Genomic DNA, 57,671 nt, shown 5'->3' on the forward strand with positions numbered 1-57,671 from the left:
TTTTCAATGACTTTTCGGACAACCCCTTAATGGTCGATTTGGTTTGATTCTGAAAGCTCTGTAATTTGCTTGGCTATTGTAGCTGTTGTGACATTCACTTTTATAGCAAAACTCTGCAGTAGGATAAAGGGATGAAGTATTGTGGGTACAAGTGGTAGCGGTATGTAACCGGGGAAATCTGAAGCACGGGGACAGACAGGTTCGCTGTCCCTTTTTCGGAGTATGGTGGTGAAGCAGCCCCTAAAAAGTCCACGTCACCGCCCGATTTTTGTTAGGACTACTCTACTAAATAAGGTCTTGGTACTTTTGTTTGCCGTACAGAACACGCATGACCACTACTTCTTTGTCAAACTCATTGACTAGGTGAAAAACAATATAATTAGCAACAATAAGCTTGCGATAACCTTTATTTTTTAATATTTCATCTCTTACATAACTACAAGAAAACGGGAAATCCTTTTGCCTCATGATGTTGGTTTCAATTTGTTCCAAAAGATTATCAGCTGCATCTTCATTGTAAAGTTCATTAGCAATATAACCATAAATCTCATCTAGATCTTCATATGCCTTTGGTGTAACTTTAATTTTGTATTTATTTTCTTCCATGCTTTTTCTTTAGGTCTTTAAAGACTTCTTCCCCATCTAAAAGGTTTTCTCCGTTTTTAATTTGTGCCTCCGCTTCAGCTAATTTTTGAAATAGCTCCAACTTCCCTAGAGACCTTTCATAGGTTTCCATACTCATTACAACTAAATCTCCATATCCATTCTTGGTAATGAAAATTGGTTCCTTGATTTGATGGCATAAGTCGGATATCTCAGTTGTATTTCTTAAATCCTTTATCGGACGAATCTCAGGCATAATCACATCTCCAGTACATAATTTTGCCTTAATTATAGCATTATTTTGACAAACTAACAATTTAGTTCCATATTCAAAGTGGGACGGAGGGACCTGTTCCCGTGACCCAGTGGCCTTTTGTTGAAAATGGGTTAGAATCGACCGTACAATTGGCTTTGCCGCATGTCCATCACCATACGGGTTCGAGGCCCGAGCCATTTTTTCATATTCTATCGGATTTGTTAGAAGTTCGTGTGCCAGTGTGAAAATTGAATGCTTGTCAGTTCCCGCGAGTTTTAGCGTCCCGGCTTCGATGCCTTCGGGGCGTTCGGTTGTATCTCGGAGGACGAGTACAGGTACGCCGAGCGATGGCGCTTCTTCCTGATTTCCGCCTGAGTCGGTCAAAATCATATGGGCTCTGGCTGCAAAGTTGTGGAAATCGAGTACAGGTAGTGGGTCGATTAGGTGGATTCGTTCATTGTTTCCGAGTATAGTTGTTGCGTCATCTTTTACGGCTGGGTTGAGATGGACTGGGTAGACGACCTGCACATCATCATGGACCTGCGTTTTCGTTTTATCGCTTTAAAAATGTTTTTCAGTGGTTCGCCAAGGTTTTCACGTCTGTGAGCTGTAAGTAGTAGAAGTCGACTGTTTCCGATTTTGTTCAAGATTGGATGTTGGTAGGATGGGTTGACCGTTAATTTGAGTGCGTCGATTCCGGTGTTGCCGGTGATAAAAAATTGGTGCTCAGGAATGTTCTCGTCGAGCAGGTTTTGAGCTGACTTTTTAGTAGGTGCAAAATGAAAATCGGCGATGCTTGTTGTCATTTTGCGGTTCATTTCTTCCGGAAACGGGGAGTACTTGTTGTGAGTTCTAAGTCCCGCCTCCACATGTCCGACTTTGATTTGATTGTAAAAGGCGGCTAGACTCGCTGCAAAAGTAGTCGTCGTATCCCCGTGAACTAAAACAAGATCAGGCTTTTCCTTTTTTTAAAATTCCATCGATCCCAGTGAGTGCACGGGTTGTAATACTGGTGAGCGTTTGCCGCTCCTGCATGATGTCTAAATCATAGTGGGGCTTAATATGAAAAGCGTCTAACACCTTGTCAAGCATATTTCGGTGCTGGCCCGTCACTGTCACAATTGGGATGATGTCATGTAGGTGATTCTCGAGTTCCTTAACGACCGGCGCCATCTTAATCGCCTCAGGCCGCGTGCCAAAAACCGTCATCACCTTCATTTTTCCGTTCATTTACTTGCTCCTTTCTGGTGGGTTTGGGTCGCAGGGACAGGTCCCTCGTCCCAATCTGGTGGGTCAACGGACCTGCCCCTTTATTTTATTTACAACATTTACCCCGCCCGATGCCGATATGACACTACCGGTGATAAAGTCTGAGTTTTCCTCGCAGAGAAAGGCTATGATTCTGGCAATATCTTCGCCGGTGCCTGGGCGGCCGATTGGGGTTTGGGGATCTTTTCGTGCACGGGCAGTGGTGATGGTGGCTTCTTTCATATCGCCAGTGATGTCACCCGGGCACACCATATTTGCAGTAATTCCGTGCTCGGCCTCCTCAAGGGCGATCGATTTGGTGAGCGAAACAAGTCCAACCTTCGCCGCACTGAAGGCAGCGCGATACATCCATCCAGGCGAGGTTTCGGCATCCTGAAAGCCATAGGTGATAATTCTGCCGAATTGCTGGCTGCGCATCACGGGAATTGTTAATTTGAGAAAGTGAAATACCGAACTTAGATTACCGTCGATCATCTCATTCCATTCGTGATCCTCGTAATCTACTAACCTCTTCCGCTCAAAAATATACGGTCCAGCGTTGTTAATCAGGTAGTCGATTCGGCCAAAGCGTTCCATCGCTTGGGTGAAAATGTTGGTGATATCCTCTTTTTTCGTGACGTCACCTTGAACGAATTGAATGCATTCTAAATAAGGCTTCCATTCTTGTCTCAGCTCTTCAACGCGCGCTACGTCACTCCTATAATTCACCGTCACAGAGTAACCCATTTTCAAAAATTCCTCCGTTACTTTTCTGCCTAAACCCTTCGTTCCCGCTGTAATAATTGCATGTCTCACCTATCTCACCTGCCTTTCTGGGATAGAAATATGTCCATGGGTTCTGCCTGCGGGACAAAGGGACAGGTCCCTTGTCCCTGTAAAAATATGGTGGGACGAGGGACCTGTCCCCGTGACCCGTTGTGGGTTGAAGACGCCCGTGACCCACGATGAGTCGAGCCCAGCTCCCCCACGGCCCACTTGAACCTTATCGATTTAATAGTGTTAGGAATTCAAGGCGTGCGTCTGGGCGCTGCTCGAATAGGCCTCTGACTGCTGTTGTTGTGGTTTCAGAGTTTGTTTTTTTGATTCCACGCCCACACATGCACATGTGCTTCGCTTCGATAACCACCATGGTACCTTGTGGCTCAAGGATTTCTTCGATGGCGTCTGCGATTTGATTTGTCAGCGTTTCTTGTACCTGGAATCTTTTTGCATAGCCTTCTACCATTCTTCCAATCTTGGAAAGCCCGGTCACCTTTTTATCTGGGATGTAGCCAACATGCGCAACACCAAAAAATGGTGCAAAATGATGCTCACACATGGAGTGGAACTCAATATTTTTCACAATTACGAGCTCGCGGTGTGCAACATCAAATACCTTTTTAAGATGGTCTTTCGGATCTTCTTGATAGCCTTCGGTGTATTCGAGAAATGCTTTAAGTACCCGCTGCGGCGTTTCGATGAGCCCGTCACGTGTCGGGTCGTCCCCACAAATTTCGATTAACTCCTTTAGCGCATCCGTAACGTGTTGAGCTTGTTTGATTTTTTCTGGCTTCCCTTCAAATATACGAGGAAATTTTTCAATTATGTTTCTTTCAGCATCTATTAAAGACATGTGTCGAACCTCTTTTCGTCGATAAGCATTAATTAACCTAGTAGTTCTCCTTTCGGGCTGGATTTCCTTCCTACGAAAGGACTATTTGCTAGGCGGAGGGGTTGGTTAAAAGGAGTATCATTGGTTTTGGTGTGTGCTAGTGAATGAGACCGTTTGGATATTTTCATCTCAGAGACATTTCATTATCACAAAGGCCCAACTTTGTCTTTGAAAACCATCCTCAAAGACATACGACTCGAACTCCCTCTTTGTTTTGTCTTTGAGAGGCTGTCTCAGAGACATTTCCCATGAAGCACAGCTTCGTTTTGTCTGCGAGATCCACTCTCAGAGACAATTCCCGCTAAGTTCGACAGCTTTTTGTCTTCGAAAGCTAGTCTCAAAACCATTCCAACTAGCTACACACAAGTTTATCCCTGATAAAACTTTCACTACCCTCCCCAAATACACCCGCTCCGCCAACATTGGCACGAGGTTGTCAAACACATGCGTGTTCCCGCTCTTATCGACCGAATAACCGCCGTAATACGGACTATTCTTATCATCATTTCTGAACGCAATCATCCGACGGTAAATCTCCTCCGCTAACTCTTTTTCACCTATTTCCATACTGTACATGAGCAAAAATCCGTAAACCGACGGAGATTCATAGTTGACAGTCGGCTGAGCATTCCCCAATTTATACCGCCCGTAAACCACGCCCGCATCCGACATCTCCTTTTTTACAAACTCTAAAAATTCCTGGGATACAACCCCAAGCTTTGCCTGGTGATAGGCAGCCAGCGCCTGATCGACCATATGAACCTCCTCGGCGAAACGATAGCCTCGGGCCCCGTACGATTTCGGATAAAATCCTGCCTTTATAGGTGCCTCTCTTAAAATTCCAATCGTCCGTTGAGCCGTTTCCTCATCAAGCAGCCCCCGCTCCCGCATCGACTCTATCGCAACCGGGTCAATATAGGACAAACTTAACGTTTTCCCGCTATACCCATACTGAGAATCGTAATAATCAGTTAAAAATCCAACTTGGGGCTGGGTGTTCCAAGTCTCCCCGATTTTTACAGCTGTCGTTCCATAGTCGCCACCCCATTTTTTCTGCGCCTGAAACAAGGCTTCCATGATTCTCAAGTCATCAACCAGTGCATTTGTATAGACTTGACTTGTCCCTAATTCGTTGAGTTTCCAATAAATAAACCCATCTTCCTCCATAAAATAAGCAACCAAAGATTGATACGCTTTTTCAAACAGCTTTCGGTCGTCTGCCACAATTGCGTATTGCATCCAAAGTCCGAGCGACTCTGACAGCGCCTCTCTTCCTTTTGCGAGGTCGGTGTCAAACTCATCGTCTGGAAGGACGTAGGTTGCGATTGTTCCGTTTGGGTTCATCAGCCATTTTTCAACGAATGACTGGGTAGGCGATGGTGATTTATTATTCCAAAATAATAAAACGACGAAAAAAACGATGATTATGACAAGTAGCGCAACGATTGCTCTCACCCCTTTAACCCGAACTTTCACCTTTAACCTCTTCCTTCACAGTTTTTTGGGACGCGGGACCTGTCCCTGTGTCCCGCGATGGGCCGCCCGAAACCCCCGTTGAGCCACCCGCCACAGCGCCCGCCCCTGCGAATCGTTTTGTTTTGTACCATTTGACTTCTTGGCGGAGGAGGATTCTCTTTAGTTCCAAGAAGGTTGCGTAGGCGACGAGGAGAATCCAAAGCTGGGAGTAGGTGAAGTACATTAGGAAGACGGTGAAAAATGTTTTCGTATTGAGTTGGTCTTTTTCCATGCTGAGGGTGAGGATGCCCTCTGTTACGAACAGTAAAAATCCGAGTATCAACAGGGCATATGATACGTACCCAATCGATAGGTTCAAATCGATAAATAGATTCGTAACAAAAATGACGTGTGACACCATTACACCGCCGAAGAATAATAGATACGTAAAGAAAAAGTAAAACAGGTCGACTCCGACTTTTTTATTTTTCAGCTTGAAAAAGCGGAGCATGTATTTCGCGATCACGTACAGATTGCCGCGCGCCCAGCGTGTGCGTTGGCGCCACCAGACCCTTAACGTCTCAGGCTCCTGTTCCCAGGTGACAGCCTCCGGGAAAAAGCGGATGTAGTAGCCTAGGTTGTAGACTCGAAAACTGAGTTCCGTATCCTCCGACAAGGCTTTTTCATCCCAGCCGCCTAGCTCCTCGAGAATCGACCTTCTGATTGCAAAATTCGTCCCTGGTATCGTCGTCATTTTAAACCAATACCATCTTCCCGCTTGGGCGAGCCACTGAAATGTGAGCGTCTCGATGTTGATTAACCGGGTTAACAAGTTTTTCCCCGCATTGATAACGCGAAATTTCCCAACACTCGCACCAGCCTGAGAATCATTCATTAACGCAATCGCGTGCCAGTAAACCGCATCTGGCTCTGGCGTATTATCGGCATCATAGACACAAATAATGTCGCCAGTAGCTTGTGCAAAGCCGATGTTCAGTGCGGCCGACTTCCCTTTTCCACCAAAAGGTGGCTTTGTGTGAATGGCTTTTATAAAATGGTATTCTCGCGTGAACTCATCCACAATTTCTCCAGTTCGGTCACTTGAATTATCGTTGATTACAATCACTTCAAGCCGATCAAGCGGATAGCGCAAAGCGCACATCGACTCCAGTGTGTCACGGATGACGACCTCCTCATTGTGCGCCGGAATAAGGATGCTCACCCTTGGAAACGGGGTGCGATTTTTCTCCCATTCGCGCGCTTTCTTGCGATATCTGACCGAATGGAGGTAACCGCCCTGCATCAGGAACATGTGGTAAAACAACATCGACCAAATCAAAAAGAGGGAAATATACATAAATGTGTCAGCCATAATACTCCCTCCTCCATTTCCATCGTAAATATAGTCCATATAGTGTAAAAAGAACAACAGCAAACCCACCGGCTCCGACCAATACCCATGTTAAATGCTGCGAAAAGTATTTAATTCTGTAAAAAATATAGCTCGGGGATGATGCGAACAGACCTGTATAATTGATGTCCACTTTTATTTTTCCTTCACCAGACTCAATCGTGACATTCTCGGTGTGAACGGTATTGACCCGCTCCTTCAGGTCAATCCACTCGACATTCGGGATTTCTTCCAACTCTGCTAAAAGCTTTTGAAAGACCTCCACCTTAAGAAACGGATGGTAGAATCCAGCAACAAAGCCGTCACGCATAATCGAGTAGCGGTGCGCTTCCTTGATCATCGATTCAATCGCGTTCGGATCCTTCGGGTCAACAAAACCAATTGTTTCCGGCAACAAGGTCATACCGTGGAACATACTCGGCGTCGTTTCAGCCGGTGAGGTCCCCATCACTTCCCAGTTCTCGTCACTGAGCTGGACCTGACCGACGTATGTTGAAAAATGCTCCGACAAAACGTTGTACCCATTTTGCGACATCGTGTAGTGCGGCGCCTCAAACGCAAGTGGGAACAGCCCGTAATTCACAAGCTCCTCAATTCCACGCTGAATTTTTTCTTCTATATATTCCGTCTCGAATTCAAGCTGACTTTTTCGGAATGCCTCATATTCAGCATCAGTCGCAAAATCACGGCGCGTTTTTTTTATGACATCTTCACTTGCCTTATGGTAAATTGGCATATTGTTGTCGACATCCCAAAACTCAAAGCCCTCCCCCGTCTCACTTGCTTTGAATTGATGGGTGTAACCATGGAGCACAATGCTGCCACCGTTGTTTTGCATATATTTAAGCGCCTTTAATAGATTCGGCGAGTCTGAAAAATGGTACTCTTTTTCTGTATCCGGGTTGGTATAAACCGGAATGACCGCGACCATATAAGGAATCTGCTTTTCTTTTAAAATCTCTGCGATTTCCATAACCTTTTTTGGGTCAGCCATCGGGTGAATGTCCTCGAGTCGGATGTAACCCGGACGAATGTGAACATGCTCATCTTCAAAAACAGTGTGAAGCGCATCCCCAAGGAAAATCGCTTTTGTGTACTCAATAATTGGCGACGCATAGTAATAGGATTGATTTTTACCAAGAAACAACGGGTACTCATTTTCCACACCATGACTTGCTTTAACAAGCGTTTCGGCACCCTCCGCATTTACCTGCAGAATACTCTGCGGAAAAATGTTGATGGAGTCCGTTTCGTTCGTTACTTTCGAAACCGACACTTCTCTTTCGACTTTCATAAAAGAAAACCGGTCCACGAGTTGTTCAGAGTTGTGGCCGATGGCAACGAGGGTTCCGTTAAAATTAGTTAGTACATTTTTAAAATTGTCCGGCAGTGTTTCCTTGACTTGCCCGTGATAAAAGAGATGTGTGACGCCAGCTAGATCTTTGGGTTCGACCTCCTTTGTACTTTTAAACGTAATGTCATCTGTAAAATGCCCGACAAGCAGGTCCAGTACCCGCTGCTGATCCGTCATCTCCCCCGTCTGAGACGAAAACACCACCAACACCCGGTGGGACGAGGTGGCACCATTGGACGGAATTGTGCCCTCAGCCAGATGGGTCACGGGGACAGGTCCCTTGTCCCAGGCCTTGGCAAATGCCCAGTGGGACGAGGGACCTGTCCCTATGTCCCACAGGAGCAGTATGGCGAGTAATAGTGTAATGATTTTCATGTCGATTCACCTCTTTTTAGGGAGATAACTGCAACGAAAAGTGTAATCGCGGCCCCCATAAGCACCCAGAGTGTATTGTCACGAAACAAATGGAATAATTCGGCTAGGGATAGAGGAATCACCTTCTTGTCGACGAACGATTCACGGTCAATGTCCCAATCCATTTTGCCGTTTTCCGATTGTATCCAAATCCCCTCTGCTTTCACTGTGTTGTTCAACATTTTCAGGTCAATCCACTGGACGCCTGGTATTTTTTCAAATTCATCTAGGATTTCAATCAGTCCCCTTGCACCCAAGAACGGATGATAGAAGCCGCCAATGACGCCGTCCCGAACAGTTGTAAAATCATGAATACGCGACTTCATTTCCTGAATTGACTGCGGATCTTCATAGCGCACATAGCGAATCGTCTCAGGCAAAAGCTGCATGCCATGAAGATAGGTCGGTTTCGTGATATAAGGCGATTCGGTCATGATGCGCCAGTCCTTGTCTGTCAGCTGAAGCTGGCCGATGATCGTTGAAAAATGTTCAGACAGTAGTTTATACCCGTTTTGGCTCATTGCATAATGCGGCGCCTCGAATGCGAGTGGGTAAAGCTCATACTCAACAAGATCCTGGAGCCCCTGTTGGATCCGATTTTTGATGTATTTTTGTTCATTTTGAGTAATTGGCGAGTTTCGTGTTGTGTCCCAGAATTCGAAACCATCACCGGTTTTCGTATTTTCGTATTGGTCCGTGTACCCGTGAAGAATGATGCTGCCGCCATTGTCCTGCATGTATTTGAGCGCCGCGCGAACATCAGGCGCATCCTTAATGTGGTACTCTTCGTCCGTTTGCGGGTTGAGATAGACCGGAATGACTGACACCATATACGGAATGTCGCGTCGCTCTAGGATTCTCGCAATCTCCATTAACTGCTTCGAGTCTGAAGCCGGATTGACGTCCTCCAGTCTGAGATAAGCCTGAGTGGGCGCTTGGTGTTCCGTGTTGAAGACTTCATGCAAGGCCTCCGCTAAAAAATTGGAGATAGGCGGGAACAAATTATTTGTCGCGTAATAATATTTATTTTCCTTTTTGACTAGGAGTGGGTAGGATTCGTTGGCTTGCTTCGCTTCGATTAGAGTATCTGCGGTGGTTTCTATTTGGATGATATTCGTAGGGTCGACTTTAATCGTTTTATTTTCTTCAGGAAGATAGAGTTCCTCGGTGTACAACTCGATTTGGCTTGCTTTTATAAATGGAAAAATCGCTTGTTGCTGTTCGATATTGAGACCAATTGACATGACGGTTCCGTTGAATGCGGCCAAGATGTCAATAACCTTGGGTGGCAGTTGTTCCTGCGTTTGTCCGTAGTAAAAAAGATGGGTCACACCCTTCATATCCCCGGCTTCAACCTCGGTGCTACTTTTGAATGAGATGTCTTCTGTAAAGTGGCTTATCAGCATGTCCAGAAGGCGCTGATGCTCATCGACTTGGTTAGTTTGCGATGAAAAGATGACCAGCACTTTCGGATCTTTCGCTGCCGCTTTCGTTGTTGGTGCATAAATGAGCCCTATCATTAGGGCAATGCTCATGATGATTTTCCAATTAATGTAGGTTCGCTGACTCATATCGTTCCCTCACATTTAATGCGTCCTATCATGAGTACTCCGTCGGTATGGGCGTTGGACAAGCCTTCATGCTGTCCTCCCCTCCATTCCTCCCTCCCAGACGAAAATGGTCCTTTCGCTGAATGAAGAAATACTCATATAAGTAAAGCTATGAGCCTTTTTTCCAATTTAGTATCACAAATGAACAAGTTCTTAAAAAAGAATTTTCGGGTCACACCCTTGTGGTTCACAGGGACAGGTCCCTTGTCCCAAAAAAGGGGTACAACTGCACCCCCTAATTTCGACATAGTTCGAGCAAGCCACCTTACTTCTTCTACTACTTTTGTAGTATTTTGTTTGAAATGGTACTGTTTTCCATTCTTTTTCATTGCGGTGCCGATTGTTTTATGAGTAAAATTTTTTATGATATATGTCAAAAGTTAAATAAAATTAAAGATTTTTAGTTTTGGGGGGCTCTCTTTTTATGGTTTCAAATGAAGTAAAAAATGAGGAGCAAAGGAGGGATTCTCATTTAAGCCAGTTGGCTTCGGTTGGTCAAATTGCGGCAGGGATTGCCCATGAGGTGCGAAACCCATTGACAGCAGTGAAAGGATTTTTGCAACTTCTTCAGAAAGAGGAGGAGCATGCTTATCTCGATATTGCGCAGAGTGAACTCGAAAATGCGCTTGTTACCTTGAACAATTTGCTTCAGGTGTCCAAGCCTGATTTGGAGGACGAGGACGCGCAATCGATCCATCTTGCTACAGAGCTGGAATCCATTTTAAACCTATTTTTAGAAAAATTATATGAAATTGAGATTGTGACGGACTTCCAAAGTACAGATGCAACGATTGTCGGCAAGAAAAATCAGTTTAAGAAAGCCTTTTTTAACCTGATAAAAAATGCAATTGAATCCATTGAGGGATCGGGAAACATTTCGATTACACACCGTGCTGACGAAAAGGAAGTTATGGTGATCATTCAAGATTCGGGTATCGGTATCCCGAAAGAAAAAATGAATCTCCTCGGAACGCCATTTTTTTCAACAAAGGACGCCGGAACTGGGATGGGGCTTGCTCAGGTGTTCTCCGTGGTCTATCAGCATGGCGGTGATATTTCAGTCGAAAGCGAAGAAAATGTCGGAACAACTTTTACAATCAAACTACCAAGGCATCACAATACGATAAATCGGGGTGTACGAAAATTGGACGTTGTATACAAAGATTCAATTAAAGAGTTTTTCCTAGCAAACAAAGTATACTTTGAAGAAAAACTGCTTGAAGAAGCCACCAACGTGAAGGATAAAATCAAGGATATTCATAGAATCGGAAATATCAATCTTCTCGAGAACGCTCATAAACTCGTACTCTATATCGTCGAAGAGCGAGAGCATGAATTGATTACCTTCGCAAAACAAGAAGGTATCGCCTGGGCAAAAAATTCGCTGACAGTCGCGTTTAAACTTGAGTGGGTCCAAGCCATTCGCCGCACGCTTTGGGACTTTCTATACAATTATGATTTACTATCCAATACTGAAACCAGTCGTGACGACTTCTTCTCACTTGAAAAAAGGATAAATGTTCAGCTGGACTATTTCTTTACACACTTTTTCATCAGCTATTCGAGGTTCAAGGACGAACTACTTGAGTCGCAGAGACAGCTTGTTGAAAATCTGTCTGTGCCGATCATCCCAATTAATCAAGATACGCATATCATCCCGCTAATTGGAGGAATTGATAAAATTCGTATCTTGACAATTGAGGATAAAATTTTAGCTAGCATTGAAAATGAACATATTCGTACGCTAATTATGGATCTATCCGGTGTTGCGTTCATGGAGGATGAAGTGATTTTTCGCTTTATGAAGCTGATTGAGGGCGTTAAAATGATGGGTTGTCAAACGGTCCTCACCGGCATCCGTGCCGAAATCGTGAAGAAGATGATTGCATTGGACGTCAGTATTTCGGATATCGCGGATTCAAAAGGAACGCTGCAGCTGGCATTGAATGATTACTTATATACAGGGGTTACTGCGGAGTAGGTTTTTCTTAGTTTGTCCCTGGGACGAGGGACCTGTCCCTCCGACCCACCACCTCAGCCCCCACTTAAAAAGGCCTTCAGAACATTTTTCTGAAGGCCTCGATTATTTTAGGACTTAGTATTTTCTATGATCATGGCAATTCCTTGGCCCCCGCCGATGCAGAGGCTGACTACTGCGTATCTTTGGCCCCGGCGTCTTAGTTCATACGCTGCTGATAGCAGAATTCGTGCGCCACTTGCACCGACTGGGTGTCCAAGTGCAACAGCACCACCATTGACGTTTGTTTTCTCTCGATCCAGTCCAAGTTCTTTTTCGACTGACAGGTATTGGGCAGCAAAGGCTTCGTTTACTTCCACCAAATCCAGATCAGCTAGAGTAAGTCCCGCACGCTCCAGTGCTTTTTTAATTGCTGGAACCGGTCCGATTCCCATGATAGTTGGGTCAACCCCCGCTACACCCCACGAAATGACTTTCGCAAGAGGTTTGAGTCCATTTTCTCGAACGGCTTTTTCACCTGCAACAACCACTGATGCAGCGCCATCATTAATGCCAGATGCATTCGCCGCGGTAACTGTTCCGTCCGATATGAATGATGGGCGCAGTTTGCTCATCGACTCCAAATTCACGTTAGGCTTGATGTGTTCATCTTTATCTATAAGAATACTACCTTTTCTCGTTTTCACCTCGACCGCGACAATTTCTTCCGCAAATGTTCCGTTCTCGGCTGCTCTGGATGCCCTCAGGTTTGATTCGATCGCAAATTTGTCTTGTTCTTCACGAGAAATGGAATACTGTTCTGCTAGTTTTTCAGCCGTCATCCCCATACCTTTTCCTGTGTATTGGTCGGTCAGGGTTGTTAGCAGCATGTCTTCAAACTGAAGATTGCCCATTTTTGACCCGCCAAATCGTTGTTTGAAATTCGCATACGGAGATTGGGACATGTTCTCTGTTCCCCCTGCCAGCACAATGTTGGCGTCACCTACTAAAATATGATGAGCGGCGGAAACCACTGATTGCAGACCAGACCCACAAAGGCGGTTGACCATAAACGCAGGGACTTCCTGAGGAACGCCACTATGTAGTGCGATGTGCCGAGCCAGGTAGGATGCATTTTTTTCCGTATGAATCACGTTTCCGTAAATCACGTGATCAATTTGCGCCGGGTCGACCTTAGACCGCTTCATAGCCTCAACTGCTGTCGCGCGTCCTAATTCGGTTGCCCCTGTTCCAGCAAACGATCCTCCAAAACTAGTAAACGCAGTACGAGCTCCATCAATAATAAAAATTGGTTCCATGACAATACCTCCTTTTATCACTAGTTTACCATGATACCAATCATATGTAATGAATATTCTGACTAATATATATTTGGAAAGAGGCGTACATTGCTGCACACCCAATCTTAGACTCATTCAGTTGTCTTATGTCGAATCGTGGTTGCAATTCTGTCGATTCATGGTTGCTATATTTTTGTCGAATTCTGGCTGCTCTAATCAGGGGAAGAAATATGAAAATATGAGAACTATGTATTGAAAATGAAACGCTGGGATTATGATATGTGTTTTTATGAAAGTAGGGTCACTGCGTTTCAGCACAGCAGTTGTAGGTCTTAAGTAGGATTTCTGTTTTTATAATAATCGAAAATTCGACAAAATATCTGTGAACTTGATCACATCTTTCAACATTTTTTGCAATTTTTTTAAGTTTTTTTCATTTTGATTTATTCAAACGTGAAGTTTCGCTAGACCATACGTTACATACGACACCCTTCCTATCCCCTCGTACGTGAAGTTTACCATTTGGACTGCCCACCTTGTAACCTAGTAAATTGGTGTTACCGGCGGAATAAGTGAGGAACGCGTTCTTTAAAAGGACCATATTACATGGAATTTGAGGAATTAGCAGAACAGTATAAACCATTAATTTTTCAGGTGATAAAAAGCTTGCGCTTGTACGGAGACAAGGAAACATTTTTTCAGATTGGCTTGATTGGACTTTGGGAGGCGTCGACCCGCTTTAACCCTGGGAAAGGTGTTGAGTTTTCGACATTTGCCTTTTCAACCATTCGAGGGAAACTCCTGGATCATTTAAAAAAGGAAGTTCGATATCAGGAGCATTGCCAGCCTTCAGGGGAACAGATTTTTATGAATTTTGCAGATAGTTCAGAGGGTTTTCAAATGGATTTGATCGAGATGTACGGGGAAAAATTAACGAAAAATCAGGTGAAGTGGGTTCAAGGGCGGATTATTGAGGATAAAAGTTATAAGGAAATTGCGATTGAACATGGGGTTACGGTGGAATCGGTGAAGTCGTGGGGGAAACAAGCTGTTAAAAAGTTGCGTGAAATTATTATTTTAGAATAGTAATCTCAGAGGTGTTTTTCCCAAACAAACATTTGATTGAATTGCGGTTTTGTGTTCATACAAATGTTTGTTTGAATTTTACATTAGTCAGTTTGCAAGATTGCTAGTTCAAACAAACATTTAATTGAATTTAAACAAGCGCTTGTTTGAGTTTTAGGCTCATTTTTCGAGGATAATGAATGATTAGGATTGTGGCAATGGGCAACAATGTATGGTGAGGTGAGAACATGATTAAGAGGTTGCTGATTCTCGCAATCATTGTGGAACTTGGCGTGTTTTGGGTTGTGATTCAGGAAAAGGAAACGGTCCAAGTCCAAGTCCAAGCGACAAAATTGCCGCAGCGCGAGCTTCATTTGGATATGAAAAAGGTCCCTGCTTCTGAACCGGATCCTGCGGTTGAAACAGCGGCGACGACTGACCCTTTGGCGGTAATAAAAGACAAATATACGGTTGAATTTGAGAGTCTAGAGAAGGAAACAAAAAAGAAAGCGAAGGAATTGCTGGCTCAGGCCAAGGCAGACTTTATTGAGGAATCGACTGATGGAATCGCCGCATTGCAGGTCATGAGCAGCTATTATAACGAGTTCAAGACACTGGAAAAAGATACCGATGTGGCGTTCGAGAAGATCTATTCAGAGCTCGAGGCCGAACTAGTGGCAGGCGGCTATTCGAAGGACGAGGCCACCCCATTCCGGGATGAGTACGAGGAAAAGAAGAAGAAAATGCTGAAAAAAGCACTTGAGGTTCAGGGGAGTTATGAGTGAGGAAGAAAAAAGATTAGGTGCTGCTAACACCTAATCAACACAATTATATGCCGCAAGTGAGCCCTTTGCCCACGAACATAGAAGTGATACCAAAAAGAAGTAACTACCTAAATCCTAGGCGTGAATAGGCGGTTACTTCTTTTTGTTTTCAACACATTATTCGTTTTTTTCGCTACTAATGCCACCTCAACAAGTTGAATTAAGTGGTTATTATGATTATAATAAAGATATAATAAAAAAGATCAGGTGCACCAACACCTGATCAACACAATTACATGCCGCAAAGTGAGCGGCTAACCAATGTCTTGAGAACTACAAAAATGAAGTAATCACCCAAAATCCTTTGGACTAGGTGGGGCGGTTACTTCTTTTTGTTTGCAACGAACAACATTACTACAATTGTGATGACCCCTAGCAAAACTAAATTAGCTTGCATTGCCACGGACATTGCCTCGTATGTCGTCATTTTTACCACCTCCCTTCAACCAGGAAGTGGCTAACCGCCCACCCGCTTTATGTAACTGCAACTCTATTTTAACATTTCAGATAATAGATTACTAGTAAAAATAGAACGTTTGTTCCTATTTTGTTCTCCCTTCAAAAATAATATTTTTGCGCGATAACAGTTACAAGATGTGGTAGAATTATAAAAAAAATTAAAAAGGAGCTACCCTACCTTGAACTTATTTGACAAGTTAGTTTCAACTTATGATCTATCATTAGATAAAAACGGCGTAAATGGAGAGCGTTTGGCGTCTCGCCTGTCTGCTCTTTCAGAAATTGGGTTAACCGGAGACAACGGTTCACACCGAACTGGATTCTCCCCTGAGGAAAAGGCAGCAAAAGATTTGGTGAAACAATGGATGGAGGAAGCAGGTCTCGTTGTAACTGAAGACGGAGCTGGAAATGTTTTCGGCCGAATCGATGGCAAAAACCCAAATCTACCAGCAATTATGTCTGGTTCCCATGTTGATAGTGTTCCGAACGGTGGACATTTCGATGGTCCACTTGGTGTGCTTGCGGCGCTCGAGGTTGCTAGTGCATGGAAACAAACGGGATTTGTGCCGGAACGCCCATTTGAAGTGGTTATTTTTACAGATGAAGAAGGCGCCCGTTTTAACGGAGGTTTTAGCGGAAGTGCAGCCATGATTGGGGAAGTAACAAGGGAAGAATACATTAAGAAGACCGACTTCAATGGCGACTCTTTTACAACCGTTTTAGAGAATATTGGACTTCCGGTAGACGGATATTTTAATTCCAAAAGAGATCTGTCCAAACTTGAGGCGTTCGTAGAGTTACATATCGAGCAAGGAAAAAGATTAGAGAAGGCTGGTGTGCCAGTTGGAATTGTGACTGGGATCGCTGGGCCATGTTGGTTACGAATGACATTTTCGGGACTTGCTGGGCATGCGGGTAACACGCCAATGAATGACCGAAAGGATGCATTGGTTGCAGCGAGCCAGTTCATTCATGAGGTCCAATCTCTTCCTAGCCAGGTAAGTTCATCAGCGGTTGCAACCGTTGGTAAAGTCGACGTTCTTCCAAACGGCGCAAATGTCATACCAGGTGAAGTTCGCCTAACAGTGGACATTCGTGATATCAAAAAGGAAACACGAGACCAACTTATTGAAATGGTGATTGAAAAAGCACAAACAATTTCTCAGGCACATGGAATTGAACTTCAATATGAAGAAACTTTCCGTGAAGCACCGGTTCCAATCAGCGAAGACATGCAGAAAAAGCTTGAAAAGTCCGTTGTTGCTCAAGGAATCGAACCGGTCTATTTACCAAGCGGTGCCGGCCACGACGCGATGATTGTTGGACACGTATTGCCGGTAGCGATGATTTTCGCTCAGAGCAAAGACGGCGTTAGCCACAACCCAGCTGAGTGGACTTCTTTAAACGACTGCGTTCAGTCAGTACATGTGTTGAAGGATTTTGTGGAGAATTACGATAATTGATTTGGGACAGTGGGACAGGTACACTGTCCCACTTTTTTTCGGTGAACCACAGGTACGGTTCTCTTGGTTTTATGGACCAGGAGAACCGTACCCATGGTCCCCTCTTTTTCCAACTCCCACCATTTACAAATTTCGCATGCCGTAATAGAATAGGTACATACCATTTTGAATATCGGCATTCACTCATATAATCACGGGGATATGGCCCGTAAGTTTCTACCAGCGCACCGTAAATACGCTGACTATGAGTGAGCAATGGGAATGCATTTATGCTTATTCCACTTTCCTTCGTTGAAAGCCTGAAGGTCATTGACTCACTCATATTTGAGGAGTGCAATGATGTTCAGGCTTTTTTATTTTAAAGGAGGAAACTTGCTTGGAACTTTTACAGCAGAAAATTATCAACGAAGGTAGAGTCCTTTCTGACCACGTCCTGAAGGTCGACGCCTTTTTAAATCATCAAATAGATCCCGTGTTAATGGTGGAAATCGGGAAAGAATTTGCGCAACGATTCCAACATGACCAAATCACCAAGGTTTTAACAATCGAGTCTTCTGGGATTGCACCTGGAATGATGGCCGCTCTTGAACTTGGGGTACCTGTGATTTTTGCTCGAAAAAGAAAATCTCTTACTCTCGTAAACGACCTACTCACAGCGTCCGTTCATTCTTTTACGAAAAATGAAACCAATGAAATTTCCGTTTCTCAGAAATTCCTTGAACCAACTGACAATGTGCTCATCATCGACGACTTTTTAGCAAACGGGCAAGCTGCTCTAGGTCTCACTGAGATCGTTGAAAAAGCTGGCGCTAAAACGTCTGGAATTGGAATTGTGATCGAAAAATCCTTCCAAGATGGTGGAAAATTGCTTCGCGACAAAGGATTCAAAGTTGAATCACTTGCTCGAATCCAATCACTTCAGGGTGGAACAGTTACATTTTTAGAGAAAATGGAGGTTGGTCGCTAATGAAGGGGAACTTATTTAAAACAGCATCTCTCGGAATTCAGCATGTACTTGCGATGTATGCAGGTGCCGTGGTTGTGCCACTTATTGTCGGAGGCGCCATCGGGTTAACTAGTGAGCAGCTAACGTACCTCGTTGCAATCGACCTTTTAATGTGTGGAATTGCAACCCTGTTACAAGTATGGAAAAATAAATACTTTGGAATCGGGCTACCTGTTATGCTCGGCTGTACCTTCACAGCGGTCGGACCAATGATTGCAATCGGAGGAGAATACGGTATATCCGCTATTTACGGTTCAATTTTAGTTGGCGGAGTTTTCCTCGTCCTGGTTTCAACGATATTTGGTAAGTTGATAAAGTATTTCCCTCCAGTTGTAACAGGATCAGTTGTTACCATCATTGGTATCACGCTTATTCCTGTTGCAATGAATGACATGGCAGGCGGGCAAGGCAGTGCGGATTTCGGTTCGCTTCAAAACCTTGCACTATCATTTGGAACGCTCATTTTTATCTTAGTGTTGTATCGTTTTGCAAAAGGGTTTATGCGTCAAATCGCCATTTTACTTGGATTAATTATTGGTACTATCGTATCTTATTTCTTAGGTCGAGTAGATTTTTCGGCCGTAACAGATGCCAATTGGTTGCACATGCCAGAACCGTTTTACTTTGGTATGCCAACATTCGAACCATCCGCAATCATCACGATGATTCTCGTATTACTCGTGGGACTTGTTGAAGCATCAGGCGTGTACTTCGCACTTGGTGATATCACTGGTAAAAAGTTAACGGAAAAAGAATTGTCGAACGGCTATCGTGCAGAAGGAATCGCGACTATTTTAGGTGGGATTTTCAACGCATTTCCATATACAACATACTCACAGAACGTTGGACTTATTCAACTTTCAGGCGTAAAAAAGAACACCGTGATCTACGCAGCTGGCGCATTTTTAATCATCCTTGGATTCATTCCAAAAGTCAGTGCATTTACAACCGTCATCCCAACACCAGTTCTCGGCGGTGCAATGCTTGCGATGTTTGGTATGGTAATCTCAGCTGGAATCAAAATGCTAAGCAAAGTTGATTTTTCATCACAAGAAAACCTATTAATCATGGCATGTTCAATCGGTATGGGCCTTGGTATTACAACCGTCCCTACCCTATTTGCAAATCTACCTGAAGGCGTCCAAATCCTAACAAGCAACGGAATTGTCATCGGAAGCCTAACAGCCATTTTCATGAACCTAATCTTCATGAAAAAACCGGCCAAACAAACAGTCCAAGTCCTAGAAGGCCAAAAAGCATCGTAGGCAGGACATTGGGACACAGGGACAGGTCCCTTGTCCCACCATTTCCACTGGGTCAAGGGACCTGTTCCTCTGACCCCGAAGGAAAGCCAACTTTATGGCTTTCCTTTTTTATTTTCATGTTGCCTTAACTGCATTTACAGATATTCCAGTCAATTATCTCCTCAACAATTCAATTCCCATCCAGATTTTCCAGATAACAAAGGCACCAACGAAAGTGAGAATACTTAGGACGATACCAAGTGCCAATCCTCTTCCATATAACGCTTCGTATGCACCTCCAAAGAGGACGATTAGACTAATCATGATTGTGAACACACCCTATGCCTTCGAAAACAACCTCGTTTTTAGAATGAGGATTCCTACTTGAATGAGCCATATGCTTAAACAGATATTGGATAATACGGATATGACGAGGCCAAGTTCGATCATTGGATGGATAGTCGCGAGGGCTTCTTGAATGTTTTTGTCTTCGTTTGCGAGATCATGGAGGGCCGCGGCGGGCAGGAGCATGTAAAATGTGTAGGAAAACAAATGGAAGTATGCGAACCTTGTGACATTTGAACTCATTTCCGGATAGCCTTCGCGGAGGCGCATGTCAATCGCTTCGACCGTCCAGAATAATAAAATGATAGCGAATGCCCCGAGTAATAATAATGCCCAGTTTAGAACAGGATAGGCCGCAAGCGATTGTACCGTTTGCTCATATACATCTTTTCCCTCAACGTTTTTCATTGCAACTGCCTGTGTTAAAACCATCACAAGAACAAGAACCAACGCAGACACAATCGCACAAACTCCACCAAACCGTTGACGTGACATCCATAAATCCCCCCTACTTTTTTACTACTTTATTCGCTAAGAAACCAGAACATTCTCCCGACTTTGCCGGGACCTGTCCCTTCGACCCACCGGACTCACTGGGATCATTGTCCACAAAAAAAACGGTGAATCCCCAAACAGGATTCAGCCGTCTTAGTTTATTTTCCACAGCATTTTTTATATTTTTTTCCGCTACCGCATGGGCATGGATCGTTTCTGCCTACTTTATTTTCGTTTTGAACTGGAGCTAATTGAATCGCTGGACCCTCTTTTGCCATTTCATTTTTCTTCCACTCGAGTAAGTCAGGGTGCTTTTCGCCAAGAATCGTGTAAAAGCTGTAGGCGACGTGCTCAATTTCCACTAATGAAAAATCATATTTGTACTCCATATGGGCGTTCATTTCTGGAAGTGCCTCTTTTGAAAAATGGAAGCTTAGCGCTTCAATGATGGGCTCTTGTACATCCAATTCGTCGGTTTCACGATAGGCCTTTTTTAATTCCTGAAGCGCTAGATCGGTTTTGATATTTCCTAAAATGGAGGCTGCATATATAACAGACTCTGGCTTTCTTACATAAGGAGCAACCGCTTTTACTACTTGATCTGAGCCAAATTGGACTAACGCTGCATTAACTTCCTCCAATAAGGCGTCATCATCCCTTGTTAAGAAACTTGCAAATAGAGGGATGTATTTTTCTATTTTTAGTAGTCCGGCCATATAGACATTCATGATCCCATTTTCAGAAAACCACTCTTCGTTGGCTTCCTCTGCGAGAACAATATCAATTTCATTCTCAGTTATCCAACCGTTTTTTACAATACACTCAGATAGCTTTTTCGCGATTGGGTAATAGTCATATTCAGGGGAAAGGGATCGATCAATCTTATGTAATACCTCGCCGTACATGGAATAAACGTCTTCTTCCTCTCCATGTTCGATAACCTCATAAATTTCCCAAACTTGTTTCGGGATATATTTTTCAAGTTGTTTTTTATACTTTAAAGCAAGTGGAGCATCAATATTATTTAGTAACCCCAACGCCAGATGACGGTCGCTCTGGTTCATAGTTGAAATATTATCAATTAGAATTGTTAGCGCTTCTTCATTGATTTTTTGTTTATCGAGATACATTAATATGTCAATCTGCTTCGCTTCATTTCTAAATGCTTCCCTCAGTAACTCAACTGTCCAGTCTTCTGGAACGTTTGGATATTCATGTAGCGCATGTAAGACTGTTTTTTGTACCAAGATATCATCTGAAAGCAGGTGTGGCTTAATTTTTTCTAAAAATGTCATAAGAGTGTATCCTTTCGCTATATATTAATGCATTCGATATATGTAAGCATCGTCTATATAAATGTTGTTTATTGTTTTACTAGAAAATCTAATATCAGCAATTTGTGTTGGTGATGTTTGAATCACAGTACGTAAAGAACTTATTAAAGGATGGATTGGACTCCAAGCGGAGATATCTATTAAATTTATACTTATTGTATCCTTGTTTTCATTTATAATCTTATTAATGTGCTCGTAGGCTTTACGAGCTCCTTCTGTTTCTACTACATCAGATGCAATAACAAACCTCCAATATTCTCCATCAGATTCATAGAGCCAGAATGCAGCATGCACATCAAAATTAGCATTATCTAGTTCCTTTATTAATATCTTACCCTCATTAATATCTTTTTCTACCAAAAACGTTTTAACCACTGCAATACCCCCTCGTTCGGATCTGACAAAGCAAAGAATAATACCGATACAGTCTAAAATTAGTTAGTTTCAGGGACAGCTTTACTTTGAGAGTTATGGTGGGACGAGGGACCTGTCCCTTTGTCCCAAAAAGGGCCGTTCCAAAATGTGGAACAGCCCTGGTTTGTGTACTTTTATTCGAATAAAGGACTAACAGCTCTTTCGTTGTGGATGCGGTCAATTGCATTCACTAGTAATGGTGCCACTGAGATTGTAGTGATTTTGTCGATTTGTTTTTCTTCAGGTAATTGAATTGTGTTTGTGATTACCAGTTCTTGTATTGGTGAAGATTCAATTCTTTCAATCGCTGGACCGGATAGGACTGGGTGCGTACAACATGCGTATACACCTTTTGCTCCCATTTCCTTTAATGCTTTCGCAGCTAGGGTTATGGTTCCAGCTGTATCAATCAGGTCGTCAATGATGATAGCATTTTTACCTTCAATGTTACCAACGATGTTCATAATCTGTGCTACATTTGGCTTCGGACGACGCTTGTCGATAAATGCAATTGGTACATTTAGTTGGCTCGCTAATTTTCTTGCTCGAACAACTCCACCTTGGTCAGGCGCAACGATGACAACATCTTCGAGCCCTTTTTCAGCGAAATATTTCGCTAGAAGAGGTACGCCAAGTAATTGATCAACAGGAATATCGAAAAATCCTTGGATTTGTGGTGCGTGCAGGTCCATGGTTACAACCCTAGTTGCTCCCGCTTTTTCCAGTAAATTTGCAACAAGCTTAGCAGTGATAGGTTCGCGTGAGCGCGCTTTACGGTCCTGTCTCGCATAGCCATAGTACGGGATGACAAGATTGATGTTTTTTGCGGAAGCTCGTTTTAACGCATCAATCATAATTAGTAATTCCATAATATGTTCATTTGCAGGCTGTGAAGTTGACTGTACTAAATAGACCTCGCTACCTCGAACACTTTCTTCTATATTTATTTGGATTTCTCCATCGCTAAAACGTGTAACTGAACACTTTCCTAATTCGCACCCTAATAACGACGCCATTTCCTCTGCCAGTTTAGGATTCGAATTTAACGTAAACATTTTAAAACATTGATTCAATTGGTAAGCCACTGTTAGTCCTCCATGCAAAAAATATTCTATATATAATATAACCTAAATTTACACTCTTACCTAGTGTCGAATCACAATTTTCGACAAAAATCTATATAAAAACGTTAAAAAGGGCACCACACACGTGATGCCCTTCCTAATCAAACACACCTTGGCCTATTTGCGCCCGATTTTTAGGCCCACAGGAAGTGGGGCATAAAGACATTGCCACAGGAAGTGGCGTATTGAGTCTTTGATCTTACTGCTCGAAAAATTTCCTTTAATAAATCGTGGCATCCCCTAGCAACTAAAATTTGTCAATTTTGTACAATAACTACTAAATGTGACAGTGGTGTTTGTCAATCATTTCAGTCGTCCTTTTAAATTTTTGATAGGGGTTCTCTACCTTGAAGTACATTAATTATATTATCTGCTACCAAATGCGCCATATTTGTTCTCGTTTTCACACTCGCGCTACCAATATGTGGTAGAGTTACTACATTAGGTAAAGTAAGTAAAGGATGATCAAGAGGCACAGGTTCCTCTTCAAATACATCTAATCCCGCAGCCCATATTTGATTGTTCTTAAGGGCATGATATAAAGCAGTCTCATCAACAATACCGCCTCTAGCACTATTGATTAAAATTGCTTCTTTCTTCATGAGAGAAAGCTCCTCTTCTCCAATTAAATGATGAACCTCCGGACTATAAGGAAGTAGAAGACATACAAAATCAGATTTTTTTAATAGGGTGTCTAAATCTACGTATTTAATTCCTAAGTTTTTTTCTGTTTCTAGTTTACGTGAACGATTATAATAAATGACTTCCATATTGAAGCCCTTCGCCCTCTTAACTAGAGCCTCTCCTATCCGACCCATTCCTATAATTCCAATTGTAGCCCCATAAATATCTTGGCCCGTCAGTTCCATAGGTGACCAAGCCCCCCACTCACCTCTACGCAAGAAATCTGATGCCTCAATAACCCGTCTTGCCGTCGCCATTAACAGAGCAAATGTTAAATCGGCCGTTGTTTCTGTTAGTACACCAGGAGTATTTGTAACAATAATTCCACGACTTGTTGCTTCCTTCACATCAATATTGTTGTAGCCAACAGCTAAATTGCTAACAACTTTTAAATTGGGAGCATGATCAAAAACCTCTTTATCAATTGTGTCTGTTAATAGACAATAGAGACCATCTACATTTTCAACTTCCTTTAACAAAACCTCACGCGGTACAGGTATTGTCTCCTCATGCCACATTTTTACGTCAAAATGCATCGCAAGTTTTTCATAAATCTCCTTTGGCATCTTCCTCGTAATATAAACAGTCTTTTTCATCTATTCACCCCTCTCCAACCTCTGTGCCACACTACTCACAAAGAATTGCTTTAATGACGGATATAATTCACAAAACACTTCATATAAATGTTTGTATTGGGCAACCTCACTTGTCTTCGGTTCTACAACATTGATCGTTTTGTTATCAATTACTTGTGCTGCTTCTTCTAAGGATGGAAAATAACCAATAGCTGTTCCTGCAAGTAAACAGGCTCCTAACACACCAGTTTCAGATATATCCTTAATCTCAATGTTCTTATTTAAGACGTTTGCTTTAATTTGTGCCCATTCCTTGTTCTTTGAACCACCACCGATTGATTGAAATCGATCAAACTGGAGGTTATAATTTGTTTCTATAATTTCATAAATCTGCTTTAACCCAAAGGCACAGCCTTCTAAAATAGCACGGAACATATCTGCTTTGGATGTATTCAAATGGATTCCTACAAAAACACCCCTTGCATTCGGATCCCATATTGGCGATCTTTCACCCTGCATATACGGCAGGAAATATACGCCATTTGAACCTATAGAGGATTGATTATACAATTCTCCATATATTTCTTTTGTATGCCCTTCTGTTTTTAGGAAATTGTCATAGAACCACTGAATCGATGCCCCAGGAAAAGACATAGCTCCGTGAGAAAGCCATTGGTGTTTGTTGACATGACACCGATTTAGGAATCGCTTATCCAATTTATCAGGTAGATCTGTACATACCGTTAGGACATTTGATGTACCAACAGATTCAAACATTTCATTGGGTTTAATGCTTAAAGCAACAGTTGAGCACGCAGTATCTGCAGCGCCCGATATAACAGGTATATTTTTCGAAGACAATTCAGGTATTTTAACATTTCCAACTACAGATCTTGGATCCACTACTTTAGGCAGTTTCTTCTCATCGACCCCTACTTTTTCATAAATCTCCTTTGACCACTCATAGTTCACGACATCGTAAATTCCTGAATACGAACTTTGAGTCCAGTCCATCACAAATTCCCCTGTTAGCTTGTGCAAAATAAAAGTGGATAAATTTCCCCATTTATACGTTTTTTCATAGTCCTTAGGAAAGTGATTTTTAAACCAAAGGTAGGTTGTCACCGTATACATCCCTGGCTCTAGTCGATTTTTCGTGATTATGTCCAAGTTGTCCACACCGACTACATTTTTAATCCAATCAGATTCCTCTTTACTCCTCTGGTCTAGGTATATAATTCCCTGATATAGAGGCTTGCCATCTTTATTTAAAAACACTGATGAATTGCAAAAGGTAGATAGCGAGATTGCATCAACGCTTCCACCTTTCTCTACTTCATTACATACTTTTAATAGCAATGATTTGGTTTTATCCCAAATATCTTCAAGGTCAATTTCTATCCAAGTCTTTTTAGGATAAAGAAGGGAGTATGGTTGGTACTCAAGGTACCCCAATACTCCTTCTTGATTCATTGCGCCTACTTTAATACCACTTGTTCCGATATCAATCCCAATAACGTGAGACATAATCTATCACACCTATTTGTATTATACGTTTGCTGGTTGATTAATTAACTCATTATACAATTCTACTGTTTCATTTACAGTTCCACCATGATGGATAATGTTTTTAAACGCTTTTACAACTGCTGTCGGATTTGGGTTATTCCAAACGATTCGACCGAATGTAATACCCGTACCTCCAGCATCAATTACATCGTATACCATTTGGAAATAGTCTTCAATGTTATTTCCATTGTCTCCACCCGCAACTACAACTTTACCAGGTGTTGATTCAACTACTTTTCTGAATGTATCAGGATTACCTGTATACTTTGTTTTTACAATATCAACACCTAATTCAGCACCTGCACGCACCGCATATGCAACATGCTTCCAATCATTCTTTTCGTGATCAGGTATTTGGTTTCCTCTTGGATAGATATGCGCAATCATTGGAACTCCAAGGGCAGCAGCCTGACCTGAAACGATTCCTAGGTTACGAAGTTGTTCAGGTTGATCATCTCCTCCAACAATACAACCCATTGAAACAGCATCTGCTCCTAAACGAACAGCTTCATCCACTTCTGTAACCCAAGCATCATAATTTGGCTGCCATGGTGAAAAAGTAGAGAGTTTTAAGATAAGACCTGTTTTTCCAACGTGTGGACGATAGCTCATATCCGCAATCCCTTTATGCATTGTCATTGCATCTGGGCCACCTGCAACAATTTCACTAACCTTACGATTGATTGGCATTAATTCATCGAAAATACCTCTTGCCATCGCTTGATCAACTGCAACAGCTAATAGTTTTCCAGTCTCTTGATTTAATAATCTACTCATCCGAACTTCTTTACCTAATAATGCCATAATAAAACACTCCTTAGTTTTTTAATATTTGTTATTTTATAGTTACCTTAAAGGGAATCACACACACACTTTTCAAGATCCTTAACTACTTTCTTCATTTAAACTATCCAAACTTGGAGATTGCGAATCTTATAACGTAATAACCGATTTCATTCCATTGCCATTTCTAACATCTAAAATAGCCTGTTCGATGGTATCTAATGTATAACCAGTTGTCGTTAGTACTTCCGTATTAATTTTACCTGTGGCAATCAATGCTAAGGATTTATGATAATCTGCACGTGTTAATGCAGAGGTTCCATTGACTGTAATTTCATTATAGTGAATGATGTTAGGATCAATTTCAGATAAAACTCCTTTTGTAAATCCAGCAAACAAATTCAAAGTTCCGCCTTTTTTCAGAAGGTTTGCGCAGGATTTTACTAAGAAAGGTACTCCAATTGCCATGAGAACAACATCCGCACCAAGGCCGTCTGTTAGATTTAATACAAGGTCCTCTAGAGATTCTTCATTTGGATTTACTGCAAAATCTGCACCGGCTTTAATAGCTTTTTCACGACGGTGTTCAATTGGTTCGCTTAGTATAACTGATTTCGCACCTGCAATTTTTGCTAATTGCACATGCATTAGTCCAATTGGGCCTCCTCCAACAACAACGACAACATCACCCATTTTCACATTGGCTTTTCGTTGGCCATTGATACAGCACGCTAAAGGTTCAGTTACTACCGCTTGCTCAAATGAAATATGATCAGGAATCTTAACGATGTTTCCAGCTTCTACTGCAGCACTTGGGATTCGTACATATTCAGCGAAACCTCCGTCGTACTCATACCCGATAGCAGTACGGTTTGCACATACATTTTCTCTGCCATTTTGGCAATAGTAGCATTTACGACAAGGGATAACAGGCATTACACCAACTCGGTCACCAGTGAAGAAATCTTTCACCGCGGATCCAACTTCTTCAATTGTTCCTACAAGCTCATGACCAATAATGGAAGGAGTACGTACTCCCTTTGTTTTCTTTCCTTCAAAGATTCTTACGTCTGTTCCACAAACCGCACTTGCATTAACCTTTAAAAGAATTTCATGCTCGTTAATTTGTGGCTTTTGTACTTCCTCTAATTGTAATTTGTTTGGTCCATGAAAAACTGCTGCTTTCATCTCAAACCACACTCCCATTTCGTCTTAGTATATAGTATACAACATTTGGTGGAGATTTCCTTCATACTTTTTATAAAAATTAAGGAGAATATTTTCTCCTTAATTTCAAACTAGTTATTATAAATCAAACCAACTAATCGGCACTGTAATTAACTGAGGTACAAAAATAAACAACAGTAATGCAGCAAAAGTTACAACTAACCATGGTAAGGTTGCTTTACTTAAGGTTTCTATCTTCATCCCTGTAATATTAGAGGTAGCGTATAGACATACTCCAATCGGTGGTGTAACTAAACCAACTGAAAGAAGTACAACTAAATAAATCACAAAAAATACAGGATCGATACCTACTGAATGGATCGTTGGCATTAAAATTGGAACAAGGATAAATATTGCGGCTGTTGCATCCATAAACATACCAACAATAATTAGAAATACAAATAACAACAACATTATTACAATCTTACTATCACTTATACCACTAATGAAGGTTGCTACCTTTGTAGGAAGACCATCATATTCAAACACCCAACTTGCTGCCTTAGCAGTTACTGCGATAAAAAGAATAGTACCTGTTAGGTTTGCTGTTCTAAAAAAGATATTCGGTAGTTTTTTAAATGATAATCCTTTATAAACAAATAACGCTACAAATAATGTATATAACACCGCAATAGCAGCTGCCTCTGTCGGTGTGAATATTCCACTTAAGATACCAGCAAGTAATATTACTGGCGCTAACAATGCCGGAAAAGCACGTATGAATTCTCTTCCAAGTACCTTCCATTCAAATTTTTGATGGACCCCAAAATTATGCTTTTTACTATAATAATGGTTGTACCCCATAAAAATAAAAGCAATAATTAAACCTGGTACTAGTCCTCCAACCAAGGCTGCTCCTATTGAAACACCTGCTGTTGATGCGGCAACTACCATTAATATACTTGGTGGAACGATTGTTGCTAGCATAGACGTTATTAACGTTAATGCTGCTGCGTATTCTAAAGGATATTTGTTTTTGGTCATCGCATTTATTGTAATACGACCAGTACTAGCAATATCCGCGACAGAAGAACCAGCCATACCAGCAAAAATTAAACTTGCTAGAACATTCACGTGCCCAAGTCCACCAGTCATCCAACCAACTAGACTCTTTGCAAAATCAAAGATTTTTTCTGCAACTCCACCTTCATCCATGATAATTCCTGCCAGGATAAAGAGTGGAACGGCAACCATGATAAAGCTATTCATCGAGCTATACATTGATTGAATAACGATACTAATTGGAACATCTGTAAAAATAAGCACACTCGCAACTACTGAAATACCAAGTGAGGTAGCGATAGGTATACCGATAAACATTAAGATGAAGAATAACACAAGTAAAAAAATTGACATTAATTCTCCACCTCCTCTTCTTCAATAAGCGCACGGTCATATATGAGTGATTGGATGGTATTGATAATTCCAATCAAACCTGAAAATGGAACACAAAGTCCGATAATCCACATCGGTAATAACAATACAGAACTAGTTTCATTGGTGTTAATTTGCTGTGACATTAATTCGATTCCTAAAACAACCATAAATAAAAAGAATCCAATTGAAGCAATACTATAAATCCATACTGATCCCTTTTGCAAAAATTTAGGCAAATAGTTTATTAGTAATGTAACCCTTGCAGATTCGACTTTACGAAACCCGATTCCAATTCCCAGATAAATCAACCATATAAACATAAATCTTGTTAATTCCTCAGTCCACGGTGCTGGTTGCCCTATTAATCTACCAACGACTTGCCAGATTACTACTACAAATATGCCCGCGGCCGTCAAGGAGGCCAATGTATCAGTTATGCTATTGATGGCTCGAAATACAGGATTAATTTTTTTACTCCCATCCTTTACCATAGCTCTCTCCCTCACTTGATGTTAAATACGGTCCCTTATCAATTTAGGGACCGCAAACTCACCTAAATTTACTCACTTTTCCCTACAAACTCTAGTACTTTTGCAAAGAATTCATCGTCTTTTACAAGTTCTTTAAATATTGGATACGCTTTCTTTGAAATTTCAACGAATAGCTGTTGCTGTTCACTTGTTAGCTCATTAATCTTAACTCCTTCACCTTCAAGGAACTCAATTGCTGTTTCAGCTTCTTTATTATCATAATCTAATGCCCAACCTTGAATTTCCTTTGAAGCTTCAGTTAAGATCTTTTGTTGCTCATCTGTTAAAGAATCAAACTTTTCTTGGTTAATTCCTACTACCCAGCCATCAGCCATGTGGTTAGAAATTGTTAAGTATTCTTGTACTTCATACATTTTCGCTGATGTGATAACACCAAGTGGATTTTCCTGTCCATCGATTGTTTTTAATTGTAACGCGTTATATACTTCACTAAAATCCATTGGAGTTGTTACTGTACCTGCCCCTTTGAAAAACTCAACCCATAATGGATTGTTAGGTACACGTAGCTTAAGCCCTTTTAAATCTTCTGGTTTTGTAATTGGATTTTTAGAGTTTGTGATTTGTCTGAAGTCACGTGTCCAATATCCTAATCCGTGAATGCCTAACTCAGATACGGAACCTATTAGTTCAGTACCAAGATCCCCATTTAAGAAAGATACAAATTGGTCTTTATCATCAAATAAATACGGAATACTGATAGCGCTAAATTTAGGTTCAAAGTTCGCATAAAGAGAAGTTGAGAGCACGAGCATATCCAAGCTTCCAGCTCCTAGTTGCTTAACTGCAGCAGAAGGATCCCCACCATATAATGTTCCATTGGCATGAACCTTAATTTCAATTGAACCATTACTTTTCTCTGAAACTACCTTCGCAAATTCTTTTGCAGCTAGAGTTACAGATGCCTCATCTGGATCCGGAGTAGCTAGTGTAAAAGTTACCTTCTTTTCTGATCCATTTTCCTCTCCACCACTTGCAGAGCTACCACATGCTACCAAAGCTACTGATAATAATGCCGTTAAAAATAGTGTGAGTATCTTCTTCATTTCTTTTCCCCCTTAAACCCCTTTTGTTTTGATAACGCTTACTTATTTGAATAAAAAAAGAAATTAAGCACCGTTGAATTTTCAGAATACTTAACTTGTGACTCAATGATATCACATGGTGGTAATTTCCTTCAAGTTATTTTTAAAAAAAATGAACATTATTTTCACAATTGGGTTTTTTAGGCTTTTATAGCTTTTTATCAATAGTCGATCTTCGCGTTTTTTGAAGATTGTTATAGGTGAGTTCATATTTTTGGTTTGCAACTGCCGCTACTAGGATATCGATAATCGTTAATTGTGCAATCCTTGAAGATATAGCGTCTGTTCGAAACAGCGTTTCCTTAGAAGCCGTTTGTAAAACAATATCTGAGATATTTGTGATTGGTGATTTAGATGCATTCGTAATACAAATGAGAGTTGCACCGGCTTCTCTCGCTAGTTTCATCGCTGCTAAAACATCTGTATTTGAACCAGTATGAGATATACCAATAACAACATCATTTTCCGTAAGAACACTTGCAGACATTGCCTGTAAAACAGAATCACTATAAGCGAAAGATTTAATCCCTAATTTTAATAGTTTATGATGGGCATCCAATGCCACAGTTCCTGAACCACCGTTACCATAGAATTCTATCAACCGAGCCTTCGAGATTGCATTCACTGCTCTTTGAATCTCTTCATCACTACAAACCTCCATTGAATCATAAAGCGCCTGGATGTTTGATTGAAAAACCTTCTTTTTAATTTTTTCAACATTGTCTCCTTTTTCAATCACTTCATGTATTTGCTTTTCTGGAGAGATCAATTCCCTTGCCAAGTGAATTTTTAAATCTTGGAAACCCTTATAACCAAGGCGCTTACATAAGCGTACAACAGAAGACTCACTTGTTTCACTTCTTTCTGCCACCTCAGTTATTGACAAATGAATAATTTCATCTTGGTTTTTCTCAATAAAATCGACAATTTTTTTTTCTGAATCTCTTAGCTTTGTCATCGCAGCATTGATTCTCGTAAAAAAGCCAGGATTCGTATTAACATTTAACTCACTCATATATTTGCCCCCTTCTAATGCACAAGCATTTTAATGTATTTATTATTTTATTAAAATATTGTGTTGTTTACTAGTATTATTTTTGGTTTGCTCTAATCTATTACAGATAATTTGAATTCCATTTCTGCCATAGTCAAAAAGTGAAATTTTGTAAGGCTATCAAAAAAAGAGAAGCGATCGTGATCGAGCACTTCTCAATAAAAACACTTTTTTTATAGTTAAAACACGATTGTCTTATTATTATCCACAATAATTCGGTCTTCCAGATGCCATTTTACCCCACGTGCGAGCACGCTTCGTTCTACACTTTGTCCGATTTTTTTCAGTCTTGCTACATCGTCACGGTGGTCAACACGAGCAATATCCTGTTCAATAATCGGTCCTTCATCCAAGTCGTTTGTTACATAATGAGAGGTTGCACCGATTAATTTTACCCCGCGTGTATAGGCGCGCTCATACGGTCTAGCCCCGACAAACGCTGGCAAGAATGAGTGATGGATGTTAATAATTTGGTTCGGATATTCCGCCACAAAGTCAGGTGTTAAGACCTGCATGTAACGAGCCAACACGATTAAATCAATATCATACTCTTTTAAAATTTGCAGTTGCTGCTCTTCCACTTGTTTGCGGATGTCCTTGTTCGCCGGTATGTAAATGAACGGAATGCCAAGATTTTCAACAACAGGTCTCGCATCCTCATGATTACTCACGACAAGAGCAATGTCTGTCATCAAGTCGCCGCTTTGCCACTCCCATAAAAGTTCATGCAAACAGTGAAGCTGCTTTGATACAAAGATAGCTGTTCTTTTCACATTTTGAACGTCAATCAGCTTCCACTCCATTGAAAATTTGTCAGCAATCTCTAAAAATGCAGACTCCATCTCAGGCTTTTTCCCTGTTAAAGATGGGCAGTCAAACTCGATTCGAAGGTAAAATGTACCCTCTTCATGGTGAGTTGAATACTGACTCGATTCAATAATATTCGCATCAAACGAATATAAAAATTGAGAGATAGCCATCACAATTCCAGGCTGGTCAGGACAACTCACCAACAACCTTCCACGATTCTCATTCTTACTCTGAAACTCTTCCCTATTAAAAAACATATCCATAACCTCACATTTGGGACGGAGGGACAGGTCCCTCGTCCCACCAATTTTTTCCTGGGACAGTGGACCTGTCCCTGTGTCCCACAATTTCTCTTGGGATAAGCGGACCTATGTCCGATCAATTTTCTCTGGGACACGGGACCTGTCCCCGTGTCCCACGTGGGCTTCTGCCCCGCTTATTCGTTTGCTAGTTTTGCAATGAGTAGGGCGACCAGTGCACTCCTTACTGGCATTTGCGAGATAAGGAGGTGCTCGTTTGAGGCATGTGCACCGTCCCCGACTGGCCCTAGACCATCTAGGGTTGGAGCAAATTGTGCTGCAAAACTGCCGTCGCTACCGCCGCCACTTGCTTGATCTTCTAGTTCAAAGCCAAGATATTCTTTCGCTATATCTTTTGCTGTTTCGAACATTTTATTGATTTCTGGCGTTTTTTCCATAACTGGACGGTTGATTCCACCCGTTACCTCGACCGTTAAACCTTCTTTGGTTGGCGTTAAGTTTTGAATTAATGGAATGACGCGTTCAAATTCCGTGTTATTTTTCACACGCAAGTCCAATTCTGCTTCTGCTTCTGCAGCGACTACGTTTGAAGCACTTCCACCTTTTACAAGCCCAACATTGAGCGTTGTTCCTTTTTCAAAGTCCGTTAAGTCATGTAAATAAATAGTTTGGCGTGCTAGCTCCTCAATTGCACTAATTCCTTTTTCAGGCTCTATCCCTGAGTGTGCTGCGCGCCCCTGCACTTTAATTGTAAACATGCCGACGCCCTTGCGAGACGTTTTGAGTTTGCCTTGGGTTGATGCTGCTGCAGATTCTAGAACAAGTACATATTTGCTCTTTTTCGCTTCTGCTTCGATTAAGTCACGCGATGACTCACTTCCGATTTCCTCATCTGACGTAAACATCATGACAACCTTTCTTTTCAAAGGAACATTCAATGTTTTAAGGGCATTTACTGCAAACAATCCTTGCACAATGCCACCCTTCATATCAAATGAACCCGGCCCATAAAGCTTGTCTCCGTCAATCCGGAATGGGAGTTCTTCAAGTGTGCCCTTTGGCCAAACCGTATCCATATGAGCCAAAATCAGAATTTGCTCATCTCCCTCACCTAATTTACAGCGGAAATGGTCCCCTAAATGCTCATTATCAAACTTCTGGATTGAGCCACCCACATACTTTTTATAAAGCTGCTGAACCTGCACACCTACTTGATCCACCGCTTCTTTATCATGAGATGGAGATTCTATCTCGACTAACCCCTTCAGAACCTCCACCATCTCAGACTCTTTCCCCTTCAAATACGCTACAACCTGCTGTTCCATCACAATCCATGCCACCTTTATACATGGGACCAGGGTCTTTTGCTTTCCCTGGGTCAGAGGGACAGGTCCCGCATCCCACCATTTTTTTCCTGGGACAAGGGACCTGTCCCCGTGTCCCAAACCCATTTCCCGTTTATTATTACAATATTACAACAACAGGGCCCATGCTACTAGTTTTAATAGCATGGGCTTGATATTTTTTTAGTGGACAGCAGGCATTCTATTTAGAAAGTGATTCAAGAACCTTGCTGCATCAACCTCGGTGCAGACATTGATTTTTTCTTTTCCTTCTGCAACCGGCACCGTTTTACCTTCCTCTTCACCTTCAGTAATGACGCCAACTCCTATGTACTTTGTTTTCACTAAACTCGGGTCAATCGCCACACCGACTGCCAGTGGATCATGGAGACCACAGCCGCCAATTCCGGGATTAGCGGATTCATAAAAATCATGATAAAAGCTAACCATATCAGCAAAAAAATCCCCGACTTCGGATCCAGATTTCCGCCACGCATCCACATTTTCTCTTGGCAACAAGGTCTGCATCGTCACATCTAAGCCGACTAAGGTAATCGGTAATCCAGATGAGAACACGAGTTTTGCAGCCTCGGGATCAGTAATAATATTCGCTTCCGCGTGTGGATTCACGTTTCCAGGTACAAAAACTGCTCCACCCATAATCACCACGTCATTTACAAGTTCGACAATCTCCGGCGCCTTTTGAACCGCTAGGGCCAGGTTTGTTAACGGCCCCACAGCAATAATCGTTACCTCCTGAGGAAGCTTTTTTACCTGTTCAATGATAAAATCGACCGCAGACTCTGATTCCGCTGATGTTTGAGGTTCAAAATCCAGTACATTACCTAATCCATCTTCCCCGTGCACATGTTTTGCATAGCCTTCACGCGGTTGACGATTTAGGGGCTTGTCCGCACCCGCAAATACCGGTATCTTTTTTCCAAGCTTCTCTAAAACAGCCAACGTGTTTCGGGTCGCCTCATCAACTGCCACATTTCCGTAGCATGTCGTTAACCCCATAATATCAAGCTCAGGCGAGTTCACCGCATACGCAATCGCCATCGCATCATCAATTCCTGTATCTACATCAAAAATAACCCTTTTCATTTTTACCTCCTTGGCAGGTCCCGTGTCCCACCATTTTTTTTCTTGGGACGAGGCCCTTGACCCACTACTGGTGCAGGTCACCTGTGCCCAATAATTTTTCTGTTTCTTCTAGTGTTGGCATTGAGGTTTGGGCGCCTTTTTTGGTGACGGTTAGGGCGCCGACCGCATTTGCAAATTCGGTTGCCTTTTGCAGGTTTTTTCCGCTTGCGAGCGCTGTGGCAAGTGCCCCTGCAAATGCATCACCCGCTGCTGTTGTATCAATCGCTATCACAGCGTGCGGCTCAACAGCAAACGTTTCTTCTTCCCTCGATACAACAACACCTTTTCCACCAAGCTTAGCAAAAACAGTCCCCACACCTTTATTCAAAAGCCAACTGCTAGCCTTTTTTGCGGATTCCACATCCGTAATTTTCGTGTTCGCTACAACTCCTAACTCACTCTCATTCGGAACAATGTAGGTCACTTTTTTTAATAACTCATCTGGCAGCTTTCGTGCAGGCGCAGGGTCGAGTATAACCGGGACATTATGTGTATGAGCGATATTGGCTACATCAATGACCGTTTCCAAAGGAATCTCCAGCTGTATCATCACAAGCTTTGCCTTACGAATGACCTGTTCGTGTTTCTTCACATATTCCGGTGTCACATAGTCGTTGGCGCCCGGTGAAACAACGATACTATTATCCCCCTCGGCATTTACACTTATCACCGCAACGCCGGACGAAACGCCGCTGACTTTTTCAATATACGAAGTGTCCGCACCGACCTCATTCAATCCATTTAAAAGTTGCTCACCGAAAAGATCGTCTCCGACACAGCCGAGCATCGAAACTGATGCCCCAAGCTTCGCTGCAGCATACGCTTGGTTGCCACCTTTCCCACCATTTCCAGTAAAAAAGCCATGACCGAGCACCGTCTCGCCCCACTCAGGTCTCTCCTTCACATTCACCACCATATCCACATTCAAACTACCCACCACAACAACATCCGCACTCATCCAACAACCCCCTATGGGACAGAGGGACAGGTCCCGCGTCCCACCATCTTTTTCCAAGGACAAAGGACCTGTCCCCGCGTCCCAAATATGATATAAATTATTATAGACAATGTAACAGGTACTGGCAAAAGTGATTGTTAATTACTATATCAATATAATAATATCAGGTGGAGAGCTACTATGGGACAGGGGAAGAAGAAGGGTAAAAAGAGTCATAAAAAGCAATTTTGGGGATTAGCTAAGGAAGTACGACTTGAAAAAGGGAAAGAGTGGGTCGCCCACTATGAGGGCGATGACATTATTAAAGGCTATTCGAAGACATTTGGACTCAACCTAATAAACTCCATGAAGGAGCTAAAAAGGATCGGAGTTCCAATAAGTAGTCAAGACAGGAAACGTATTGAGGATTTAATTGAGGAAGGAAAAAGAAAAAAGGAACTACGAAGAGAAAAAAGAAGAAACGCACTTGGACTGAACGAATTTAAGGATTATGACGAAACATTTTCATTCATAGCCGGTTATACACCAGGCGGAGCACCTTATGGAATGACCCACGAGGAGATGGAAAAACGAACAAAAGAAGAATAGTGTGGGCAAAGGGACATTCCTTGTCCCAAAGCCGTCAATCTTCCCAATACGAATCTTTGTCAACATAGAGGAGGGCATTTTCATGTGTTCGTAAGATGGATGCGGGACATTCCGTGCTGATTGGGCCATTCAATGTTTCCTTGACGGCCTGCGCCTTCGTTTTTCCTGGCACCATGCAGTACATAAATTTGGCCGATAAAAGTGTTGGAATTGTTAGAGTCAGTGCATATTGGGGAACCACATCCAATGAAGCGAAGCAACCATCATTGACTTGCTGTTGACGGCACATTGCATCAAGCTCTACCTTTTTAATTACCTGTGGATCATCGAAATCAGCGACCGGTGGGTCATTGAACGCAATATGCCCGTTTTCCCCAATCCCAAGACAAACAATATCAATCGGGCGTTCCAGTAAAAGCTTTGTATAACGCTCAGTCTCATTTTCATTCGCGCTGTCTATCAAATGGACCTCTTTAAACGGAACCCTTGTAAACAATCTTTCTTTTAAGAAGTTCTGGAATAACTGTGGCGCATCGTGACTGAGCCCCAGGTATTCGTCCATATGAAACGCGATGATTTGGTTCCAATGTATTCTCTCATCCGTTATTAAATACTGTAAAAACTCATTCTGAGAAGGGGCCGCCGCAAAAACCATAATAATCTCGTCCTGGTTCTGTTGAAGCCGTACAATTCGATCAGACACATCACGCGCTGCAAACTCACCCATTTCACTACGAGTTTCAAAAACAAAATAACTCAACTGATCTTCCTGTCCCTTTTTAACAACCATACTTTCAACCCCTAGCAACCTTCTAATTAAACGCTTCCAATTTTAAAATACCATACCCACCTCTCGCTGTACATTTTCGACATAATTCGAAGGGTACAGACAATATTTGTCCCAAAACTGAAACCTTTCCTGCCTATAAAACGTCTAATATATTGTGCAGTTTTTGATTATCCTAATCTAAAAAAGGTGTTGATTGAAATGAGTCGAGTTGACCGCCATTCGAAACAAAAACCGAAACGGAAATGGCCAAAAGTTATTGGAACAATTGCTCTTGTTTTATTGTTAGCTGTCGGTGGATACGCCGTTTATTTATACCAATCAGTGGCGAGTACGGTTGGAAAGATGCATGAAGACCGGGCCCCTTCCGACAAACGAACCACACAGATCGATATCAGTAAAAAGGATCCGATTTCGATTCTGCTTATGGGCGTTGATGAACGCTCGGGCGACAAGGGTCGTACTGATACGCTAATTGTGGTTAGTGTTAATCCTAATACGAATTCCATGCAGATGTTGAGCATTCCGCGTGATACGCGCGTTGAAATTGTTGGCAAAGGGATTCAGGATAAAATTAACCATGCGTACGCTTATGGCGGCGTCGATATGACGATTGATTCCGTTGAGAACTTTCTAGATGTACCGATTGACTACTATGTGAAGGTAAATATGGAAGGTTTACAGCAAATCGTTGATGCGCTTGGTGGAGTACAAGTGAACAGCACATTTGCGTTCTCGTATGAGGGTGCATCATTCTCTGAGGGAACTCAAACCCTAAACGGGGAAGAAGCCCTTAAATATGCACGAATGAGATACGACGATCCTCGCGGTGACTTCGGTCGACAGGATCGACAAAAGCAGGTTATCCAAGGGATCATCGACAAAGGTGCAAGCATCACTTCTGTTACAAAAATAGATGACATTCTCGGTGCACTTGGCAATAACGTCAAGACCGATATTTCCTTTGATGAAATGAAAACCATTCAGGCAAACTATAAGGGTGCTCGTCATAACATCGAGCAATTCAGCATCGATGGTGTCGGCAAAACCCTAGACGCATGGTACTGGATCGTTTCCGAAGAAGAACGCCAAGCTGTCTCATCCCGCTTGAAAAAACACTTAGAAATCGAATAGTTGGTAGGCAAAGGGGTCCTGTTTCAGTGGGTCACAGGGACAGGTCCCTTGACCCACTACAAAGTAACGGAATAAAAGATTTTAGTAGGCAACCGGTTTATATCGGTTGTTTTTTATTTGGAGAACTTTAGTTGGAGACTTTTAAGATGATATGTATTTCTTCAGATAACTAAAACAAACTCCTGCAACTTTTTAAAACTTGTTCAAGGTCATGTTTATGGAGAGTTCCTAATTGACGAATTAATTCGGAACCCTGTATTGATATAATTTTAGCAGTTCTTGCCACGGATGGTTTTAATAACCCAGCATCTTCCCAATATTCGATTACAATATCAAATTGTTTTCTTGGTTGTTGGCTAGTAACTGGAGCAACAATAACATCAATATCCAAAGCCAATTCGTTTCCAACAATTATTACTGGGCGTTGCTTTGTTTGAGGGCTTCCTTTAAAAACAACATCTGCTAACCATACCTCACCCTGTTTAACCTTATCTTTCATTATAGATGTCATCCTCCTCGTTATTCCACCAATCATAACTTTTGCTTAACAGGATAACATCCTTTGACATGTATTTATCTTTAATTATTTCTATTAATTTTTGTCTCTCCTCCTCACCTAACATCTCAAGCTCTTTTAAAATTTTTTCTGAAATTGACATTTGAACACCTCCTGTATTATTTAAATTAATTATACTTTTAATTAAACAAAAATGAATAGGATAAAACCAAATAATTTTATTAACTATACTTACCATATGTACCTATTATACATACCGTACCAATAATGTTTTTACATGTCATAATACCCTCTTACATGTTTTCCTCCTTTTTCCACATACTAATGAGACAGGCTCATTGTTCCAAAGGAGGTCTTTATGATGAAATTCAAATTTTTACTTTGTATAGCATTATTGTTTCTTTCGGTTTCGCCTGCTTCTGCTGCGGAGAAGAAGTCACCGTTTTTTGGTGTGAGCGCAACGGTTGTACAGGTCGAGGACGGTACATTTGAGGTAAAAACGAATGGCGCTGAGGAAAACGAAGGGTTTGTTTTTTCACCTAGAGGGGTAAAAGGTGGAGAAACGATTGTATTTGAGGTACAGGTAAAGGGCGAGGCCGCCGTTTACTTACTTGTGGATGAGACTGATGCGCGAGGAACTTTTTTAGCTGAGACGGTATCCCCAGTGATAGGCTTACATGATCCGTGGCGGACCATCCAGCTTGAGGTCGAGCTGCAGGATACCACCTCTCAGATTGACGCGATGGTACTCACAAACAAACAGGAAAAAACTAAATTCATGTTTCGTAATGTAAAAATGAGTGTAAAAGAGTAAAGGATGCCACCGACAGGTTCTGTCTGGAAGTACAAAAAGTATAATTGTTGATAAAATTACAGGAACATTTGAATTAACCAAAATGCTCTGGCGTATAATGCCTGAGCATTTTTCTATTTATTAGATTGTTCATCTAAAGAGCCCCTATATAAATCATTTTTTACACTAACATGAACTAATTGTGATGAGGCGTTAAAAAAGATTGACAAAATTCCTATTTTTTATGAGTAATTCCTGATAAAATCAGTTCGTTATAACTTTTTTCCGTTCTGAAAGATATTTATTGTAATGGTTTTTAGAAGGAGTTTAATGATGAAATATACAGGTAGAATAATTATGATGTTGATTTATGTTGTTGTAACCGCTGCTTTTAAAACTTTTGATTATGTTGAATTGGGGTACGTACCTGTATTCGAATACATTATTTCTGCAATAATGGTTTATCCCGTATGGTTGACTGGGTTACAATATGATAAAGCTAAATATTACGCTAAGGAAGCACAGAAAAAAGATAAGGAATTAAATGATCTTTTTAACAGTGTAGATGCTGCAATTTACTCATATGATTTCCATACTGACAGATTAATGGTTTCATCAAAAATTAGTGATGTCTATGGGTATTCACCTACTGAATTTAAAGAAAACATTATGTTCTGGAAAGAAGTCGTTATCCCGGAGGACATGAAGATTGTATACGAATTAGAGCAAAAGTTAAGAAAAGGAGAAGAATGCATCGCAGAGTACCGAATACTACTGCCAAATGGTCAATTAAAGTGGATCCAAAAACGTATTACCCCTATTTTTGACTTGGGCGGAAATCTTATAAAGATAAACGGAATTGATATCGATATCGATCAACGTAAAAAAGTAGAGGAATTACTTACACATAGCCAGGAACAGAATCGTAAACTATTAGAAAAACGTCTGAAGGAAAGCGAACAACGTTTTGAGTCATTATTTGTGCATAATTCTGACCCCATCTTTACATTTGATTTAGACAGGAAATTAATCGAGGCAAATTCAGCTGCAGAGAATATACTTGGTTATACGATTACAGAGCTCCAACAAAAGGAATGGGATTCTATTATCACTCCAGAAGACCTAGATTTATACAGGGAGCAGTTTAAGCGTGTTAGCCAAGGAGAATGGAAAGAATCTACCCTATCAATGATTCATAAAGATGGTAGTAACAGAGTAATTGAGTTAAAAATGATACCTATCATAATTGATCATCAATGTATTGGAATCCATCAAATTACAAAGGACATCACTGAGTCTATATTAGCAGAGGAAAGGTTAAGAAGGTCCGATAAGCTGGCAGCTGTAGGTCTGTTAGCAGCCGGAGTGGCTCATGAGATTCGAAATCCATTAACAACTCTTAAAGGTTTTGTTCAATTACTTATGACAGATATTGATAAACATCATGCAGATATTTTGTTATCGGAAATAGATCGAATTAACCTGATTGTGAGTGAATTTCTTATTCTTTCAAAGCCACAAGTAATAAAGTATGAATCGCAAAATATAAAACTTATACTAAATAATATCATGTCAATTCTTGAAACCCAGGCCACATTAAAAGGTATACAACTTATTTCAGAATATGATTTAGATATACCGTTCATCAATTGTGAGCAAAATCAGTTAAAACAAGTTTTTATCAATCTTATCAAAAACGCGATAGAAGCTATGCCAAATGGTGGGAAAATTAATATTAAGGCTAAGAAAATCAATAACAAAATGATAAGTATTCAAATTATTGATCAAGGAATAGGGATAAAAGAGGAGAGCATTCCCAAACTAGGAGAACCCTTTTATACTACAAAAGAAACTGGGACTGGATTAGGTTTAATGGTTTGTTTTAGGATCATTGAACAACACGGAGGTATTATGAACATCTCTAGTCAAATAAATAAAGGCACAACAGTTGAAGTTTGCTTACCTATTGATTGTCCATTTAGAAATGAGTAAAAGATACTTATTCCTTAGTAGTAGAAAAGCGAAGGAGATAATTGAGTTTACTTCCGTTTTATCCGCTTTAAAAAACCACAACATAAACGAATACCAAGATAAAACTTATTGGAAAGAGAAGAATGTCTCCGATAGTTAGCATCGAAGGAGTTCCCCTCTTCCTTTTTTCTATCATATACCCTGGCACACACTGGGATTCCACCGGCTAACATGGGCAGGCGGCATGTTCTCTTTCCTAGTTTCAGCACCGGAAAGTGGAATCCCACGAGAAGTTACATCACCCAGCTGGGACAAGGGACCTGTCCCTAGAGGACCCTGTGTTCGAACACTAGGATGAGGGCCGAGGACCCTTTTTTCCATTATTTGTCCCAGGCTTGGATGAGTTGGTTTAGTTCGCCGGCGTTTTCTTCGAGTTGTTTGGCGCTTTTGGCGACTTCTTCCATGGAGCTGCTGGATTGCTGGGCGGTTGCGGATACTTGTTCAACGCCTGCAGCTGATTCTTCTGCGACAGCCGCGATTCCTTCGATGGCTCCGCTAATTTCTCTTGTATCGTCAAGCACGCCGTATAGCGAGCTTGACATTGCCTCGATTTGTGAACCGATTTCTTCAATTGTCTTTTTCAATTCATTAAAGGTTTTACCGGTTGTTTGAATCTGGTTGGTACCTTCTTCAACGGATTGATAACCGTCATCTAAGGATTGAACGACCTGCTTTGATTCCGTTTGGATTCCTTTTACAATCTCCGTGATCTCTGCGACCGATCTACCAACCTGTTCAGCAAGCTTTCGAACCTCGTCGGCGACAACCGCAAATCCTCTTCCATGTTCACCTGCGCGGGCTGCCTCGATGGCTGCGTTTAATGCTAAAAGATTCGTTTGCCCCGCAATCTCCTGAATCACTTTAACAAGCTTCGTAATCTCATTTGTTTTATGATCCAGACCAACAACCAGTGCGTGTGACTGTCTCATTTTTTCATGGATGCTAGTCATTTGTTGAATTGATGTTTCCATATACGAGCTGCCGTCGTTTGTCATCGCAAGCATGCCTTGTGATTGTTCCTTGATGCTATCGCCCTTAACCGCAACCTGCATGATTTCGTCCGAGAAGGTGGACATTTTTTCAATCAATGTAGTAGCAGACGTCGCCTGGTCCTCTGCACCACGTGAAAGCTCCTCCATTGTGACTGCAATCTGCTGACTGCCTGCCATAACCTCATCCGCATACTGGGTCAATTCTTCACTTTGACCCGTGACATTGTCGGAAACGACCACCATTTTCTTAACCATGCCTTTTACATTTTCATTCATCTCATTGACCGCCAGAACAAGCTGGCCAATTTCATCTTTGAGCTTCGTTTTAATTGGTTCTGATTGAAGATTACCATTGGAAATCGCCTTCATACGACTTGCGACACTTTTCACAGGTCTAGCAATCACTACGGAGGTATAAATGGAAATCACGGTTCCTAATATAAGCGCAGCTGCTGCGACCACAAGGCCTACGAAGTTCACTGATTGACCATATTTCACAACGTCGGCTCCAGTTGAAACGATCTGTCTTTCGCGATCATCCGAAAGCTTTTTAACTTGTTCCATCAACGCATTTGACTTCGGCTGAATATACGTCTGTAAATTATGCATCGCAAGCTCGGTATTGCCGCTATCATAAGGAGCGAAAACTTTTTCCTTCATCAATTCACGCCAATTTTTCGTTTCCCTTATAAGCTCTTCAACCTCTGTTATCTTCATCGCACTTAATTTTCGATCCGTTAAATCAAATTCTACTGAATAGACATCGTATTCATTTTTATAGGAAATATCCCCATAAAGCACATATGCTCTCGCAAGCGCTATACTCTGGGCAATATTGTATTTCAAACTATCATATTCTAGTAAAACGGAGAGTTCCTCAGACACAACCTCATCCGTCTTCTGATTCATATTGGACACAGCTATGTAATTATAGGTCGCTAAGCCTATACAAAGGATGATAATGGCAAAAAAACTAGCAAACAACCTCGTTCGAATACTTTTCATCTATGGTACCTCTTCCTCGTTGATTAGTAGAAAATCAGGCAAAAAAATAAGACCAATCACTAAAAGAATGGCCCAACATGCGTACATTATTGGCAGCCAGGCGATCATGGTACAGTGTACGGTAGACCCTTAGCTTTGCGTCCAATCCTTTCGGAGAGTTTGCCCTATTCCGATATACGTTTTCTTCTATTAGTATATAAGTTTTTCTACTTCTCAACAATACACCACATCATAATTCCCATTACTTTTTCACTACTAAATCGAGCAACAATTTCATAAAATCTTCCTTATTTGCCGGTAGCACCTCAGGCAACTCCACATTCACCTTCATCATTTGAATCCCTCCATTATTATGGAACCACGGGGACGGTTCTCTTGGTTCCTTCTATTACGTTCCATCACTAGTAATCTAGTATTGCCGGATTTTTGCTAGATATACACGTTTGATAGAAAAATTTTGATAGTTTCGAGTGAGGGTAGTTAGGCTAAAATCAGCAAACGAGGAAGACACAAAAAAAGCCAGCCCGGGGGCTGACTTTTAGTTACGAGCTGAAGCAAGTGCCTGCTCGATTACTCGCATATTTTTCAACGTTTCATCAACGCTGTACATTGGCTGCTTATTAGAAAGAACACTTTCTGCAAAATGCTCCACCTGAAGCTTGTACTGGTCACCTTGCACTGTTTCTTCACGCTGGCCACCTTCACCGTTCACCACAAGCACACCGTTTCCACCTTCATTGTCAGGACGGAATGCATGCTTCGCTACAATCGTGCCTTTCGTGCCGACCACTTCATACTGCGCCTTAAATGGTTGTTCAAAGCTAACATCAAAGTTCGCAATCACTCCACTTTCAAACTTCAGAGTGCCCGCTGCCGTAATGTCGACGTTATGAGTAGGGTGAATGTTAGCATTAGCCTTCACTTCAACCGGCTCTTCCCCCGTAATCAAGCGACTAGCATGAATGCAGTAGCAACCCACATCATATAACACTCCGCCGCCAAGACCTTTTTGCATCTTGATGCTGCCAGAATTCAAGTCATGGAGGAAGGAGAAAGTTGAGCGAATCAGCTTCACATCACCAATTTCGCCGGCCTCGATGATTTCCTTCACACGATTATGCTGCGGATGGAACTGATACATGAACGCTTCCATAAAAATCACATTGTTTTCTTTAAAAGCTGCCGCCATTTCTTCCACGTCTTGTGAGGTCAAAGCAGCCGGCTTTTCACAAAGTACATGTTTGCCGTGCTTCGCTGCTTCGATCGCCCATTGTTTATGTAGTTGATTGGGAAGCGGAATGTACACCGCATCGATATCAGGGTCATTCAATAGTTCTGTGTATGATTCATAATGTTTAGGAATACTAAGGTCAGCAGCAAAGTCTTTTGCCTTCCCGCTTTCACTCGCAACAGCCACAACCTCTGCATTATGTGCACGCTCCATCGCTGGAATCAATGTATTTCTCGCAATTTTTGCGGTTGATAAAACACCAAAACGAACCTTTGTCATCAGAGTTCCTCCTAAATTGTTTAGATACTCAACAATTACATATTCTCATATTTTAGGAGATTGTGAAAGGGCTATATCTTAATGTAAAAACAAAAAAGCCAGAGTTCACCCTCTGACTTCATATAAGCAATATTTATAAAATTATACAGACTGACAATCTTTTAATTTACCAATTAGATCCTGCATAACCTCTTCTGTTGTGATAGAAGTTGTTTCTTCTACCTTTTTCTGAATGTCTACCATTATTTTTAAAAGTTGTTCAGAACTCATACCTTTTACCTACCATCCTCATTTTCCAATTAAAATCCATTTTACACTATTCAGCAAATTTTGCAAAGGAAAATTGTTACAATTTTTCAACAAAAAACCCCTAACGATTTGTTAGGGGCTGAAACTTATTTATTGTACTGGAGGAGGTCCGTCACCCATATGAACTCCATCTGCAAAAACTGATAATAACACTTCACCATTTTCATGAACAAACGGAACAGCTACCATTGTGTAAATTATACCATCAGGTCCTGGCATTTTAACTGCCATAACCTTATTAGCCCCGGCAAACTGGTATCCCTCAATCTTTTTATCTGCTTTTACCACTTTAAACGCATCTGACTTCAATATGCTCGCTACTACCTTGTTACGCTCTGCTCCTTGTAAATAGTCGCCACATCCGCAATCATCCCCATCCCCATGGGCAAATGCAGTCTTTCCAGGTAGTACAAGCATTAACAACACAAGCACGATTCCCAAAACTTTGACAAAGTTCCTCATTCCAAACCCTCCCATTAGTAGCTTCATTCCACAAATTACACAAAAATCGACAAATTCCTTTATTTTCTGTAAAAATAGTACTAAGGTCGGATGAATAATTCTTTTAACCCACAAAAAAACAACCCATTAAATGGATTGTCATTGTTTTTTATTAATCGAACAAAAATTCATCATCTATATTAGGGCCATTGATGATTTCATCGTATTTCTCGAGTTCTTCCTGAAGGACTTTTTCCAGTTCCCTAAATTTTGTCGAAATGCTGCTTGGCGACACATCAAATTCTTCAGCAAGCTCTTCATGCGTAGAAAGACCCTCATACGGATATATCATTTCAAGCATGTAGACCAATGCCGCCTCGTAAATACCCGTTTTAATGATCCTTGGATTTTTGCGCTTGCAGTATTTATGCCATAACGAAAGCCCAATTCCAACAATCTCCTCGCCGTAATCGTACTCCTTCATCCGAATCTGAAACATCTCAGCGACCTCTTGCTGTTTGGGCGTCTGCCACTGGTAATCATCCGCACTTACTTTTGCCTTTCCGAACATAAAAACCATGAATACATCGATAAATTCATTGGACATAAACTCAACCGGACTCATCTCACCGCTTTGTTTAAAAAGTTCGAGAATCATAGTACGCATATCACCCGAAAATTCCGTTGGTAATTCAAGAAATGTCGGAAAAAAGATTGAGTTCGCACCTGCAGGCAGTAACATTCCGAACACAAAATAGCCTGCTTCCACATCTGTTTCCGTCTCATAAATTCGCACCTGATGCTCATCTTCCGTAAAAATATCCCGAACCGTCATATACGTTCTCCGCTCATCAACCTCAGTTACCGTATAAGCAGAAGGTCTTGCAGCCTTCCATCTCTGTATAAGGTCCCGTGTTCGTGGCCGGTTAAATTTTGGACCGTACGTATCGACATACTCTTCTAAAATCGTTTTGCCATCGGCCGGAATCGAACTAATTATCCAAACGCGTGAAAAGAATGAAAATAAATCGTACACATCATCTGGTAGCTCATCAAAAATATCACCATACTCATCCAAAACGTCATCAAAAAACTCATCATACAAATGAATGGCATACTGGAACATATCATGTTGGACATCGTTCAGTTCATTCTCAACGACTTGATCAATGGAAACTACCGCAGACCGTCCGCAGCATCTTTTATACTTTTTCCCACTTCCGCACGTGCATTGGTTATTCCGTCCCGCTACCTTCATGAAATTCATTCACCCTTCTCTGATATCCTATGACACTATCATATCACATTTTTTGGATATTTAAGTGGGCGTTGTGACCTATTCGCAATAAATTCATTCTATTGGTAATATTTTTATCTTTTCTGCGATAAATTGAATTTTCGCCACTTTTTTTTGCAATCAACACTAGTGAATGATTGTTTTTACTAAAATAAAGACAATCTAAAAAACCCGAACCAAGATTTACGGCTAATAATTAAAAATTACGGCCAATAAATGAAATTTTCGGCTGATAATCGAAAAATATGGCTGATAAAATGAGTTTATAGACGATAGCGATTTGCTTCAAATTTTGAGAGGTAAACGCAACGGCGATTTACTGTCACTATCCCAGAAATACTGTCACCATTTCAAAAATACTGTCAGTAGCACGAATACTGCCACTATTACAAATTTACTGCCACTAATCTCAAAATACTGCCACTATCCCAAAAATACTGCCACTAATCCCAATTTACTGCCACTAGCCCATATTCACCGCCCTCACACCAAAAACCCGAACGCCCACGAAAGGCATTCGGGTCTTCAACCTAAACCTGTATCTTCAACGTTTGTCCGATACTGAGTATATCGCTTGTTAGATTGTTCGTTGTTTTAATATTAGCAACCGTAGTGTTATATCGCTTGGCGATACTGTACAAGGTTTCGCCGGATGCCACTGTGTGAACCACGACATTTGTTGGCACTTTTAATACTTGCCCAACGTAGATCATGTCCGATGATAAGTTGTTAGCATTTTTAATGGCGGTCACGGTTGTGCCAGTTTTAACAGCAATTCCTGACAGCGTATCGCCCGCTACTACTGTATAATTCACCGTATACACCGTTGCAGTTGTGCCAGTTTCAGGCGCAGGCGTAGCAGGTGGTGTAACTATAGTTGCTTCGTCCGTCGGAATCCGCAATACTTGGCCCACGAACAGCGTGTCCGTTGTTAAACCATTTGCATCCCTTAACTCACTAACAGTCGTATCGTTTCGATTGGCGATTCCCCAGAGCGTATCGCCTGCCGATACGGTGTACGTTTTATAGTTTTGAACTGGTCCCGTGTACACTGGTGACACGACCGGAACAGTGTTTGGCAATGTCGTCGTGTAGCTGTTCCAGACATTTTTGTTTTCCTGGCCAAGACTCCAGTTGCCGACACCGCGAATATTATATTTGCTGACAAGCTCAAGTTTCGCTTGAATCGACTCTTCATTTTCAAACCATATCGTATAGGTTCCCGGAGAAAGCGCGGACCCATTTACATATGTCACGGGATCGCCTGCCTTAATCGTGACAATCCCCTTTGGCGTCTTACTCACTTCGTCAAACACAACAGTCCCATTATAGCGGTCAATCATAGTCTGAACTTGCGTGTTCGAAATTCCGAAGCCTCCATAGCTTTGACCCTCAATCCAATAGCGTCCAAAATGCGCGATTCCAAGGACAACTTTATCTGGCGCAACATCCTGCGCTAGCGCATACTGGATTGATTTTTCAACCCAAGAATAGCTTGCGACCGAGCCAGGGTCGCCTCCCTGATAGCTCTCATCGTACGCCATAATCATGAGATAATCTGCATATTTCGCAAGACTTGTGTAGTCATACGACCCATGCCAGCCTGCTGCCCAGCCATTTGGATTCGCCGCAACCGCAACCGAAACTTCCTTTGTCGGCGGTATTTTTTCACGCAGCAGCCTTACAAATTCGGTATAGTTTGCGCGATCTGCATCGGTCACATTTTCAATATCCACATTGACCCCATCCAAGTTGTAGCGCGCAATCGCATCGGCAATCTGTTGAGCGGCCAACTCCTTGTTTGCAAGCATCGCACGACCAACATCACGGTTCCAATGATTACTTAAAAATGGAACCACGCGAATTCCTTGGCGGTGCATCGTCTCGATAAAATTAGGATCGACCTGGTAAGTGAGCTTCAGCGTTCCATCCGTATTGATATCAAAATAACTTGGCGACACAATGTTCACCGCATGCCCCGTCGAATTTACCGTATTCACATATTGCTTCGTATTACCAAAATACATATAGCCAAGATTGACAACTTCACTCGCCGTGATCGGCAGGCGCAATGTTTGGTTCGGCTGAATCGTGTCACTCGTCAAATTGTTCAGCGACATCAATGCATCAACAGTTGTATTATAGCGCTTCGCCACGGCATACAAGGAATCACCCTGTGTGACTGTGTACGAGCTTAATGAAACATTCGTCACCTCACTCGTATTTCCAGCAACATCGGTTTGAGTAACAGACGCCGAAGCAACCTTGGAGGCATTGTCGACAAATACATCAACGGAATAATATCCACTCTTGTCCGCATTCGCAATTCGCGTTACAAGCACATTTTTATCTGCATCAAAAAGGGAAACTTCCACTTTCGCTTTTGCCTCAGCGGTTCCAATGACGGTATAAATGTACTGCAGGTTTTCATAACGGAAGCCATTTTTCGTTGCGAGCGCATTTTCAACTACCGTATCCTTCACAATGGTTGTCGCTTCAGCGATACTTCTATTTCCAGCACGGTCAGTTTGTCGAGCTTCAAAGGTCAGCGTCCCATCCTTCAGCCCTGACAGGTTAAAATTGGCCCCGAAAGCCCCATTCACAACCTGAGCAGTCTGCCTCACCGTTTTCGTGCCATCACTCACAATCATCTCAACAGTTGCGCCTTCTTCAACGCTTGAGCCCGTAATTGTAAAATTAGTCTGGTTCCCGCTGTTGACATAGGTAGGCCGATTCGTCACCACACCAGCCGGTGCTGCTGTATCTTTTTCTAGGGTAAAGGTTTGCGCCTCACCAACATTACCCGCGTTATCCGTCGCTCGTAAAGTAGCTGTGAGCTCGCCATCCCTGAGCGTACTCAAGTCAAAGATTTCCTCAAACTTGCCGTCGCCATCTGTTTCAATCGTTTTCGTAACCGCATTGACACCGTCAGAAATTTCGACGACCACTATGGCATGTGGCTCCACTACACCTCGAATTGGATACACCAGAACATTATCCGAAAAAATCGGCAGTGGAGTTTCCATCCTAATCGCGTTTGGCCCCACTGTATCCTTGACCAATGTCTTCGTTACTGCAGGACTCACATTCCCTGCTTGGTCGACCTGGTTCAACTCAAACGATAAATCCCCATCTGAAAATTCCGTTAGGTCAACTGGCACACGGTATTCCCCGTTTTCATTTGTGGTTGTAGTAACCGTTTTTTCCTGGCCATTGCCATTAAAAATACGAATTTGGAGGTCCGTGTTTGCCTCAGCATTTCCGACCAACTCGTAGTTCGCTTGATTTTCTGTAGTGATGAAATGATCGTTGTGAAAAATGGGCGCGGTCGGCGCCTGCGTATCTTTTTCAACCGTACTATTGCTGACATTACTTGTTATACCGGCTGCACTCGTTTGAAACGCCGAAATCGTTAGGCTCGTATCTAACAAAGCGCTCACATCAACTGCGATATTGTACTCACCGTTTTCATTCGCTGTTGTTGATGTGATAATATCAGGGTTCACCCCATCTGAAACTGTGATATCTACGGTTGTCCCCGGCTGTGCCATCCCAAAAATGTGATAGCTCGATGCATTTTTACTGTTAATCAATTCGGTATTGCTGATCACCGGTGGCGCAAGAGTCGTTTGCTTGATTATGGTAGCTTGCTCGACCTCACTACGATTTCCGTGCTCATCGATTGCACTTGCCGTGATAAAAATTTCTCCGTCATTCAAGGTCCGTAGGTCAACATTGGTCCGAAACTCACCACTGTCATTCGCAACAGCCTCCACTGTCATCTCAGGATTTACTCCATCAGACAAAACAATTTGTACGGTCGAGCCTGGGTCTGCAATCCCTACCAACGTATAGCTATTGGCATTTTGCGTCGTCACCGTTTGCCTTTTATCAAGTACTGGCTCAGCGACGAAGGTGTCCTTTGTTACGGTAACTTGTTGCTGTTTCGAGCTATTTTGTGCTTCATCAGTGGCAATAGCAGTAAACGTGATTGCTCCGTCATTTAGACCTGATATATCAAGATTTGTCAGGAAATCACCATTCTCACCTGTTGTAATCGTCGCCTCCACAGCTGGGTTAACACCATCAGAGGCACGAACCGTAATGGTTGATTTTGGCTCCGCTGTGCCCGCGAATGTATAACCGTTAACATTCTCACTAGTGATGTTCGGAAATTCCTGAAAAACGGGTGCATCAATTGTGGTATCCTTTTTCACTGTAAGTTTTGTCATACCACTTTCATTTCCGAATGAATCCACGGCTTTTGTCGTGATTGAAATTGGACCGTCACGTAATTTGCCAAGGTTAACTAACGCACTGAATTCTCCTTTTTCATTCGCCAGAACCTCCGTGGTAATCGGTGCATTCACTCCATCAAAAAAAACAATCTGCACACGTGATGCAGGTTCAGCCGTACCTCGTACTGGATAAGCGGTCGTGGATTGGCTGTTGATGATTTGCGTATTGACTATTGTTGGTGCATCTATTTTTGTGTCTTTTTTAATAGTTTGGATTGCTTCCGTGCTCTTATTTCCTGCTTCGTCCGTTGCTGTTGCTGTAATAGTTAGTGAGCCATCGCGGAACCCTGACAGATCAATTCCTGTCTGAAATGCACCATTTGCATCGGCTTTGACTTGAATGGTCTTAGGCTCATTAATTTCGTCCGTTATTCGGATCGTTACCAACGCGTTTGCCTCGGTCGTACCCGTCACATTAAGATTCGACTGATTGGCTGTTGAAACCAATGGAATCGGTGCAAGTGTTGGTACGATTGGCGCGATGGTGTCGGCAGGTTGTGGCGCGGGCTCGTCTGATGGAGGCACCGGTGCTGCTGGCGAAGTCGTTCCCGGTATCGTCAACACCTGGCCGATTGATAAATTTGTTGATGTTAAATTGTTTGCAGCCTGTATATCGCTTACCGATACGCCAAATCGTTGCGATATACTATATAAGGTATCACCCGCCGATACAGTATACGACGTAACTGGAGCTGGACTCGTCGGCGCAGGTTCTGGTTCAGTCGGTGTAGGCACGGGTTCAGTCGGTGTCGGAGCCGTTTCCACAGGCTGCACTTGGCCCGTCGTCCTAGGAACCTTCAACACCTGCCCAATGCTAAGGACATTTGTCGTCAAATTATTTAGTGACTTCAAGTGTTCAACGGTCGTACCAAGTTTTACAGAAATCCCATACAACGTATCGCCCGCTATGACTGTATAAGTCGATGTTACTGGCGTTGGTGCCGGTGTTGGTACAGTTTCCTCTACAGGTATTTTCTCTTCCGCTGGCGGTGGTGTTGTCGTACTTGCCGCCTGGAGTTGCGGAATTCTCAGTTTTTGGCCAATCATCAGCATGTCTGATTTTAATTGGTTTGTACTGCGAATTTGGTCCACTGTAGTGTTATATCGCTTTGCAATGTGATACAGTGTATCGCCTGAGCTTACGTTATATGTAAAGAACGGTAGCCTTAGTTGTTGGCCGACAACTAACATATTCGATGTAAGCCCATTGACTTTTTTGATCGAATCGACCGATACATTGTAACGGGTTGCAATTGAGTACAGCGTATCACCTGCTTTTACTGTATACATATCATTGATTGACTGCGTTTGACCACTGGTGGTTTGCGCCCCCACATTCGGCGCGGTTGCACCTAAGTAAAAAGTGGTGATCAGCATCGAACCCGCTAACACCTTTGCCACCCTAACTGGCAGGTGCGGGAATTTTTCTTTTACAAGATGGCGAATCTGTGTGTTCAAGTCCTTTTTTTCCTCATGAAAATGGTTGCCAAACTCAGATGCAAACTCTGTCATATGAGACTCCACATAGACGACTAATGTATATTCATTATTATGTTTTTCAAGCTTATACCCTCGAATCTCCAAACGAAACACCTCATTATCAATACTTCTCGTCTTAGTTTCTCAACTTCCCCTTTATTCATTCCTTTTTTTAGACTTTAGACCAGTTTACCCCTAAAAAAACACCCGACTCATCCAAGTCAGGTGTCTGTTCTCTACGATATATTTTTCTTCGTTTCAAATGGTGGTTCGGCCTTCATGCTATTTGGCAGCATTTGAATCGAGTCTATGACACTATCGAGCTTTGATTCGATTCGATGTAGCAGATAGAATGTCACGATGACAGGAAAACCAACCTCCTGGATAAAAGGCAGTAGCTGATCCATCTCATTTTCCTCCTCTCTATAAGTAGAGCCAACTCCCAAAAGAGAGCTGGCTCCATTTTAATTAAAGTTGAACTTCTTCAACATTACGTTCTACAATACGTGCACCCTTTTTTGAAACAATTGGCCCACCCGATGTTAGGAATGCATCTGTTGCTACAATCAGATCCATCGCTGCCGAAAGAGCTACCACATCTACAGGTTCCACTGGATTTTCAATCGATACGGTTGCTGTTTTTCCAGCCATATTCGTAAACTGCATTTCTAGTGTTTTTGCCATTCGTTACTCCCCCTTTCTCAAAATTCATCTTAAAAATTACTCAGCAATGCCTACTAACATAAAGCTATCATTACGCTCGATGTCAGATAGATCTAATGTTTGAAGACCGATGATTGCTGTCGCAACTGCATGTAAATCATCCGCTGATACAGAAGGGTTAATATTATTGTAGTTTTTGTTTTTATAAACGAGCTTACCCTTACCATCCACACCGTTTTCAAACACTAGACGTAATTGTGTATCTAGAATTTCTTGTTTTGCTGCCATGTCCCTCACCTCCTTTACACTCTTGTTATAGAGGGGTGAGGGGCAAAAAGGGGCATCACATTTAAAATTTTGGGCAAAAAAAATACCTCCACTAGGGAGGTCAACAAAAATATATAACAAAGGGGGGGAATACATTATACAGGATGACCCCTTTTCACCTATCTTATACCCTAAAAAGAAAAAATTCTCGGCAGTCCCATTAAATTCCCACGATTGGCTCATACTAATCGTACATTTGCATGTCACTGAGGTGTACGTATGATTTCTATTTTGATGCCTGGATACAATATTGCACATGCCCTATTGTCCATTTTTATAGTGCTATTTTTTATTATAATTCTGAACGTATATATGATTAAGCGGTACAAGCAAGAGCTTCATGCTGAACAAAGAAAACTAGAAAGTCAGGAGCGTTATTATCGCTCTCTCTATGAGTTAAACCCGCTCGCGATTATCATGATGGATGATTAAAGACATCTCCGAAGAAAAAAGAAATCTGGAAAAAGTTCAATTCATGGCCTACCATGCCCCCCTCACAAATCTACCGAACAAACGAAAGCTTAGTGAGGATATGGCCAAAAACATGTCGGAAGAAATCCCTTTTAGCCTTGTATACCTTGATTTAAATGAATTTAAAAAGACCAATGACAGGTACGGACATTTAGCTGGGGATGCTGTTTTAGTCGAGGTCGCCAACCGGCTTAGGGAAACAAAGGACCATGGTTCTGCCTACCACATTGGTGGAGATGAATTTGCCGTTGCTTTTCCAGTCGTGGAGAAAGAGAAGCTTAAAAAAATGACAATTCAAATTGCTGACAAAATTCGCCTGCCCATCACCTATCAGGAGTTTACTTTAGAGGTTTTTGCAAGCATTGGGATTGCACGTTTCCCATTCGACGCCAAAACCATAGAAGAATTACTTCAGAAGGCCGACCTTGCGATGTATGCATCCAAAGAAAATGACGGAAGCGACATTGTGTTCTATCACGAGACACTCTTAAAAAAGGTCGAGGAACGCTTCCAACTTGAGCAGGACCTAAAGGAAGCCTTAGAAAAAAAACAATTTGAACTATATTATCAACCACAATTTGATATCCAAACTGGCATTTTTCGTGGCGCTGAGGCTCTATTACGCTGGAATCACCCTAAAAAAGGGATGGTTAGTCCGGATGTCTTTATCCATGTGTTGGAGGAAACTGGCCTAATTGTAGATGTCGGTGAGTGGGTTATTACACAAGTTTTAGAATCGATTCATACATGGGCAGACGCAGGTTTTACGTTCGGAAAAATCTCGGTAAACATTTCAGCGAAGCATTTTGAAAAGCAGAATCTCTTTCGTTTTATCCAGGATGTGAATGCAGGAGGGGCTGCCTGTCTCAACAGCTTAGACATCGAAATCACCGAAAGCGCCTTACTCAATTTGGAAAAATCAATTGATCATGTGCTGCAATTGAAGAAGCTCGGAATCAGCATCAGTCTTGACGATTTCGGCACAGGCTACAGCTCCCTAAGTGTCCTTCACCAACTGCCAATTGATTGTGTGAAAATTGACAAGTCGTTCATCAAAGATTTTAAAAAAGAATCCAAAAGTATCATCAGAATGATTATCCAAATGTCCAATAACCTGAACGTCAAAGTCGTCGCCGAGGGCATCGAAACGAAGGAACAACTCGACTTCCTCATCCAAGAAGGCTGCAGCTTTGGCCAAGGCTACTACTACAGCAAGCCACTCCCAAAAGCCGAATTCGAAAGAAAGTGGCTAAGAAACCACAGGGACGGTTCTCTTGGTCTCCTGAAGTGACAGGGACCATGTGAACCGTCCCCATGGTTCATATCCGTTTATAGGAAGAGCTGTGATAGAAGCTTAATCCAACCAAAAAACGCGATCCACAAGGGTATGCTCAATGTCGTTCCCCATACCATGCCAACTGCCAATGGATTCGTATTCTCTTCCATCACTTCGCCCCCCTCATCTTCTCTTACCTACATTATAACGGAATAATGAAAGCGTTTTTATAAAAACTTACCAACAAATTATGCCAAAATAATGCAAATAGAGCTTTAGCGTTATACCCAAAGCTCCCTTTTAGACGTCGTAATCGCCGTCGCCCCTGCCTCAAGTGCTCGTTGCACATCTTCTTTCGTCCGAATGAGTCCACCCGCAAGCACTGGAATATTTAACGTTTCCTTAACCTCTTTGATCATCCAAGGCACGGCTCCAGGCAGCACCTCAATGTAATTAGGTTTATTTTTCGCAATCAACTTATAGCTTTTTTCAAGAGCATGAGTATCAATTAAAAACATCCGCTGAATCGCGAAAACTCCCTTTTGCTTCGCCTTTAGAATGACACTTGATTTCGTCGAGATCAGCCCATATGGTCGAAACTCTTGGCAGATAAATTCGGTCGCATACTCGTCATTTTTTATCCCCTGTACCATATCCACATGATAGATCATCTTCTTCCCATTTTCCCTTGCCATTCGATTAATATTTTTCAGCTGAGCAATGTGAATTTCCGTAAAAACCCCAATTTCATATTTGCTTTTTAAAAAGGACTCGAACTCCTTCATCGTCGTAGACGCGGGCAATATACGTTGATCCAACTGTCTCCCCTCTTTCTGCCGGCTTTTATAAGTAGTATACACTTCCTTCACCTTTTGAAAAAACTGCAAAAAAAGACCCTACTCGCACTGGAGCAGGGCAAAAGAGAAAAAAGTCTACAGGTAAAAAATTTATAGTCAAATGTAGAAAACCCCATTCTCTACATTAACTAACAATAATGAATACACTAGTTCGACAGGAGATCCTACCAATCTAGTATTTTACTATAATTATATACTACCAATGTATTAGAAAAATGTATATTGGGAAAATTGGTGTATTTTTATAGCGATTATTGGTGTTTTTTTGGGGCAACTTTCCTAAAACAGGCCTTTTTTAGCGATTTTTGTCTAAAAATGCATAAAAAATTTTAATTTTTTTCTACACGTTTCCACATTTTACGCAAATTGGACATGCTATTCTATAATTATTAGTTTCAGATAATTCAAAAATATTAATGATAA

At 41.9% G+C, this 57,671-nt stretch carries 49 protein-coding genes, 2 pseudogenes and 2 riboswitches; of the genes and pseudogenes, 12 read left to right on the forward strand and 39 right to left on the reverse strand.

The annotated features are described in order from the left end of the window. Positions 1–285 precede the first annotated feature (285 nt). From CKJ95_RS16095 to CKJ95_RS16130, 8 genes and pseudogenes are all read right to left on the reverse strand, one after another. The gene (locus tag CKJ95_RS16095) at positions 286–606 is read right to left on the reverse strand and encodes a type II toxin-antitoxin system RelE/ParE family toxin (protein WP_099354478.1); all 321 of its coding nucleotides are present in this window, start codon (positions 604–606) and stop codon (positions 286–288) included. Positions 607–982: 376 nt separating this feature from the next. Then, positions 983–2,089, reverse strand: a pseudogene (gene wecB / locus CKJ95_RS16100) (non-hydrolyzing UDP-N-acetylglucosamine 2-epimerase); the annotation flags it as partial. Positions 2,090–2,152: 63 nt separating this feature from the next. After that, complete coding sequence (locus CKJ95_RS16105; RefSeq protein ID WP_099354479.1) at positions 2,153–2,923, reverse strand: SDR family oxidoreductase; 771 nt, start codon at positions 2,921–2,923, stop codon at positions 2,153–2,155. A gap of 187 nt (positions 2,924–3,110) precedes the next feature. After that, positions 3,111–3,740: a GTP cyclohydrolase I FolE gene (folE, locus tag CKJ95_RS16110; RefSeq protein WP_099354480.1), complete on the reverse strand. Its 630-nt coding sequence runs from the start codon at positions 3,738–3,740 to the stop codon at positions 3,111–3,113. A gap of 324 nt (positions 3,741–4,064) precedes the next feature. Further along, complete coding sequence (locus CKJ95_RS16115; protein ID WP_099354481.1) at positions 4,065–5,255, reverse strand: glycosyl hydrolase family 8; 1,191 nt, start codon at positions 5,253–5,255, stop codon at positions 4,065–4,067. 109 nt (positions 5,256–5,364) lie between these two features. Continuing rightward, a pseudogene (locus tag CKJ95_RS16120) lies at positions 5,365–6,606 on the reverse strand (glycosyltransferase family 2 protein); the annotation flags it as partial. After that, positions 6,599–8,374 carry a polysaccharide deacetylase family protein gene (locus tag CKJ95_RS16125; RefSeq protein ID WP_099354483.1) on the reverse strand — a complete coding sequence of 592 codons (1,776 nt, stop codon included), beginning with the start codon at positions 8,372–8,374 and terminating at the stop codon, positions 6,599–6,601. The gene CKJ95_RS16125 and the pseudogene CKJ95_RS16120, both read right to left, overlap by 8 nt. Further along, positions 8,371–9,984 carry a polysaccharide deacetylase family protein gene (locus CKJ95_RS16130; protein ID WP_099354484.1) on the reverse strand — a complete coding sequence of 538 codons (1,614 nt, stop codon included), beginning with the start codon at positions 9,982–9,984 and terminating at the stop codon, positions 8,371–8,373. Before CKJ95_RS16130 ends, CKJ95_RS16125 begins: the two co-directional genes overlap by 4 nt. Before the next feature lie 463 nt (positions 9,985–10,447). Here CKJ95_RS16130 and CKJ95_RS16135 point away from each other — a divergent pair, with 463 nt between their 5' ends. After that, the gene (locus tag CKJ95_RS16135) at positions 10,448–12,004 is read left to right on the forward strand and encodes an ATP-binding protein (protein ID WP_099354485.1); all 1,557 of its coding nucleotides are present in this window, start codon (positions 10,448–10,450) and stop codon (positions 12,002–12,004) included. 107 nt (positions 12,005–12,111) lie between these two features. Here the strand turns inward: CKJ95_RS16135 and CKJ95_RS16140 are convergent, their stop codons facing one another. Next, positions 12,112–13,299 carry an acetyl-CoA C-acetyltransferase gene (locus tag CKJ95_RS16140; RefSeq protein ID WP_099354486.1) on the reverse strand — a complete coding sequence of 396 codons (1,188 nt, stop codon included), beginning with the start codon at positions 13,297–13,299 and terminating at the stop codon, positions 12,112–12,114. Positions 13,300–13,887: 588 nt separating this feature from the next. On the opposite strand from CKJ95_RS16140, the gene CKJ95_RS16145 reads away from it, so the two are divergent. The 5 genes from CKJ95_RS16145 to CKJ95_RS16165 all read left to right on the forward strand — a co-directional run bounded on the left by CKJ95_RS16145 (position 13,888) and on the right by CKJ95_RS16165 (position 19,363). Further along, on the forward strand, positions 13,888–14,367 hold the full coding sequence (locus CKJ95_RS16145) for a sigma-70 family RNA polymerase sigma factor (protein ID WP_099354487.1): 480 nt from the start codon (positions 13,888–13,890) through the stop codon (positions 14,365–14,367). Between the two features lie 227 nt (positions 14,368–14,594). Continuing rightward, entirely contained in the window at positions 14,595–15,131 is a 537-nt protein-coding gene (locus CKJ95_RS16150) for a hypothetical protein (protein ID WP_099354488.1), read from the forward strand. Positions 15,132–15,808: 677 nt separating this feature from the next. Continuing rightward, positions 15,809–17,092, forward strand: a complete 1,284-nt coding sequence (locus tag CKJ95_RS16155; protein ID WP_099354489.1) for a M20 family metallo-hydrolase — start codon at positions 15,809–15,811, stop codon at positions 17,090–17,092. 163 nt (positions 17,093–17,255) lie between these two features. After that, positions 17,256–17,357: riboswitch (purine riboswitch) on the forward strand. A 111-nt stretch (positions 17,358–17,468) separates the two neighbouring features. After that, positions 17,469–18,059, forward strand: a complete 591-nt coding sequence (locus CKJ95_RS16160; RefSeq protein ID WP_099354490.1) for a xanthine phosphoribosyltransferase — start codon at positions 17,469–17,471, stop codon at positions 18,057–18,059. Further along, positions 18,059–19,363 (forward strand): nucleobase:cation symporter-2 family protein, encoded by a 1,305-nt coding sequence (locus CKJ95_RS16165; protein ID WP_099354491.1) that lies wholly within the window; start codon positions 18,059–18,061, stop codon positions 19,361–19,363. Before CKJ95_RS16160 ends, CKJ95_RS16165 begins: the two co-directional genes overlap by 1 nt. A 153-nt stretch (positions 19,364–19,516) precedes the next feature. On the opposite strand, the gene CKJ95_RS23470 is transcribed toward CKJ95_RS16165, so the two are convergent. The 17 genes from CKJ95_RS23470 to rbsK all read right to left on the reverse strand — a co-directional run bounded on the left by CKJ95_RS23470 (position 19,517) and on the right by rbsK (position 36,473). Continuing rightward, the gene (locus CKJ95_RS23470) at positions 19,517–19,666 is read right to left on the reverse strand and encodes a hypothetical protein (protein ID WP_180271548.1); all 150 of its coding nucleotides are present in this window, start codon (positions 19,664–19,666) and stop codon (positions 19,517–19,519) included. Positions 19,667–19,681: 15 nt separating this feature from the next. Next, positions 19,682–20,182, reverse strand: coding sequence for a hypothetical protein (locus CKJ95_RS16170; RefSeq protein WP_099354492.1), 501 nt, complete (start codon positions 20,180–20,182; stop codon positions 19,682–19,684). 158 nt (positions 20,183–20,340) lie between these two features. Continuing rightward, positions 20,341–21,477, reverse strand: coding sequence for an SEC-C metal-binding domain-containing protein (locus tag CKJ95_RS16175; protein ID WP_099354493.1), 1,137 nt, complete (start codon positions 21,475–21,477; stop codon positions 20,341–20,343). 24 nt (positions 21,478–21,501) lie between these two features. Continuing rightward, positions 21,502–21,891: a hypothetical protein gene (locus CKJ95_RS16180; protein WP_099354494.1), complete on the reverse strand. Its 390-nt coding sequence runs from the start codon at positions 21,889–21,891 to the stop codon at positions 21,502–21,504. 173 nt (positions 21,892–22,064) lie between these two features. Further along, positions 22,065–23,015: a ribose-phosphate diphosphokinase gene (locus CKJ95_RS16185; RefSeq protein ID WP_373604859.1), complete on the reverse strand. Its 951-nt coding sequence runs from the start codon at positions 23,013–23,015 to the stop codon at positions 22,065–22,067. A gap of 359 nt (positions 23,016–23,374) precedes the next feature. Further along, positions 23,375–24,334 carry a 2-hydroxyacid dehydrogenase gene (locus CKJ95_RS16190; RefSeq protein WP_099354495.1) on the reverse strand — a complete coding sequence of 320 codons (960 nt, stop codon included), beginning with the start codon at positions 24,332–24,334 and terminating at the stop codon, positions 23,375–23,377. Then, positions 24,335–25,840 carry a xylulokinase gene (locus CKJ95_RS16195; protein WP_099354496.1) on the reverse strand — a complete coding sequence of 502 codons (1,506 nt, stop codon included), beginning with the start codon at positions 25,838–25,840 and terminating at the stop codon, positions 24,335–24,337. 21 nt (positions 25,841–25,861) lie between these two features. Continuing rightward, positions 25,862–26,686, reverse strand: a complete 825-nt coding sequence (locus tag CKJ95_RS16200; RefSeq protein WP_099354497.1) for a class I fructose-bisphosphate aldolase — start codon at positions 26,684–26,686, stop codon at positions 25,862–25,864. A 129-nt stretch (positions 26,687–26,815) separates the two neighbouring features. Then, positions 26,816–27,853, reverse strand: a complete 1,038-nt coding sequence (locus tag CKJ95_RS16205) for a zinc-dependent dehydrogenase (protein ID WP_099354498.1) — start codon at positions 27,851–27,853, stop codon at positions 26,816–26,818. Positions 27,854–27,970: 117 nt separating this feature from the next. Continuing rightward, the gene (locus tag CKJ95_RS16210; RefSeq protein ID WP_099354499.1) at positions 27,971–29,248 is read right to left on the reverse strand and encodes a TRAP transporter large permease; all 1,278 of its coding nucleotides are present in this window, start codon (positions 29,246–29,248) and stop codon (positions 27,971–27,973) included. After that, positions 29,248–29,760: a TRAP transporter small permease gene (locus CKJ95_RS16215; protein WP_099354500.1), complete on the reverse strand. Its 513-nt coding sequence runs from the start codon at positions 29,758–29,760 to the stop codon at positions 29,248–29,250. The genes CKJ95_RS16210 and CKJ95_RS16215 overlap by 1 nt, the downstream gene beginning before the upstream one ends. A 68-nt stretch (positions 29,761–29,828) precedes the next feature. Next, positions 29,829–30,863 carry a DctP family TRAP transporter solute-binding subunit gene (locus tag CKJ95_RS16220; protein WP_099354501.1) on the reverse strand — a complete coding sequence of 345 codons (1,035 nt, stop codon included), beginning with the start codon at positions 30,861–30,863 and terminating at the stop codon, positions 29,829–29,831. A gap of 187 nt (positions 30,864–31,050) precedes the next feature. Next, positions 31,051–31,917: a MurR/RpiR family transcriptional regulator gene (locus CKJ95_RS16225; RefSeq protein ID WP_099354502.1), complete on the reverse strand. Its 867-nt coding sequence runs from the start codon at positions 31,915–31,917 to the stop codon at positions 31,051–31,053. Positions 31,918–32,135: 218 nt separating this feature from the next. Further along, positions 32,136–33,023 carry a formyltetrahydrofolate deformylase gene (purU, locus tag CKJ95_RS16230; protein ID WP_099354503.1) on the reverse strand — a complete coding sequence of 296 codons (888 nt, stop codon included), beginning with the start codon at positions 33,021–33,023 and terminating at the stop codon, positions 32,136–32,138. Between the two features lie 179 nt (positions 33,024–33,202). Then, positions 33,203–34,351: a M20 family metallopeptidase gene (locus CKJ95_RS16235; protein ID WP_099354654.1), complete on the reverse strand. Its 1,149-nt coding sequence runs from the start codon at positions 34,349–34,351 to the stop codon at positions 33,203–33,205. Positions 34,352–34,552: 201 nt separating this feature from the next. After that, positions 34,553–35,476 (reverse strand): nucleoside hydrolase, encoded by a 924-nt coding sequence (locus tag CKJ95_RS16240; protein ID WP_099354504.1) that lies wholly within the window; start codon positions 35,474–35,476, stop codon positions 34,553–34,555. A gap of 64 nt (positions 35,477–35,540) precedes the next feature. Further along, a complete protein-coding gene (rbsK, locus tag CKJ95_RS16245) occupies positions 35,541–36,473 on the reverse strand; it encodes a ribokinase (RefSeq protein WP_099354505.1) in 933 nt (310 codons plus the stop codon). A 180-nt stretch (positions 36,474–36,653) separates the two neighbouring features. On the opposite strand from rbsK, the gene CKJ95_RS16250 reads away from it, so the two are divergent. Further along, the gene (locus CKJ95_RS16250; protein ID WP_099354506.1) at positions 36,654–37,061 is read left to right on the forward strand and encodes a hypothetical protein; all 408 of its coding nucleotides are present in this window, start codon (positions 36,654–36,656) and stop codon (positions 37,059–37,061) included. Between the two features lie 34 nt (positions 37,062–37,095). Here the strand turns inward: CKJ95_RS16250 and CKJ95_RS16255 are convergent, their stop codons facing one another. Continuing rightward, the gene (locus CKJ95_RS16255) at positions 37,096–37,851 is read right to left on the reverse strand and encodes a glucosamine-6-phosphate deaminase (RefSeq protein WP_099354507.1); all 756 of its coding nucleotides are present in this window, start codon (positions 37,849–37,851) and stop codon (positions 37,096–37,098) included. A gap of 198 nt (positions 37,852–38,049) precedes the next feature. Between CKJ95_RS16255 and CKJ95_RS16260 the strand changes: the two genes are divergently transcribed. Then, complete coding sequence (locus CKJ95_RS16260) at positions 38,050–38,982, forward strand: LCP family glycopolymer transferase (protein WP_099354508.1); 933 nt, start codon at positions 38,050–38,052, stop codon at positions 38,980–38,982. A 169-nt stretch (positions 38,983–39,151) separates the two neighbouring features. Here CKJ95_RS16260 and CKJ95_RS16265 read toward each other — a convergent pair whose 3' ends face one another. Then, positions 39,152–39,481 carry a type II toxin-antitoxin system PemK/MazF family toxin gene (locus CKJ95_RS16265; RefSeq protein ID WP_180271549.1) on the reverse strand — a complete coding sequence of 110 codons (330 nt, stop codon included), beginning with the start codon at positions 39,479–39,481 and terminating at the stop codon, positions 39,152–39,154. After that, entirely contained in the window at positions 39,471–39,641 is a 171-nt protein-coding gene (locus tag CKJ95_RS23475; RefSeq protein WP_180271550.1) for a hypothetical protein, read from the reverse strand. Before CKJ95_RS23475 ends, CKJ95_RS16265 begins: the two co-directional genes overlap by 11 nt. Before the next feature lie 219 nt (positions 39,642–39,860). Here CKJ95_RS23475 and CKJ95_RS16270 point away from each other — a divergent pair, with 219 nt between their 5' ends. Together CKJ95_RS16270 and CKJ95_RS16275 are read left to right on the forward strand one after the other, a co-directional pair. Further along, positions 39,861–40,313 (forward strand): hypothetical protein, encoded by a 453-nt coding sequence (locus CKJ95_RS16270; RefSeq protein ID WP_099354510.1) that lies wholly within the window; start codon positions 39,861–39,863, stop codon positions 40,311–40,313. Positions 40,314–40,625: 312 nt separating this feature from the next. Next, on the forward strand, positions 40,626–42,284 hold the full coding sequence (locus CKJ95_RS16275; protein ID WP_180271551.1) for a PAS domain-containing sensor histidine kinase: 1,659 nt from the start codon (positions 40,626–40,628) through the stop codon (positions 42,282–42,284). Between the two features lie 359 nt (positions 42,285–42,643). Here the strand turns inward: CKJ95_RS16275 and CKJ95_RS16280 are convergent, their stop codons facing one another. From CKJ95_RS16280 to CKJ95_RS16315, 9 genes are all read right to left on the reverse strand, one after another. After that, a complete protein-coding gene (locus tag CKJ95_RS16280; protein ID WP_099354512.1) occupies positions 42,644–44,320 on the reverse strand; it encodes a methyl-accepting chemotaxis protein in 1,677 nt (558 codons plus the stop codon). A gap of 88 nt (positions 44,321–44,408) precedes the next feature. Then, positions 44,409–44,494, reverse strand: a riboswitch (cyclic di-GMP riboswitch). Between the two features lie 364 nt (positions 44,495–44,858). After that, positions 44,859–45,830, reverse strand: coding sequence for a Gfo/Idh/MocA family protein (locus tag CKJ95_RS16285; RefSeq protein WP_099354513.1), 972 nt, complete (start codon positions 45,828–45,830; stop codon positions 44,859–44,861). A gap of 141 nt (positions 45,831–45,971) precedes the next feature. After that, positions 45,972–46,100 carry a hypothetical protein gene (locus tag CKJ95_RS23870; protein WP_257215821.1) on the reverse strand — a complete coding sequence of 43 codons (129 nt, stop codon included), beginning with the start codon at positions 46,098–46,100 and terminating at the stop codon, positions 45,972–45,974. A 129-nt stretch (positions 46,101–46,229) separates the two neighbouring features. Beyond that, on the reverse strand, positions 46,230–46,601 hold the full coding sequence (locus CKJ95_RS16290; RefSeq protein WP_142353958.1) for a hypothetical protein: 372 nt from the start codon (positions 46,599–46,601) through the stop codon (positions 46,230–46,232). Between the two features lie 151 nt (positions 46,602–46,752). After that, the gene (locus CKJ95_RS16295) at positions 46,753–47,847 is read right to left on the reverse strand and encodes a YecA family protein (RefSeq protein WP_099354515.1); all 1,095 of its coding nucleotides are present in this window, start codon (positions 47,845–47,847) and stop codon (positions 46,753–46,755) included. A 560-nt stretch (positions 47,848–48,407) separates the two neighbouring features. Continuing rightward, positions 48,408–53,759, reverse strand: coding sequence for a LysM peptidoglycan-binding domain-containing protein (locus CKJ95_RS23875; RefSeq protein ID WP_099354516.1), 5,352 nt, complete (start codon positions 53,757–53,759; stop codon positions 48,408–48,410). 131 nt (positions 53,760–53,890) lie between these two features. Beyond that, positions 53,891–54,061, reverse strand: coding sequence for a YvrJ family protein (locus CKJ95_RS16305; RefSeq protein ID WP_099354517.1), 171 nt, complete (start codon positions 54,059–54,061; stop codon positions 53,891–53,893). A gap of 61 nt (positions 54,062–54,122) precedes the next feature. Beyond that, positions 54,123–54,338 carry a DUF2922 domain-containing protein gene (locus tag CKJ95_RS16310; RefSeq protein ID WP_099354518.1) on the reverse strand — a complete coding sequence of 72 codons (216 nt, stop codon included), beginning with the start codon at positions 54,336–54,338 and terminating at the stop codon, positions 54,123–54,125. Positions 54,339–54,374: 36 nt separating this feature from the next. Next, positions 54,375–54,605, reverse strand: a complete 231-nt coding sequence (locus tag CKJ95_RS16315; protein ID WP_099354519.1) for a DUF1659 domain-containing protein — start codon at positions 54,603–54,605, stop codon at positions 54,375–54,377. A 258-nt stretch (positions 54,606–54,863) separates the two neighbouring features. Here CKJ95_RS16315 and CKJ95_RS16320 point away from each other — a divergent pair, with 258 nt between their 5' ends. After that, entirely contained in the window at positions 54,864–55,076 is a 213-nt protein-coding gene (locus tag CKJ95_RS16320; protein ID WP_099354520.1) for a hypothetical protein, read from the forward strand. Then, a complete protein-coding gene (locus CKJ95_RS16325; protein WP_099354521.1) occupies positions 55,069–56,406 on the forward strand; it encodes a putative bifunctional diguanylate cyclase/phosphodiesterase in 1,338 nt (445 codons plus the stop codon). The genes CKJ95_RS16320 and CKJ95_RS16325 overlap by 8 nt, the downstream gene beginning before the upstream one ends. A 266-nt stretch (positions 56,407–56,672) precedes the next feature. Here CKJ95_RS16325 and CKJ95_RS16330 read toward each other — a convergent pair whose 3' ends face one another. Beyond that, the gene (locus CKJ95_RS16330; protein ID WP_099354522.1) at positions 56,673–57,209 is read right to left on the reverse strand and encodes a glycerol-3-phosphate responsive antiterminator; all 537 of its coding nucleotides are present in this window, start codon (positions 57,207–57,209) and stop codon (positions 56,673–56,675) included. Between the last annotated feature and the right edge of the window lie 462 nt (positions 57,210–57,671).

This window comes from Fredinandcohnia onubensis, assembly GCF_002734285.1.
GTDB lineage: Bacteria > Bacillota > Bacilli > Bacillales > Bacillaceae_L > Ferdinandcohnia > Ferdinandcohnia onubensis_A.

Excerpts from the sequence above, each read along its gene's own strand:
- CKJ95_RS23475 (WP_180271550.1), bottom strand. The coding sequence starts at position 39,641 with ATGTCAATTTCAGAAAAAATTTTAAAAGAGCTTGAGATGTTAGGTGAG.
- CKJ95_RS16175 (WP_099354493.1), bottom strand. The coding sequence starts at position 21,477 with ATGACATTTTTAGAAAAAATTAAGCCACACCTGCTTTCAGATGATATC.
- CKJ95_RS16325 (WP_099354521.1), top strand. The coding sequence starts at position 55,069 with ATGATTAAAGACATCTCCGAAGAAAAAAGAAATCTGGAAAAAGTTCAA.
- CKJ95_RS16140 (WP_099354486.1), bottom strand. The coding sequence starts at position 13,299 with ATGGAACCAATTTTTATTATTGATGGAGCTCGTACTGCGTTTACTAGT.
- CKJ95_RS16285 (WP_099354513.1), bottom strand. The coding sequence starts at position 45,830 with ATGACAAAGGTTCGTTTTGGTGTTTTATCAACCGCAAAAATTGCGAGA.
- CKJ95_RS16280 (WP_099354512.1), bottom strand. The coding sequence starts at position 44,320 with ATGAAAAGTATTCGAACGAGGTTGTTTGCTAGTTTTTTTGCCATTATC.
- CKJ95_RS23870 (WP_257215821.1), bottom strand. The coding sequence starts at position 46,100 with ATGAGTTCTGAACAACTTTTAAAAATAATGGTAGACATTCAGAAAAAG.
- CKJ95_RS23470 (WP_180271548.1), bottom strand. The coding sequence starts at position 19,666 with ATGATTAGTCTAATCGTCCTCTTTGGAGGTGCATACGAAGCGTTATAT.
- CKJ95_RS16220 (WP_099354501.1), bottom strand. The coding sequence starts at position 30,863 with ATGAAGAAGATACTCACACTATTTTTAACGGCATTATTATCAGTAGCT.
- CKJ95_RS16225 (WP_099354502.1), bottom strand. The coding sequence starts at position 31,917 with ATGAGTGAGTTAAATGTTAATACGAATCCTGGCTTTTTTACGAGAATC.
- CKJ95_RS16255 (WP_099354507.1), bottom strand. The coding sequence starts at position 37,851 with ATGGTTGTTAAAAAGGGACAGGAAGATCAGTTGAGTTATTTTGTTTTT.
- CKJ95_RS16215 (WP_099354500.1), bottom strand. The coding sequence starts at position 29,760 with ATGGTAAAGGATGGGAGTAAAAAAATTAATCCTGTATTTCGAGCCATC.
- CKJ95_RS16320 (WP_099354520.1), top strand. The coding sequence starts at position 54,864 with ATGATTTCTATTTTGATGCCTGGATACAATATTGCACATGCCCTATTG.
- CKJ95_RS16310 (WP_099354518.1), bottom strand. The coding sequence starts at position 54,338 with ATGGCAAAAACACTAGAAATGCAGTTTACGAATATGGCTGGAAAAACA.
- CKJ95_RS16305 (WP_099354517.1), bottom strand. The coding sequence starts at position 54,061 with ATGGATCAGCTACTGCCTTTTATCCAGGAGGTTGGTTTTCCTGTCATC.
- CKJ95_RS16240 (WP_099354504.1), bottom strand. The coding sequence starts at position 35,476 with ATGAAAAGGGTTATTTTTGATGTAGATACAGGAATTGATGATGCGATG.
- CKJ95_RS16125 (WP_099354483.1), bottom strand. The coding sequence starts at position 8,374 with ATGAAAATCATTACACTATTACTCGCCATACTGCTCCTGTGGGACATA.
- CKJ95_RS16130 (WP_099354484.1), bottom strand. The coding sequence starts at position 9,984 with ATGAGTCAGCGAACCTACATTAATTGGAAAATCATCATGAGCATTGCC.
- CKJ95_RS16260 (WP_099354508.1), top strand. The coding sequence starts at position 38,050 with ATGAGTCGAGTTGACCGCCATTCGAAACAAAAACCGAAACGGAAATGG.
- CKJ95_RS16145 (WP_099354487.1), top strand. The coding sequence starts at position 13,888 with ATGGAATTTGAGGAATTAGCAGAACAGTATAAACCATTAATTTTTCAG.
- CKJ95_RS16315 (WP_099354519.1), bottom strand. The coding sequence starts at position 54,605 with ATGGCAGCAAAACAAGAAATTCTAGATACACAATTACGTCTAGTGTTT.
- CKJ95_RS16250 (WP_099354506.1), top strand. The coding sequence starts at position 36,654 with ATGGGACAGGGGAAGAAGAAGGGTAAAAAGAGTCATAAAAAGCAATTT.
- CKJ95_RS16170 (WP_099354492.1), bottom strand. The coding sequence starts at position 20,182 with ATGTCACGTCAACGGTTTGGTGGAGTTTGTGCGATTGTGTCTGCGTTG.
- CKJ95_RS16275 (WP_180271551.1), top strand. The coding sequence starts at position 40,626 with ATGAAATATACAGGTAGAATAATTATGATGTTGATTTATGTTGTTGTA.
- CKJ95_RS16135 (WP_099354485.1), top strand. The coding sequence starts at position 10,448 with ATGGTTTCAAATGAAGTAAAAAATGAGGAGCAAAGGAGGGATTCTCAT.
- CKJ95_RS16205 (WP_099354498.1), bottom strand. The coding sequence starts at position 27,853 with ATGAAAGCAGCAGTTTTTCATGGACCAAACAAATTACAATTAGAGGAA.
- CKJ95_RS16270 (WP_099354510.1), top strand. The coding sequence starts at position 39,861 with ATGAAATTCAAATTTTTACTTTGTATAGCATTATTGTTTCTTTCGGTT.
- CKJ95_RS16200 (WP_099354497.1), bottom strand. The coding sequence starts at position 26,686 with ATGGCATTATTAGGTAAAGAAGTTCGGATGAGTAGATTATTAAATCAA.
- CKJ95_RS16150 (WP_099354488.1), top strand. The coding sequence starts at position 14,595 with ATGATTAAGAGGTTGCTGATTCTCGCAATCATTGTGGAACTTGGCGTG.
- CKJ95_RS16190 (WP_099354495.1), bottom strand. The coding sequence starts at position 24,334 with ATGAAAAAGACTGTTTATATTACGAGGAAGATGCCAAAGGAGATTTAT.
- CKJ95_RS16165 (WP_099354491.1), top strand. The coding sequence starts at position 18,059 with ATGAAGGGGAACTTATTTAAAACAGCATCTCTCGGAATTCAGCATGTA.
- CKJ95_RS16290 (WP_142353958.1), bottom strand. The coding sequence starts at position 46,601 with ATGAGGAACTTTGTCAAAGTTTTGGGAATCGTGCTTGTGTTGTTAATG.
- rbsK (WP_099354505.1), bottom strand. The coding sequence starts at position 36,473 with ATGAGTGCGGATGTTGTTGTGGTGGGTAGTTTGAATGTGGATATGGTG.
- CKJ95_RS16210 (WP_099354499.1), bottom strand. The coding sequence starts at position 29,248 with ATGTCAATTTTTTTACTTGTGTTATTCTTCATCTTAATGTTTATCGGT.
- CKJ95_RS16195 (WP_099354496.1), bottom strand. The coding sequence starts at position 25,840 with ATGTCTCACGTTATTGGGATTGATATCGGAACAAGTGGTATTAAAGTA.
- CKJ95_RS16235 (WP_099354654.1), bottom strand. The coding sequence starts at position 34,351 with ATGGAACAGCAGGTTGTAGCGTATTTGAAGGGGAAAGAGTCTGAGATG.
- purU (WP_099354503.1), bottom strand. The coding sequence starts at position 33,023 with ATGTTTTTTAATAGGGAAGAGTTTCAGAGTAAGAATGAGAATCGTGGA.
- CKJ95_RS16095 (WP_099354478.1), bottom strand. The coding sequence starts at position 606 with ATGGAAGAAAATAAATACAAAATTAAAGTTACACCAAAGGCATATGAA.
- folE (WP_099354480.1), bottom strand. The coding sequence starts at position 3,740 with ATGTCTTTAATAGATGCTGAAAGAAACATAATTGAAAAATTTCCTCGT.
- CKJ95_RS16265 (WP_180271549.1), bottom strand. The coding sequence starts at position 39,481 with ATGAAAGATAAGGTTAAACAGGGTGAGGTATGGTTAGCAGATGTTGTT.
- CKJ95_RS16295 (WP_099354515.1), bottom strand. The coding sequence starts at position 47,847 with ATGAATTTCATGAAGGTAGCGGGACGGAATAACCAATGCACGTGCGGA.